Annotated in this window: 58 protein-coding genes, 1 other RNA gene and 1 pseudogene (2 of these 60 cut by a window edge); 45 read left to right on the forward strand and 15 right to left on the reverse strand. The window is 42.4% G+C overall.

Annotated features, from left to right (window positions below):
- Positions 1-143, forward strand: partial view of a sporulation protein YpjB gene (ypjB, locus tag AC3EBE_RS19275; protein WP_488596656.1) — the final stretch only. It extends 652 nt beyond the left edge of the window; only the last 143 of its 795 coding nucleotides appear in the window; its start codon lies off the left edge, out of view; it ends in the stop codon at positions 141-143.
- Positions 144-202: 59 nt separating this feature from the next.
- Positions 203-877, forward strand: coding sequence for a zinc metallopeptidase (locus tag AC3EBE_RS19280; RefSeq protein ID WP_488596657.1), 675 nt, complete (start codon positions 203-205; stop codon positions 875-877).
- A 76-nt stretch (positions 878-953) separates the two neighbouring features.
- On the opposite strand, the gene AC3EBE_RS19285 is transcribed toward AC3EBE_RS19280, so the two are convergent.
- Positions 954-1,826: a YitT family protein gene (locus AC3EBE_RS19285; protein WP_488596658.1), complete on the reverse strand. Its 873-nt coding sequence runs from the start codon at positions 1,824-1,826 to the stop codon at positions 954-956.
- A 374-nt stretch (positions 1,827-2,200) separates the two neighbouring features.
- On the opposite strand from AC3EBE_RS19285, the gene AC3EBE_RS19290 reads away from it, so the two are divergent.
- The 20 genes from AC3EBE_RS19290 to AC3EBE_RS19385 all read left to right on the forward strand — a co-directional run bounded on the left by AC3EBE_RS19290 (position 2,201) and on the right by AC3EBE_RS19385 (position 20,181).
- Positions 2,201-2,533, forward strand: coding sequence for a nucleotide pyrophosphohydrolase (locus AC3EBE_RS19290; protein ID WP_488596659.1), 333 nt, complete (start codon positions 2,201-2,203; stop codon positions 2,531-2,533).
- A 14-nt stretch (positions 2,534-2,547) separates the two neighbouring features.
- Positions 2,548-3,348, forward strand: a complete 801-nt coding sequence (gene dapB / locus AC3EBE_RS19295) for a 4-hydroxy-tetrahydrodipicolinate reductase (RefSeq protein WP_488596660.1) — start codon at positions 2,548-2,550, stop codon at positions 3,346-3,348.
- 12 nt (positions 3,349-3,360) lie between these two features.
- Positions 3,361-3,792 carry a methylglyoxal synthase gene (mgsA, locus tag AC3EBE_RS19300; protein ID WP_488596661.1) on the forward strand — a complete coding sequence of 144 codons (432 nt, stop codon included), beginning with the start codon at positions 3,361-3,363 and terminating at the stop codon, positions 3,790-3,792.
- Complete coding sequence (bshB1, locus tag AC3EBE_RS19305; protein ID WP_488596729.1) at positions 3,773-4,483, forward strand: bacillithiol biosynthesis deacetylase BshB1; 711 nt, start codon at positions 3,773-3,775, stop codon at positions 4,481-4,483. The genes mgsA and bshB1 overlap by 20 nt, the downstream gene beginning before the upstream one ends.
- A gap of 2 nt (positions 4,484-4,485) precedes the next feature.
- A complete protein-coding gene (gene bshA / locus AC3EBE_RS19310) occupies positions 4,486-5,622 on the forward strand; it encodes an N-acetyl-alpha-D-glucosaminyl L-malate synthase BshA (RefSeq protein WP_488596662.1) in 1,137 nt (378 codons plus the stop codon).
- Positions 5,622-6,821 carry a CCA tRNA nucleotidyltransferase gene (locus AC3EBE_RS19315; RefSeq protein ID WP_488596663.1) on the forward strand — a complete coding sequence of 400 codons (1,200 nt, stop codon included), beginning with the start codon at positions 5,622-5,624 and terminating at the stop codon, positions 6,819-6,821. The genes bshA and AC3EBE_RS19315 overlap by 1 nt, the downstream gene beginning before the upstream one ends.
- The gene (locus AC3EBE_RS19320) at positions 6,794-7,789 is read left to right on the forward strand and encodes a biotin--[acetyl-CoA-carboxylase] ligase (protein ID WP_488596664.1); all 996 of its coding nucleotides are present in this window, start codon (positions 6,794-6,796) and stop codon (positions 7,787-7,789) included. The genes AC3EBE_RS19315 and AC3EBE_RS19320 overlap by 28 nt, the downstream gene beginning before the upstream one ends.
- Positions 7,790-8,035: 246 nt before the next feature.
- Positions 8,036-8,872, forward strand: coding sequence for a 3-methyl-2-oxobutanoate hydroxymethyltransferase (gene panB, locus AC3EBE_RS19325; protein ID WP_488596665.1), 837 nt, complete (start codon positions 8,036-8,038; stop codon positions 8,870-8,872).
- On the forward strand, positions 8,869-9,717 hold the full coding sequence (panC, locus tag AC3EBE_RS19330; RefSeq protein ID WP_488596666.1) for a pantoate--beta-alanine ligase: 849 nt from the start codon (positions 8,869-8,871) through the stop codon (positions 9,715-9,717). The genes panB and panC overlap by 4 nt, the downstream gene beginning before the upstream one ends.
- A 22-nt stretch (positions 9,718-9,739) precedes the next feature.
- A complete protein-coding gene (panD, locus tag AC3EBE_RS19335) occupies positions 9,740-10,126 on the forward strand; it encodes an aspartate 1-decarboxylase (protein ID WP_488596667.1) in 387 nt (128 codons plus the stop codon).
- A 223-nt stretch (positions 10,127-10,349) separates the two neighbouring features.
- Complete coding sequence (gene dinG / locus AC3EBE_RS19340) at positions 10,350-13,151, forward strand: ATP-dependent DNA helicase DinG (RefSeq protein ID WP_488596668.1); 2,802 nt, start codon at positions 10,350-10,352, stop codon at positions 13,149-13,151.
- Positions 13,152-13,213: 62 nt separating this feature from the next.
- A complete protein-coding gene (locus tag AC3EBE_RS19345; protein ID WP_488596669.1) occupies positions 13,214-13,477 on the forward strand; it encodes a hypothetical protein in 264 nt (87 codons plus the stop codon).
- Between the two features lie 27 nt (positions 13,478-13,504).
- Positions 13,505-14,041 (forward strand): ComEC/Rec2 family competence protein, encoded by a 537-nt coding sequence (locus AC3EBE_RS19350; RefSeq protein WP_488596670.1) that lies wholly within the window; start codon positions 13,505-13,507, stop codon positions 14,039-14,041.
- 243 nt (positions 14,042-14,284) lie between these two features.
- Positions 14,285-14,455, forward strand: a complete 171-nt coding sequence (locus tag AC3EBE_RS19355) for a YpmA family protein (protein WP_488596671.1) — start codon at positions 14,285-14,287, stop codon at positions 14,453-14,455.
- Positions 14,456-14,502: 47 nt separating this feature from the next.
- Complete coding sequence (locus tag AC3EBE_RS19360; protein WP_488596672.1) at positions 14,503-14,988, forward strand: cell wall elongation regulator TseB-like domain-containing protein; 486 nt, start codon at positions 14,503-14,505, stop codon at positions 14,986-14,988.
- 78 nt (positions 14,989-15,066) lie between these two features.
- On the forward strand, positions 15,067-16,254 hold the full coding sequence (locus AC3EBE_RS19365; RefSeq protein WP_488596673.1) for a pyridoxal phosphate-dependent aminotransferase: 1,188 nt from the start codon (positions 15,067-15,069) through the stop codon (positions 16,252-16,254).
- A gap of 159 nt (positions 16,255-16,413) precedes the next feature.
- Complete coding sequence (gene asnS / locus AC3EBE_RS19370) at positions 16,414-17,709, forward strand: asparagine--tRNA ligase (protein ID WP_488596674.1); 1,296 nt, start codon at positions 16,414-16,416, stop codon at positions 17,707-17,709.
- A gap of 660 nt (positions 17,710-18,369) precedes the next feature.
- Entirely contained in the window at positions 18,370-19,077 is a 708-nt protein-coding gene (locus AC3EBE_RS19375) for a DnaD domain-containing protein (RefSeq protein WP_488596675.1), read from the forward strand.
- A gap of 90 nt (positions 19,078-19,167) precedes the next feature.
- The gene (gene nth / locus AC3EBE_RS19380; RefSeq protein WP_488596676.1) at positions 19,168-19,818 is read left to right on the forward strand and encodes an endonuclease III; all 651 of its coding nucleotides are present in this window, start codon (positions 19,168-19,170) and stop codon (positions 19,816-19,818) included.
- Positions 19,819-20,181 carry a YpoC family protein gene (locus AC3EBE_RS19385; RefSeq protein ID WP_488596677.1) on the forward strand — a complete coding sequence of 121 codons (363 nt, stop codon included), beginning with the start codon at positions 19,819-19,821 and terminating at the stop codon, positions 20,179-20,181. It begins immediately after the preceding gene.
- Positions 20,182-20,214: 33 nt separating this feature from the next.
- Here the strand turns inward: AC3EBE_RS19385 and AC3EBE_RS19390 are convergent, their stop codons facing one another.
- Positions 20,215-22,830 (reverse strand): PBP1A family penicillin-binding protein, encoded by a 2,616-nt coding sequence (locus AC3EBE_RS19390; RefSeq protein ID WP_488596679.1) that lies wholly within the window; start codon positions 22,828-22,830, stop codon positions 20,215-20,217.
- A 168-nt stretch (positions 22,831-22,998) separates the two neighbouring features.
- A complete protein-coding gene (gene recU, locus AC3EBE_RS19395; RefSeq protein WP_488596680.1) occupies positions 22,999-23,610 on the reverse strand; it encodes a Holliday junction resolvase RecU in 612 nt (203 codons plus the stop codon).
- Positions 23,611-23,727: 117 nt separating this feature from the next.
- On the opposite strand from recU, the gene AC3EBE_RS19400 reads away from it, so the two are divergent.
- From AC3EBE_RS19400 to AC3EBE_RS19410, 3 genes are all read left to right on the forward strand, one after another.
- Complete coding sequence (locus tag AC3EBE_RS19400) at positions 23,728-24,720, forward strand: DUF2515 domain-containing protein (protein ID WP_488596681.1); 993 nt, start codon at positions 23,728-23,730, stop codon at positions 24,718-24,720.
- A 418-nt stretch (positions 24,721-25,138) separates the two neighbouring features.
- Positions 25,139-25,390, forward strand: a complete 252-nt coding sequence (locus AC3EBE_RS19405) for a hypothetical protein (protein ID WP_488596682.1) — start codon at positions 25,139-25,141, stop codon at positions 25,388-25,390.
- Between the two features lie 201 nt (positions 25,391-25,591).
- On the forward strand, positions 25,592-25,969 hold the full coding sequence (locus tag AC3EBE_RS19410) for a YppE family protein (RefSeq protein ID WP_488596683.1): 378 nt from the start codon (positions 25,592-25,594) through the stop codon (positions 25,967-25,969).
- Positions 25,970-26,044: 75 nt separating this feature from the next.
- Here AC3EBE_RS19410 and AC3EBE_RS19415 read toward each other — a convergent pair whose 3' ends face one another.
- The gene (locus AC3EBE_RS19415) at positions 26,045-26,242 is read right to left on the reverse strand and encodes a YppF family protein (protein ID WP_488596684.1); all 198 of its coding nucleotides are present in this window, start codon (positions 26,240-26,242) and stop codon (positions 26,045-26,047) included.
- Positions 26,243-26,433: 191 nt separating this feature from the next.
- Between AC3EBE_RS19415 and AC3EBE_RS19420 the strand changes: the two genes are divergently transcribed.
- Positions 26,434-26,979 (forward strand): YppG family protein, encoded by a 546-nt coding sequence (locus tag AC3EBE_RS19420; RefSeq protein WP_488596685.1) that lies wholly within the window; start codon positions 26,434-26,436, stop codon positions 26,977-26,979.
- A 27-nt stretch (positions 26,980-27,006) separates the two neighbouring features.
- Here the strand turns inward: AC3EBE_RS19420 and AC3EBE_RS19425 are convergent, their stop codons facing one another.
- Positions 27,007-27,480 carry an Hsp20/alpha crystallin family protein gene (locus AC3EBE_RS19425; protein WP_488596686.1) on the reverse strand — a complete coding sequence of 158 codons (474 nt, stop codon included), beginning with the start codon at positions 27,478-27,480 and terminating at the stop codon, positions 27,007-27,009.
- 239 nt (positions 27,481-27,719) lie between these two features.
- Here AC3EBE_RS19425 and hcp point away from each other — a divergent pair, with 239 nt between their 5' ends.
- Both hcp and AC3EBE_RS19435 read left to right on the forward strand, forming a co-directional pair.
- Positions 27,720-29,021, forward strand: a complete 1,302-nt coding sequence (gene hcp / locus AC3EBE_RS19430; protein ID WP_488596687.1) for a hydroxylamine reductase — start codon at positions 27,720-27,722, stop codon at positions 29,019-29,021.
- Between the two features lie 506 nt (positions 29,022-29,527).
- A pseudogene (locus AC3EBE_RS19435) lies at positions 29,528-29,749 on the forward strand (transposase); the annotation flags it as partial.
- Between the two features lie 33 nt (positions 29,750-29,782).
- Here the strand turns inward: AC3EBE_RS19435 and AC3EBE_RS19440 are convergent.
- Positions 29,783-30,475, reverse strand: a complete 693-nt coding sequence (locus AC3EBE_RS19440) for a Crp/Fnr family transcriptional regulator (RefSeq protein ID WP_488596688.1) — start codon at positions 30,473-30,475, stop codon at positions 29,783-29,785.
- Positions 30,476-30,888: 413 nt separating this feature from the next.
- On the opposite strand from AC3EBE_RS19440, the gene AC3EBE_RS19445 reads away from it, so the two are divergent.
- The 8 genes from AC3EBE_RS19445 to AC3EBE_RS19480 all read left to right on the forward strand — a co-directional run bounded on the left by AC3EBE_RS19445 (position 30,889) and on the right by AC3EBE_RS19480 (position 39,137).
- On the forward strand, positions 30,889-33,165 hold the full coding sequence (locus AC3EBE_RS19445) for a DEAD/DEAH box helicase (protein ID WP_488596689.1): 2,277 nt from the start codon (positions 30,889-30,891) through the stop codon (positions 33,163-33,165).
- A gap of 18 nt (positions 33,166-33,183) precedes the next feature.
- Complete coding sequence (locus AC3EBE_RS19450; RefSeq protein ID WP_488596690.1) at positions 33,184-34,461, forward strand: ribonuclease H-like domain-containing protein; 1,278 nt, start codon at positions 33,184-33,186, stop codon at positions 34,459-34,461.
- A gap of 384 nt (positions 34,462-34,845) precedes the next feature.
- A complete protein-coding gene (locus tag AC3EBE_RS19455) occupies positions 34,846-35,166 on the forward strand; it encodes a CotD family spore coat protein (RefSeq protein ID WP_488596691.1) in 321 nt (106 codons plus the stop codon).
- Between the two features lie 163 nt (positions 35,167-35,329).
- Positions 35,330-35,890, forward strand: coding sequence for an SLOG family protein (locus AC3EBE_RS19460; RefSeq protein WP_488596692.1), 561 nt, complete (start codon positions 35,330-35,332; stop codon positions 35,888-35,890).
- 77 nt (positions 35,891-35,967) lie between these two features.
- Positions 35,968-36,267: a cell division regulator GpsB gene (gpsB, locus tag AC3EBE_RS19465; RefSeq protein ID WP_488596730.1), complete on the forward strand. Its 300-nt coding sequence runs from the start codon at positions 35,968-35,970 to the stop codon at positions 36,265-36,267.
- A gap of 83 nt (positions 36,268-36,350) precedes the next feature.
- Positions 36,351-36,738: RNase P RNA component class B (gene rnpB, locus AC3EBE_RS19470), an RNA gene on the forward strand.
- 335 nt (positions 36,739-37,073) lie between these two features.
- A complete protein-coding gene (locus tag AC3EBE_RS19475) occupies positions 37,074-38,216 on the forward strand; it encodes a THUMP domain-containing class I SAM-dependent RNA methyltransferase (protein ID WP_488596693.1) in 1,143 nt (380 codons plus the stop codon).
- A gap of 753 nt (positions 38,217-38,969) precedes the next feature.
- On the forward strand, positions 38,970-39,137 hold the full coding sequence (locus AC3EBE_RS19480; protein WP_488596694.1) for a hypothetical protein: 168 nt from the start codon (positions 38,970-38,972) through the stop codon (positions 39,135-39,137).
- 58 nt (positions 39,138-39,195) lie between these two features.
- Here AC3EBE_RS19480 and AC3EBE_RS19485 read toward each other — a convergent pair whose 3' ends face one another.
- From AC3EBE_RS19485 to AC3EBE_RS19505, 5 genes are all read right to left on the reverse strand, one after another.
- Positions 39,196-39,501, reverse strand: a complete 306-nt coding sequence (locus AC3EBE_RS19485; RefSeq protein ID WP_488596695.1) for a metal-sulfur cluster assembly factor — start codon at positions 39,499-39,501, stop codon at positions 39,196-39,198.
- 13 nt (positions 39,502-39,514) lie between these two features.
- Complete coding sequence (locus tag AC3EBE_RS19490; RefSeq protein ID WP_488596696.1) at positions 39,515-40,759, reverse strand: hypothetical protein; 1,245 nt, start codon at positions 40,757-40,759, stop codon at positions 39,515-39,517.
- Positions 40,760-40,764: 5 nt separating this feature from the next.
- Entirely contained in the window at positions 40,765-40,980 is a 216-nt protein-coding gene (locus AC3EBE_RS19495) for a DUF2249 domain-containing protein (RefSeq protein WP_488596697.1), read from the reverse strand.
- 1 nt (position 40,981) lies between these two features.
- Positions 40,982-41,221: a DUF2249 domain-containing protein gene (locus AC3EBE_RS19500; protein WP_488596698.1), complete on the reverse strand. Its 240-nt coding sequence runs from the start codon at positions 41,219-41,221 to the stop codon at positions 40,982-40,984.
- A gap of 92 nt (positions 41,222-41,313) precedes the next feature.
- Positions 41,314-42,003 (reverse strand): Crp/Fnr family transcriptional regulator, encoded by a 690-nt coding sequence (locus tag AC3EBE_RS19505; RefSeq protein WP_488596699.1) that lies wholly within the window; start codon positions 42,001-42,003, stop codon positions 41,314-41,316.
- Positions 42,004-42,223: 220 nt separating this feature from the next.
- Here AC3EBE_RS19505 and AC3EBE_RS19510 point away from each other — a divergent pair, with 220 nt between their 5' ends.
- Complete coding sequence (locus AC3EBE_RS19510; protein ID WP_488596700.1) at positions 42,224-44,587, forward strand: nitric-oxide reductase large subunit; 2,364 nt, start codon at positions 42,224-42,226, stop codon at positions 44,585-44,587.
- Positions 44,588-44,627: 40 nt separating this feature from the next.
- Here the strand turns inward: AC3EBE_RS19510 and AC3EBE_RS19515 are convergent, their stop codons facing one another.
- Complete coding sequence (locus AC3EBE_RS19515) at positions 44,628-44,777, reverse strand: hypothetical protein (RefSeq protein ID WP_488596701.1); 150 nt, start codon at positions 44,775-44,777, stop codon at positions 44,628-44,630.
- Positions 44,778-45,046: 269 nt separating this feature from the next.
- Between AC3EBE_RS19515 and AC3EBE_RS19520 the strand changes: the two genes are divergently transcribed.
- The 3 genes from AC3EBE_RS19520 to AC3EBE_RS19530 all read left to right on the forward strand — a co-directional run bounded on the left by AC3EBE_RS19520 (position 45,047) and on the right by AC3EBE_RS19530 (position 48,257).
- Positions 45,047-45,280: a DUF2249 domain-containing protein gene (locus AC3EBE_RS19520; RefSeq protein ID WP_488596702.1), complete on the forward strand. Its 234-nt coding sequence runs from the start codon at positions 45,047-45,049 to the stop codon at positions 45,278-45,280.
- Between the two features lie 512 nt (positions 45,281-45,792).
- Positions 45,793-47,301: a carboxypeptidase M32 gene (locus AC3EBE_RS19525; RefSeq protein ID WP_488596703.1), complete on the forward strand. Its 1,509-nt coding sequence runs from the start codon at positions 45,793-45,795 to the stop codon at positions 47,299-47,301.
- Between the two features lie 47 nt (positions 47,302-47,348).
- Positions 47,349-48,257 (forward strand): DMT family transporter, encoded by a 909-nt coding sequence (locus tag AC3EBE_RS19530; RefSeq protein WP_488596704.1) that lies wholly within the window; start codon positions 47,349-47,351, stop codon positions 48,255-48,257.
- 13 nt (positions 48,258-48,270) lie between these two features.
- Here AC3EBE_RS19530 and AC3EBE_RS19535 read toward each other — a convergent pair whose 3' ends face one another.
- Genes AC3EBE_RS19535 through AC3EBE_RS19545 form a run of 3 tightly spaced genes read right to left on the reverse strand, consistent with a single transcriptional unit; the run spans position 48,271 to position 50,577 of the window.
- A complete protein-coding gene (locus AC3EBE_RS19535) occupies positions 48,271-49,926 on the reverse strand; it encodes a b(o/a)3-type cytochrome-c oxidase subunit 1 (protein WP_488596705.1) in 1,656 nt (551 codons plus the stop codon).
- On the reverse strand, positions 49,926-50,402 hold the full coding sequence (locus AC3EBE_RS19540) for a cytochrome c oxidase subunit II (RefSeq protein WP_488596706.1): 477 nt from the start codon (positions 50,400-50,402) through the stop codon (positions 49,926-49,928). Before AC3EBE_RS19540 ends, AC3EBE_RS19535 begins: the two co-directional genes overlap by 1 nt.
- A gap of 25 nt (positions 50,403-50,427) precedes the next feature.
- The gene (locus tag AC3EBE_RS19545) at positions 50,428-50,577 is read right to left on the reverse strand and encodes a cytochrome c oxidase subunit 2A (protein ID WP_488596707.1); all 150 of its coding nucleotides are present in this window, start codon (positions 50,575-50,577) and stop codon (positions 50,428-50,430) included.
- 371 nt (positions 50,578-50,948) lie between these two features.
- On the opposite strand from AC3EBE_RS19545, the gene AC3EBE_RS19550 reads away from it, so the two are divergent.
- The 5 genes from AC3EBE_RS19550 to AC3EBE_RS19570 form a co-directional block, all read left to right on the forward strand.
- Complete coding sequence (locus tag AC3EBE_RS19550) at positions 50,949-51,080, forward strand: hypothetical protein (protein ID WP_488596708.1); 132 nt, start codon at positions 50,949-50,951, stop codon at positions 51,078-51,080.
- A gap of 246 nt (positions 51,081-51,326) precedes the next feature.
- Positions 51,327-52,100, forward strand: a complete 774-nt coding sequence (locus AC3EBE_RS19555) for an SDR family NAD(P)-dependent oxidoreductase (protein WP_488596709.1) — start codon at positions 51,327-51,329, stop codon at positions 52,098-52,100.
- Between the two features lie 261 nt (positions 52,101-52,361).
- On the forward strand, positions 52,362-53,447 hold the full coding sequence (locus AC3EBE_RS19560; RefSeq protein WP_488596710.1) for a type III polyketide synthase: 1,086 nt from the start codon (positions 52,362-52,364) through the stop codon (positions 53,445-53,447).
- Between the two features lie 4 nt (positions 53,448-53,451).
- Positions 53,452-54,021, forward strand: a complete 570-nt coding sequence (locus AC3EBE_RS19565; RefSeq protein ID WP_488596731.1) for an isoprenylcysteine carboxyl methyltransferase family protein — start codon at positions 53,452-53,454, stop codon at positions 54,019-54,021.
- A 362-nt stretch (positions 54,022-54,383) separates the two neighbouring features.
- Positions 54,384-57,415 carry the 5' portion of a dynamin family protein gene (locus tag AC3EBE_RS19570; protein ID WP_488596711.1) on the forward strand. 634 nt of this gene lie beyond the right edge of the window, so the window shows 3,032 of its 3,666 coding nt (coding positions 1-3,032); it begins with the start codon at positions 54,384-54,386; its stop codon lies off the right edge, out of view.

Below are 57,415 nucleotides of genomic sequence, written 5' to 3' on the forward strand. Positions count from 1 at the left end.
AGGACGAAGCAGATCCATCCCTATGGTGGGTAATGATTTCTACTGGAAGCATCATAATCCTTACATTGTCTTATGTGGGTTGGAGAAAATACAAAGGTGATCATGAGAAGTCGAAGAATGTCCAAAAAGAGCGCAAAAATTGACACCGCATACCAGCATTTATAAAATATAACTAACATCATGAGCTTTTAGGAGGTTCTATATGTACCTAATCTACTTTGCGATTATCATCCTGATCCCGCTATGGGCTCAATTCAGAGTAAAGGGAACATACAAAAAGTATTCAAAGGTAGCATCATCTTCGCATCTTACAGGAGCAGAGGTAGCACGGAAGATCTTGGATGACAATGGATTATATAATGTAGGGGTAGAAGAAACTAGAGGGTATTTAAGTGACCACTATGATCCGCGTTCAAAGGTCGTCAGGCTGTCCTCTCAAAACTTCTTTGGACATTCTGTTGCTGCCGCTGCAATTGCGGCCCATGAGGTCGGCCATGCAATCCAGGATGCACAGGACTACTCATTCCTGCGCTTCCGCCATGCACTGGTTCCTGTCGCCAATCTGGGCTCTAATTTTTCCTGGGTTTTGATTATGATTGGAATTTTCGCTAATTTAAGCGGAATGCTCCTGCTGGGTATTTTATTTATGGCGGCTGCTGTTGTCTTCCAAGTCGTCACGCTCCCAGTAGAGTTTAATGCTTCTAATCGAGCGATGGACCAGGTTGTTTCAGCTGGAATCATCAGGAACGATGAGGAAAGAGAAACAAGGAAGGTCCTCAATGCAGCTGCTTTGACATACGTAGCGGCTGCTGCGGTTGCTGTACTTGAACTTCTTCGCCTCGTATTGATTTATACGGGCATGACTCGAGATGAATAAAAAATCCGGACAAAATTTGTCCGGATTTTTTATTTGCTAATGGGAGAATCTCAGAAAAACCTATTGCTGCCTTTAATTATCTCTCCAATGGAAGCTTGTTTTCATCAAGGGTAAAACCTTCGCCAAGTACGTCATGGACGACTGTAACTGAAACAAATGCGTGAGGGTCTACGGAATTCACTACATTTTTCAAGCGGACGATTTCATTCTTCCCTACAACACAATAAAGAACATTTCTCTCGGTTTTTGTATATGAACCAACAGCCTTTAGGCTTGTAACACCCCTGTCCATATCTTTCATGATTTTTGTGGCAATCTCGTCATTTCTGTCAGAGATGATCATTGCACCGCGGGCAGCGTAGGCCCCTTCCTGCATGAAATCAATGACTCTCGCTCCTACGAAAACAACCACTAGCGTATACATGGCTTCGCGGTAATTCAAGTATGTAATCAGTGACAGGGTTATGACACCAAAGTCGAACATGAACATGGTACGGCCCATTGTCCAGCCAAAATATTTTTGGGCGAGCCTTGCAATGATATCCACTCCGCCTGTTGTGCCCCCATAACGGAAAATAATTCCCAGTCCGATTCCAATGAAAACCCCTGCGAACAGGGCTGCAAGAAATAAATCCTCATACAATGGCATTTCTATCTGGTATTTCTGAAATATAGCCAGAAAGACAGAAACACCTACTGTTCCAATGATTGTATAAAGAAATACGCTCCGGCCTAGAAGTTTCCAGCCGATAAAGAAAAGCGGCAGGTTCAAGAGCAGGTTCGTGATGGATGGAGACCAGCCAAAAACGAAATAAAGAAGGAGCGTGATACCTGTAAACCCGCCTTCTGCAAGGTTGTTTTGCATATTGAAATGGACGAGGCCGAATGAAAATATGGCTGAACCAAGCAATATGAAAAAGATATTTTTAATTCTCAATCCAAAAATCAAGATGGTACCTCCTAATAGTAAGCTAAATCAAGCTGTCAAAGCGATTTTATTATATAAAATATACAGCACAAGGGCAATCTTTTACAGGGGAGGCATTTTATTGTAGATTCCATAGGCACCACAATCCTATAAAAGTGACATAAAAACCTTGAAGATGATTTTATTAACATTTTTATTAGAGTGAAGGCGGTGAATCTCCCCTGAGTGGCTGCAGTCGAACTAAAACTGTCTCAGAAGAGGCTTTTTCATGATTCTCCTGCAAGGCATAGCGCATGGGCCGGCAATAAACAGCCTGAATAAAATATTTGTCAAAGGCCCTTCATTAGGCTAACATCGAAATAGAAACCATACATAATAGAGGCAAGGTGATTTTCTTGAGCGAGCAAAAAACAGTTAAAGACCTCCAGGAGGAAGTCGATCAATATATCAGCCAATTTAAGGAAGGCTACTTCAGCCCTCTTGCGTTAATGGCAAGAATGACAGAAGAGCTTGGTGAGCTAGCCCGTGAAGTGAACCATTATTATGGGGAAAAGCCCAAAAAGCATGATGAAGAGGAAAAAACGATTGAGGAAGAGCTTGGAGATATGCTGTTTGTAATGATTTGTTTCGCGAACTCTTTGAACATCGACCTCCAGGAAGCACATGACAGAGTCATGGCTAAATTCAATACTAGGGACAAGGACCGTTGGACACGGAAAGACAGTTAAAGGAGCTAATATAAATGGAAAAAGTAAAGATTGTCATTGCAGGCCCGCGCGGAAGAATGGGAAAGGAAGCAGTCCAGCTTGTTTTGAATACACAGGAATATGAACTTGCAGGTGTAGTGGACAGAAAATATGAAGGCATGAAGCTCGGGGAAGTAGAAGGTTTTCCAGAAAGTGATGCAGTTATTTACACAGATTTTGAAAAATGCCTTCAGGAAGTTGAGCCTGATGTTCTGATTGACTTAACCACACCTGAAGTAGGGATGTACCACACAAGAACCGCACTAAAATATAAAGTTAGGCCAGTCGTTGGAACAACTGGTTTTTCAAAGGAAGATTTAAAGGAACTTGAACAATTATGTTCTGAACAGGAAACAGGCTGTATAATTGCACCGAACTTCGCGGTCGGCGCAGTCCTGATGATGAAATTTTCGCAAATGGCTGCCAAATATTTCAGTGATGTGGAAATTATTGAACTGCACCATGATCAGAAGCTTGATGCCCCATCCGGGACTGCTGTCAAAACAGCTCAAATGATCGCTGAGGTCAGGGAATCGAAAACACAGGGCCATCCTGACGAGAAAGAAACACTGCAGGGGGCACGCGGGGCAGACTTTGAAGGAATGCACATCCATTCTGTAAGGCTGCCAGGACTGATTGCCCATCAACAGGTCTTGTTTGGCGCCGACGGACAAACCCTTACAATCCGCCATGACTCATATAATCGAAGTTCATTCATGTCAGGCGTAAAGCTGGCTGTGGATACAGTCATGAAAATGGATTCCTTTGTATATGGATTAGAGAACATTATTGAATAAGGGGAGAAAACGATGAATATTGCCTTGATCGCTCATGATAAAAAGAAAGATGATCTTGTGGGATTTGCAGTGGCATATAAACAGATTTTCGAAAAGCATAATCTGTATGCTACCGGCACTACTGGTTTGAGGATAATGGAGGCTACAGGAATGGATATAGAACGTTTCCAGTCAGGGCCGCTTGGCGGTGATCAGGAAATCGGAGCGCGCATCGCAAACAACCTTATGGATGCGATCTTCTTTTTCCGGGACCCATTGACTGCCCAGCCGCATGAACCTGATGTCACTGCACTTTTAAGGCTATGTGATGTATATTCCGTACCTCTAGCGACTAATATGGGAACAGCGGAAATTCTGATAAAAGGAATCGAGCGTGGTGATCTGGATTGGCGCAATGTAGTTAAAAAGAAGACTGGTGATGAGAATGGAAGCGCAAAAGCTTGATATATTGGCTTTCGGTGCACACGCTGATGATGTAGAAATCGGTATGGGCGGCACGATTGCCAAATTTGCAGAAGAAGGTAAGCTTATTGGAATTTGTGATTTAACAAAAGCAGAAATGTCATCGAACGGCACTGTTGAAACAAGAGCTGAAGAGGCAACGAAAGCTGCTGACTTACTTGGCGTAAAAGTAAGGGAAGTGCTCGGACTCCCTGATAGAGGTTTGTACTTGAAGGATGAATACATAAAAAAAATCGTGGAAGTAATCAGGTTCTACCGACCGGCCATAGTATTTGCCCCTTATTTTGACGACCGTCACCCTGATCATGGCAGCTGTGCACGCCTTGTAGAGGAGGCGGTTTTTTCGGCAGCTGTCAAGAAATACGGGAGCGAAACCGGATTAGAGCCGCACAGACCAACTGCTTTGTATTTTTATATGATCAACGGATTTCATAAGCCAGACTTTGCAATAGACATTTCTGGCCATATGCAGAAAAAAGTCGATGCTCTCAATGCATATGAAAGCCAGTTTCTTAAAGGTTCAGAGACATTTGATACTCCCCTTGTCAACGGCTACATCGAAAGTGTGGAAGCGAGGGAAAGATTATTTGGCAAGGAAGCGGGAGTTCAATATGCTGAAGGCTTTAAGTCTAAAAAACCAATGTTAATCCATCGGGATTTGTTAGGGGAATAAAAATGAAAAAGCTTAAGATTGGCATAACCTGCTATCCTACGGTAGGAGGGTCTGGGGTTGTCGCTACTGAATTAGGCAAACTGCTTGCTGAAAAGGGACATGAAATCCACTTTATTTCCTCCAGCCTGCCTTTTCGCCTGAAAAAAATGTACCACAATATATTCTCACATGAAGTAGAAGTAAATCAATACTCTGTATTCCAGTATCCTCCCTATGATATTGCTCTGGCCAGCAAAATTGCAGAAGTGGCTGTATTGGAAAATCTGGATGTGCTGCATGTCCATTACGCGATTCCACACGCAGTCTGTGCAATCCTCGCAAGGGAAATGAGCGGCAGGGATTTGAAAATCGTTACAACTCTGCATGGGACCGATATTACTGTCTTAGGATATGATCCTTCATTGACTGATGCCATTCGTTTTGGTATTGAAAAATCTGATTATGTTACTGCGGTCTCTAATTCGCTGATCAGCCAGACACATGATCTTATCAAACCAAAAAAGGAAATCGACTGCGTTTATAATTTTATTGACACAAGAGTAAATAAGCGGACAGATTCCAGTAAACTCAGAGAAGAATTTGGCATACTTCCTGAGGAAAAAGTAATTATCCATGTTTCCAACTTCAGGCCAGTTAAAAGAGTTCCAGATGTCATCAAAGCATTTGCAGGTATCCAGGAGCAGATGCCGGCAAAGCTGCTCCTTGTTGGAGATGGTCCGGAGATGAAGGCGGTTTGCAGCCTAGCCGGTGATTTGGGTATCAGGGATAGGGTCCTCCTCCTTGGCAAACAGGAACGTGTCGAGGAATTATACTCCATGAGCGATTTGATGCTGCTGCTATCGGAAAAAGAAAGCTTCGGCCTTGTCGCACTTGAAGCAATGGCTTGCGGCGTTCCTTGTATCGGCACCAAAGTTGGAGGCATTCCAGAAGTGATTGTGGATGGCCAAACGGGCTATATTTGTGAACTGGGAGATATCAAATCCATTACTGAGAAAGCAGCAGAACTGCTGTCAAATCCTAATAAGCACCAGCAGTTCGCGATGAATTCGATCGAACGTGCGGAACAAAAATTCAGTGCGGAACAAATCGTATCTGAATATGAAAATATATACTATAAACTTGTAGGGCAGGATAACTGATGTTAGGCAAACCGTTTATACAGGCAGTTCCAATTCTTGAGCAGATTGAGGATGCGGGTTTCGAAGCTTATTTTGTAGGCGGTTCAGTCAGGGACCATATCCTTGGCAGGGAAATCTCTGATGTTGATATTGCGACCTCTGCATTGCCAGAGGAGATCAAAGAGATTTTCCCTAAAACAACAGATGTTGGTATTGAACATGGGACAATACTCGTCCATTACAAAGGAGTCCCGTATGAAATTACCACATTTCGTTCGGAAACGGGATACACTGATTTCCGGAGACCAGACAAAGTATCATTTATCCGATCGTTAACAGAAGATCTACAGCGCCGCGATTTCACCATGAACGCGATTGCAATGGATAGAGCCGGGAAAATAATCGATCCATTTGGCGGGCAGCATGCTATCCGAAATAAAGTGATTGAGACTGTAGGCAATCCTTATGAACGATTCAGCGAGGATGCCTTAAGGATGCTTAGGGGTGTCAGATTCTTGGCACAGCTTGGTTTTTCTATTGAAGCCAAAACCCTTGATTCTTTGACTGAGCATGCTGAATTGTTGCAGAATATCGCAGTAGAACGCAAGACTGTCGAGTTCGAAAAGGTTCTTCAAGGGAAGAACCGGTCAAAAGCGTTAGACTTGTTAATTTCTACTGGGATATATCAATATTTGCCCGGACTGTCCCCATATAAAGAACAATTAAGTAAAATTTCGCTAAAGCTGTCAATCAATCTAGACTTAAATGAAACCTGGGTGCTGATACTTCATGACTTGGGATTGACGGATAAAGAAACTGACAAATTTTTGAGACAATGGAAGATGCCTGTCCAAAAAATAAAAAATCTGATTTCATTTCATCGTTGGCTTCTTTATAGAAAAGTTCATGAATGGAATGAAGTCTCTGTATATCATGCTGGCCTGGAAGCCGCTTTGAGCTCAGAACGGATTCATATAGTTTTGAATCACGGGGAACAGGCAGGTCTGGCTGCTATAGAGGATTTATACCACGGGCTTTCGATAAAGCATAGGCAGGAATTGAACATTACCGGAAATGACCTAATGGATTTGTTTGGAAGGAAGCCTGGTCCCTGGCTGCGTCAGGTAATTGAAGATATTGAACTGGCTGTATTAAAAATGGAGCTTGTAAACGAGAAGGAGAAAATTAGGGAATGGCTGAGCGGATACAATCTGAAATAAGGAAAAAATTGATCGATGCTTTTACCAATAACGAATCGGAATTTTTATCTGGCCAGCACCTTGCAGAATTAGCAGGATGCAGCCGCACTGCCGTCTGGAAGCATATAGAGGATTTAAGAAGTGAAGGGTTTGAATTTGAGGCTGTCAGGAGAAAAGGTTATAAGATCATATCAATCCCGGAAAAAATGACAGCTGATAAAATCACCCTGGGTTTAAAATCAGAATTCATAGGAAGGCACCTTCACTATCATGACAGTGTGGAATCAACGCAAAAGATCGCCTATAAGCTTGCCTATGAAAATGCTGAGGAAGGCACGGTTGTGATTGCAGAGGAGCAAACAGCGGGCCGTGGAAGGATGGACAGGAAGTGGCATTCACCTAAGTATTCAGGCATATGGATTAGCATCATCCTCCGTCCCCAGCTCCCAATCCCCAAAGCGCCGCAATTGACATTGATTGCTGCTGTTGGCGTGGTACAGGCAATTGAGGAAGTCAGCGGTTTGCTGCCAGAAATAAAATGGCCCAATGATATCTTGATTAACGGCAAGAAAGTGACAGGAATCCTTACCGAACTCCAGGCTGAGGCCGACCGGATCAACTCAATCATCATTGGCATCGGAATCAATGTTAATACTAAACGGGAAGATTTTCCCGAGAACCTGTCGCAAATCGCATCATCGCTTGCAATTGAATCCGGGATGCAGATAGACAGGGAGAAGCTAATTCGTACAATGTTCGAGAAGCTGGAAAGACTCTATATCCTGTATCTGGAGAAGGGATTCTTCCCGATTAAGTTAATGTGGGAAAGCTATGCCGTGAGCATCGGGAAAAGAATTACAGCCCGGACCCTGACAGGGGAAATAAAGGGGAAAGCAACTGGGATAACCGAGGATGGAGTCTTGCTTGTCGAGGATCAGGAAGGTAACGTCCATCACATTTATTCAGCGGATATTGAAATAGATAAATAATTTCGTAAAGTAGCCAAAAAAGCGTGCTTTTGCTATAATCATTCTGGGCGGTATCATATTGAACTGCACCATTGGTCAGATTGAGACAAATAAAATAGTTCTGCCTGGATCCGGTATCGGACTGGGACAGAGGGATGAAACAAGTACATGGCTTCAAAGGGTCCTTCTGGCATAGATGGGTCCTTTTTTAGTGTCCACCACTGATGGATTGTTTTATCTCCTCTTAAAACAAAGGAGGAAACGAGTATGAAACAAACGACTGATTTCTTGAAAATGAAGCAGGATGGCGACAAGATTGTCATGGTGACTGCCTACGATTATCCTTCAGCAAAGCATGCTGAGCAGGCAGAAGCAGACATGATTTTGGTTGGGGATTCACTGGGCATGGTAGTACTTGGTTACGATTCAACCATTCCAGTAACGATGGAGGATATGGTCCATCATGCAAAAGCTGTTAAACGCGGAGCTCCCAATACCTTCATTGTTGTCGATATGCCCTTCATGAGCTATCATCTGTCAATTAGGGAAACACTTTTGAATGGGGCCAGAATCATGCAGGAAACAGGGGCCAACGCCGTGAAAATTGAGGGCGGAGATGAAGTCATTGATCATATTAAAGCCTTGACGAGAGCTGGAGTACCCGTTGTGGCACATCTTGGGTTAACACCACAGTCGGTTGCTGTCCTTGGTGGTTATAAGGTCCAGGGAAAGAGTGCAGATGCTGCAAAGAAATTGCTTCACGATGCAAAACAGTGTGAAGAAGCTGGAGCTTGCGCTGTTGTCCTTGAATGCGTGCCAAAGCAATTGGCTGCACAGGTTTCACAAAACCTGTCCATTCCAACGATCGGAATTGGTGCAGGCATCGATGTAGATGGGCAAGTCCTTGTTTATCACGATATCATCACTTATGGCGTGGACAGGGTGCCAAAATTCGTCAAGCAATATACAAATGTTAATGAACAGATCGCTTCGGGGCTGAACTCTTATGTTGCCGAGGTTCGGCTGAGGGCTTTCCCTGAGGATAAGCATAGCTTCACAATGAAAGAAGAAGAACTGCAGGCGCTGTATGGAGGAAGAGAATGAAAATCATTACAACAATAGCTGAAATGCAGCAGCAAATGTCAGCTATCAAGGCAAAAGGCCTGACCATTGGGTATGTTCCCACTATGGGTTACTTGCATGAAGGCCATAAATCGTTAATGAAAACGGCGCGTCCCGAGAATGACGTTGTGGTTTTAAGCATTTTTGTAAATCCGCTTCAATTTGGTCCTTCCGAAGATTTGGAGGCTTACCCTAGGGATTTCGAAAGAGACCATAAAATTGCCGAAGCAGAGGGTATCGATTTTGTTTTTTACCCAACTGCCGAGGAAATGTATCCGAACCAGGCATCTGTAAAAGTGACCGTTGAACAGCGCACAAACGTCCTTTGCGGAAAATCAAGACCAGGCCATTTCGATGGTGTGGCAACTGTTTTAATTAAGCTTTTCAATATCATCCAGCCTGACAGAGCATATTTCGGGCTGAAGGACGCACAGCAGGTTGCAGTTATTGATGGGCTTGTAAAAGATTTCAATTTCCCAATCAAATTGATCCCGGTCAATACTGTCAGGGAGCCGGACGGCCTCGCAAAGAGTTCGCGTAACGTCTATCTCAGTGCAGAAGAAAGAGTGAAGGCACCGCAGCTGAACAAAGCTCTCCAGCTCGCAAAGGAAGCCATTGAAAATGGAGAACGCAGTCCTGAAAGGCTTGCTCATCTGGTTAGTGGCCATATTAATGAACATTGTGAAGCTGAAATTGATTATATAGAGATATATTCATATCCAGAGCTAAAACAGCTGGAGATTTTAAAAGGGAGAATCATAATCGCCATTGCAGTGAAATTCTCAAGGGCAAGGCTGATTGACAATCTTATTTTAGACGTTAATTAACTATTTTAGGGGGAAACCATTCATGTTCCGCACCATGATGAATGCTAAAATACACCGTGCAAGAGTTACAGAAGCAAATCTTAATTATGTAGGCAGCATCACAATCGACAGCGATATCCTCGATGCTGTAGGTATGGTTGCCAATGAAAAGGTGCAAATTGTTAATAATAATAATGGTGCACGCTTTGAAACTTATATCATTCCTGGAGAAAGAGGAAGCGGTGTTGTCTGCCTTAATGGAGCAGCAGCGCGCCTGGTACATGAGGGCGATGTAGTGATCATTATTTCTTATGCGCTTGTAGCTGAGGAAAAGGTAGCAGCACATCAGCCTAAAGTTGCATTGATGGACGAGAATAACAAAATCGTCGAAATGATAAACGCTGAACCTGAAAAAACAGTTTATATCTAAGGTTTCGTGCAAAATCACTCCCTTGAGAAGTTCGTGTTCTTGAGGCTTTCTTCAAAACTCCCGCTAAGCCGGGAGTTTTTTCATACATATACTGGTTTCAATAACTGAAAAATATGTATATATCGTTAGTGTCCGTAAACTACCGAGGAACAGTATTCTGCTTTTGTTTCTTTCCTTTTTATGATACGGTTTTGTTTGACTGAATGTTAGAGGTGTTATCGGTATGAGCCAAAAATTTGTTGTAGTTGATTTAGAAACCACGGGTAATTCTCCGAAAAAGGGTGACCGGATCATTCAATTTGGAGCTGTAATTATAGAGAATGGAAAGATTACTGACAAATATTCATCGCTTGTCAATCCATTGCAAGATATCCCTGTCTTCATAGAAGAATTAACCGGGATCGGCAATGAGATGGTTAAAGATGCTCCATTATTTTCCGAAATCGCCCCTCAAATAGAAAACATGCTTAAAGATGCTTATTTTGTGGCTCATAACGTTTTGTTTGACCTTTCGTTTTTACAGGAGGAGTTATTGGCTTCTGGATGTGAGGGGTTTTATGGACCAGTACTGGACACGGTTGAAATGGCAAGGATTCTTTATCCTACAGCAGACAGCTACAAACTGACGGATCTGGCTGCACAGAAAAACCTTCGTCATGACCGTCCACATCAAGCGGACAGTGATGCTTATGTTACAGCTGAGCTGCTTTTGATTATGCATAACAAGCTTAACAGCCTGCCTCAAGTAACCTTGAAGGAATTAGCCAAGCTGTCGGAAGGTCTTAAGAGTGATCTTCATCTTTTATTTGAAGAGGCACTGAGCAATAAGGAAGCGGCGATTGAAATATTGGCTGACAATCTTGAAATTTTCCGCGGGATTGCGTTGAAGAAACAAATCCCTAAAGCTTCCCCTTCCCATTCAGCTGCTGTTATTTACCCTAATGCACCAGGTGAAAAAAAGCTGCTTCTCGAAAAGATTTTTTCTTCGTTTGAGGAGAGAAAAGGGCAATACGAAATGATGGACATTGTCCACGACGCGTTTACAGGTCAGAAGCATGCTCTGATAGAAGCGGGAACAGGCGTTGGGAAGTCGCTTGGGTATTTGCTCCCTGCTGCTGTTTACTCAATGAACACTAATAATAAGGTCATCATCAGTACCTATACCACGCAGCTTCAGGAGCAGCTTTTAACAAACGATATACCGAAGCTTGAGAAGATGTTTGACAGAAAGTTCAACACTGCATTGATTAAGGGCCGAAGCCACTATATCAGCATGGCGAGATTTGAACAGTCCCTCAGAGAGATAGAGGAAAATTATGATACTGCACTTACAAAAATGCAGATCCTCGTCTGGCTGACTCAAACGAATACAGGGGATATTGATGAATTGAACCTATCCAGCGGAGGCATGCTTTTTTGGAACAAAATTAAATATGAACGTTCACTCTTTATGAAGACAAAGCATTGGGAGGATTATGACTTTTACCAGAAAGCACTTCAACAGGCAAAGGAAGCGGATCTGTTAATCACGAATCATTCCATGCTTATGTCTGATTTGGTTTCAGAAATAGGAACGTTGCCAGAATATGATTATGCTGTCCTGGATGAGGGACACCAGTTTGAAAAAGCGGCTGGCAAATATTTCGGACAGTCACTAGATTATATGACTGTCAGGCTGCTTCTGAATCAGCTCGGACAATATGATCAGCCGCAGCTGTTTTATAAACTTGAAACGATAATCAATGCCAACTGCGGCAGCGATTCCGGAAGCAGGCCGCATACTTTTGAAATCAATCAGCTGATCTCGGATCTTGTATACGAGACAGATGAACTATTTAAGCTTGCTGGTATGTATGCAAGAAAAGCAAGCGGCACAAGGCAAACAGGAAGTAAAATCCATTCTAGTCTTATCAGTGAGCCGAACAATCGATTATGGTCAGCATTAAAAGCCACTGCAGAACGATTTTATTTCCTCATGAGGGATCTAGAGCGGGCCATTGACCAGCGACTTTCGGAAGCTAAGATGGTCACTTCAAAATTGAAAGTCGTCCAGCAGGCTTTACTGGAAGAAGTGGTTCAGGTCAAATCTGATATGGAAGAAATCAGGCAAACAGCGAAAGCGATTTTCATTGATTCCAGCCATCAATATGTAAGATGGATTGAAACCGATTTAAGAGCCATGCAGAATTCAACATCCATCCATGCACGGCCAGTCCATGTTTCGAGTTATCTGGCGGAAAGATTTTTCAGCAAAAAGAAAAGTGTGATCGTGACATCAGCGACCCTGTCAGTTAATAATTCCTTTCAGTTCATTAAAAAAGAACTGGGGATGGAAGGTCCGGTCGTCGAAAAACTTATCCCTTCTCCATTCAGCTATGAATCCCAGATTCAGCTTGTTGTCCCTGACGATCTGCCGGAAATCAAAGCTGTTTCGAACGATGAATATGTCGCAGCGATAACGGAACATATCATTTCAATTGCTGAAGCGACTAAAGGCAGGATGCTAATATTATTCACCTCTCATGAAATGCTGAAAAAGACACATGAGCTGATTAAAGAGAGCGGGCTGCTGGAGGATTTTGTGCTGATTGCACAGGGAATCACTGCGGGGAGCAGAACGAGACTCACAAGGAATTTCAAACGATTTGACAAGGCAATATTATTTGGCACAAGCAGTTTTTGGGAAGGCATTGACATACCGGGAGAGGACTTGTCATGCCTGATTATGGTCAGATTGCCATTTTCGCCTCCTGATGAACCGCTTGCAGCAGCCAAAGGTGCCTTAATAAAAGAACATGGTGGAAGCCCTTTTTATGATCTATCATTGCCTGAAGCCATTCTTCGCTTTAAGCAGGGTTTCGGCAGATTAATCAGGACTTCTTCCGACAGAGGCATGATTTTCATTTTTGACAGGAGGGTATTGACTACCTCCTATGGCAGATCCTTCTTAAGCTCCGTCCCGAGTGTAAAAGTAAAAAAGGGCTCCATTAATGAAATAGTCGAATTTATTTATCGCTGGCTTTGATAATTTCATGTAAATGACACACTCTATATCTAGAAGTAATTGGATGATGGAGGAGTAGTGTCATGAATTTGATCCTGGCGGTTTTGTTGCTGATTGACTGGTATTATATACCTTTGGAGTCCCCCTCTGCTCCCGTTGAGGTAGAAGGAGTCGATATGAACCTGAAGCGCAATGAGTCAGCCTTCACTTTTCTGGCATTAAGTGATGGGGAAGCAATGCTCATCCAGCATGCCAATGGGGAAAACATTTTAGTGAATACAGGAGGACGGGCAGCGGTTAAGGAGATTGACCGCCTGCTTGCCCTTTACCATGTAAAAGTGATATAGAGGGTCATCCTGACTTCCGCTGATGAAATGGAAAACCTGCAGCATATTATCGAGAAATATAAAGTAAGCCAGATTGTAACAGGCAGTGCTGCTGCTCAGATGGCAGGCAGTTTGGTTCCTGCTGGCGTGAAACCGATAAAGTGGGAACAGGGAAGCACCCATACACTTATGCCTGATTTGACTGCAGAAGTCGTATATGACGGAACAGATGAACAAGAAGGAATCGATATATCCTTTCAATTCTTCCGCCACCAGATTTTTTATATGAGTTCCTATAGCAGGAAATCGGAAAGAGCATTTTTGGCTGCACCGCTAAGGGATGTCAATATTGCTAAAGTTCCTGCCTATGCTGCGAAAGGGTCTTTTTCTGATTTGCTAATTGAACACCTCGATCCTCAGCTTGCTATCATTTTTAAATCAAACAAAGTAAGACCTGATCCTGACCTGGTCGAAATGCTCCATGAAGCATGGATTGATGTTTATTTCACAAAACAGCATGGTACTGTTACAATTAAGCTTACTGATTCAAATTATGATGTCATTACCATTTTGAACAAGAGTTAATGGGCAGCCATGACATTGACTTTCATCGTTTCAAAAGGAATGGAAATTCCACATGAAAAAACTGCGCATAAGCTGCGCAGCCATGTTTGTGTGTGGACTAGAAATGTTTTATTTGTTGTGCAATAAAAACTTTACCAGTGATACTATACTCTTGATATAATGAGTAGTGTTAAATCTAGTGTAGCCTATTTAGCCGGCTTATATAAATGACAATAATTGTTGGAAACAGAGAGGCGATAAAGGATGGAAAGCAAAATAGAAGTGCTTACAACGGTAAAAATACAAAACAGTCCCGATCTTTATAAGGTTGTGGATGCTTTAAACAGAACGTTAAAGCGCGATGATCTTATGTTTGGCCTGGCCCTGGACCAGGAAGATAAAGAAAAAGCGATTTTTACCATATACCGTACATAAGATGATTTTGAGCTCTGACGAGAGCCTGCAATAAAGAAGGGGATAATGTGAAGAAATGGATACTGATTAGTATTCTGGTGATTGCTGTCATTACCGGGATATTGGTGAATGTGTATTTGAATGCCACTGAACCTGTAAAGGCGGCAGAAAAAAAAGCAGTCAAAATCGCTTCCAAAGAAACAGAACTTACTGATTTCAGCGAATTTAGCTTATATAGCGGAGAAGAAACTTATTATGTCATGAAAGGCATAAACTCCAAACATGAAGATGTCTACATTTGGATAAATGAAAAAAATCATGATGTTGTGACTAGGAATGCCAAAAAGGGTATCACGAAAAAAGAAGCGCTAAATAAACTATATGAGGAAAAGAATCCGCGACAAATTCTCGAGGTAAGGCTTGGAATGGCCAGGATACAAAAGACGGACAGGCCGGCCTGGGAAATTTACTATCGGAATAACAGTGATACGATCAATTACTACTATGTCGATTTTGATACAGGAGAAAAATTGAGGGCAATTGATAATCTTTAATTTGTTGAATTGCTTGTTCGTCAATTGATTGTCGAGCAGATATTATAATCTTTTACAATAATAAATGGAGGTAAAGGGATGGAATTCCAGTTAGCCAGCAGAGTTGGGGCACTTACCCCGTCTTCTACATTGGCAATCACTGCCAAAGCAAAAGAATTAAAAGCACAGGGCAAGGATGTAATCGGGCTAGGAGCAGGTGAGCCAGATTTTAATACACCACAGCATATTATTGATGCAGCCGTAAAATCCATGAATGAAGGTTTTACAAAGTACACCCCATCCGGCGGCCTTCCGGAATTAAAAAAAGTCATTGCCGAAAAACTGAAAAATGATCAGGGGCTTGAGTATAAACCGAATGAAATTATTGTTACTAATGGCGCTAAGCATGGTCTTTATACACTTTTCCAGGTGCTCCTTAATGAGGGCGATGAGGTAATCATCCCAATACCATATTGGGTCAGCTATCCCGAACAGGTTAAACTGGCAGGCGGTGTACCTGTTTATGTCGAGGGTCTGGAGGGCAATAATTTTAAAATCACCCCCGATCAGCTTAAAGCTAAAATCACAAGCAAGACACGTGCCGTGATCATCAATTCTCCAAGCAACCCAACCGGAATGGTGTACAGCAGGGAAGAGCTGCAGGAGCTTGGGAACGTTTGTCTTGAAAATGGCATTTTGATCATCTCTGATGAAATTTACGAAAAGCTGATTTACGGCGATACTCAGCATGTGTCGATTGCAGAGCTTTCCGAATCATTGAAGCAGCAGACGATCATTATCAATGGAGTTTCTAAATCACATTCGATGACTGGCTGGAGAATTGGCTATGCAGCCGGCAACAGCAAAATAATTAAAGCAATGACGGATCTTGCCAGCCACAGTACTTCAAATCCGACAACACCTGCACAGTATGCATCCATAGCAGCATATTCTGGTTCACAGGAAGCAGTTGCAACAATGCGTACAGCTTTTGAAGAAAGACTGGAGATCATCCATGGCAAACTGAATGATATACCAGGCATTAAATGCATCAAGCCGCAGGGAGCATTCTATTTATTCCCGAATGCCATTGAGGCAGCAAAGATGTGCGGATGCAAAGATGTAGACGAATTTGCTGAAGTCCTGCTGACAGAAGCGAACGTGGCAGTTGTTCCAGGTTCAGGGTTTGGGGCACCGGATTATATGCGTTTGTCGTATGCTACTTCACTGGAGCAGTTAGAGGAAGCAATCAAACGAATTCATTCTTTTGTTAAAAGCCATTCTTAATGAATTAACGGAGAATCGCGAAACCGGTTCTCCGTTTCTAATGATAACACTGCTGCCAAAAGGCTTTAAGTGGTTCAACTGTTGCCTGAGCCCGTGGGCAAAGGTATAATGAAAATATTACATACTACCAGCTTTGCTTAGTTTTGGAGGGAACATTACGTGATTAAATCAACAATAGCAGAAGTCTATAAATATGAAGGAAAAGAAGTCAAGTTAGGTGCCTGGCTTGCTAATAAGCGTTCTAGCGGTAAAATTGCTTTTTTACAGCTTCGTGATGGGACAGGCTTCATCCAGGGCGTAGTAGTCAAGAGTGAAGTTCCTGAGGAAGTTTTCCAGCTTGCAAAATCTGTTACCCAGGAATCATCACTTTATGTTACAGGTACCATTACCAAGGATGAAAGATCAGCATTAGGATTTGAGATACAGGTGAACGGAATTGAAGTAATTCATCAGGCTGTAGATTATCCAATTACACCAAAGGAACACGGAACTGAATTCCTTATGGATCACCGCCATTTATGGCTTCGTTCAAAACGCCAGCACTCCGTTATGAAGATCCGCAATGAGATCATCCGTGCGACATATGAATATTTCAATGAGCAAGGATTTGCAAAAGTGGATCCGCCAATTTTAACAGGCAGCGCTCCTGAAGGAACAACTGAATTGTTCCATACAAAATACTTTGAGGAAGATGCATATCTTTCCCAAAGCGGCCAGCTATACATGGAAGCTGCAGCCATGGCTTTAGGAAAGGTATTCTCATTCGGTCCAACATTCCGTGCGGAAAAATCTAAAACTCGCCGCCATTTGATTGAATTTTGGATGATTGAACCTGAAATGGCATTCTATGAACATGAGGACAGCTTAAAGGTACAAGAAGAGTACGTATCACATATTGTCCAGTCCGTACTCAAAAATTGTCAAATTGAGCTTAAAACACTTGGCCGCGATACTTCCAAGCTTGAGAAAATTCAGGCTCCATTCCCAAGGATCACTTACGATGAAGCGATTAAATTCCTTCATGAAAAAGGATTCGAAGATGTCCAGTGGGGAGACGACTTCGGTGCTCCGCATGAGACAGCCATTGCAGAGGCTTACGAAAAGCCAGTGTTCATTACACATTATCCAACATCATTAAAGCCTTTCTATATGCAGCCTGCTCCTGACCGTGAAGATGTCGTTTTATGTGCAGACTTGATTGCACCAGAAGGTTATGGAGAAATCATTGGAGGCTCAGAACGTATTCATGATTATGATTTAATGAAGCAGCGTATCGAGGAGCACGGCCTGCCGCTTGAATCATATGAGTGGTATCTGCAGCTTCGCCAGTATGGATCTGTACCGCATTCAGGTTTCGGTCTCGGACTGGAAAGAACCGTAGCCTGGATTAGCGGTGTAGAACACGTTCGAGAATCCATTCCATTCCCGCGTTTATTGAACCGTCTATATCCATAAGCATTACATTTAGGGCCCGCAGCGATGCGGGCTATTATTTTTTTGTTAAGGTTACCTGATGTTTGCTACTAATTGATTCCAATGAAGCGTGTTACTAATAATTGAGCCGATTGGTGACCGAAAATCCAGCGAGAGAAAGATAAAAAGGTCACCAATGAAGCCGATTGGTGACCAAAATCCAGCGAGAAAAGAAAAAAGGTCACCAACGCCTTTGAGTTTTAAACAAGCCAAGCAACAGAGATAGCCTTTTTCTAACAAAATAGAATAAGAGAATGGTTAACAGACTAGTTCCCATTTCCAAGTTGTTCGAAAAACCGGGATAAGATTCGATAAAATCCACATGTTGTCTCAGCAAAGGGGTATTAGAAATAAAGAAGCCAAAATTGCATCCAGCCTAGTAAAATTTTTAGGATCATATCTGCATGAATCACTGGAAGTCCACATATAAAGCAATAACAACAATGTTTCCAGCTGGTAAACTTCTATAGGAAGTGTATCTACCCGAATTTCATGTGTACATAAACAGGGGACCTTCTAAATTTTTGTCCTTCCGTCCCTTAGCTTTTTTGCTATTTTTCGACTAATTTCCCTTTTTAATCTTTTTCTATTTTATTACCACCCCGGCTTGTTCATGCTATACTAGGAAAAGAGGTGTCCGGAATGAAAAAAGCAGATATGTTAGATTGGCTGAAGGAAGGGAATATTACCATTCCTGCTGTACTGCTCACACAGTACAAAGAAATGAGATTAAACGAACAAGAATTGGCCCTTTTACTCCATGTATTCTACTTTTCCGAAAAAGGAAATGAATTTCCTACTCCTACAGAACTAGCAGCCCGTATGACGATATCAGCCTTTGAATGCACTGATTTGCTCCGAGCACTGATTCAGAGAGGGTTTATATCTATTATTGACGGTGATTCGACCGAGGGAATCCGTTACGAAAAATACTCGCTGGAGCCGCTTTGGGAGAAGCTGTTCGATCAATTCATGCTTAAAAGAAAGCAAGAAAAAGAGCTTCTTGAGCGCCAGCAGGAAACGGATTTGTATACATGCTTTGAGAGGGAGTTTGGAAGGCCGCTGTCGCCGTTTGAATGTGAAACTCTTGCGATGTGGATGGATGACGATCATCATGATCCTATTATTATAAAGGCTGCATTAAGAGAGGCTGTCATTTCAGGCAAATTGAATTTTCGGTACATAGACCGAATTCTTTTCGAATGGAAGAAGAATGGCATCAAAACAATTGAACAGGCTAAGAGTTACGGAAGGAAGTTCAGGCAGCATCAAAATGTGCAAAAAGCGGGGAAGGAAGAGGCAAAGGTCTCTGCAAACCCTGTACCTTTTTATAACTGGCTTGAACAGTAGACAGTACGAGAGAATTCATTCTCTCGTTTTTTTTAGAAAAATTTTTATTTATGGTTCTTAAATAGAGATAAAATAGTGCAGGTGAAAATTATGTTAAATAAAGAACAAGTCCGATTCTGCCTTGATGAAATGGGCAGGATGTTTCCTGAGGCCCATTGCGAGCTGGTCCATTCAAATCCTTTTGAATTAGTGATAGCTGTTGCACTTTCTGCGCAGTGTACAGACGCCCTGGTCAACAAAGTTACAAAGGATTTATTTAATAAATACAAAACACCGGAAGATTTCTTGAGCGTTCCTTTGGAGGAGCTTCAGCAGGACATAAGATCGATTGGGTTGTATCGGAATAAGGCGAAGAATATTCAAAAACTGTGCCGGATGCTGATAGATGATTATGGAGGGATCGTCCCTTCAGACCGCGATGAATTGACGAAGCTCCCTGGTGTAGGAAGGAAAACCGCTAATGTGGTTGTATCAGTTGCATTTGGGGTTCCTGCCATTGCTGTCGATACCCATGTGGAAAGGGTCAGCAAGCGTTTAGCTTTTTGCCGCTGGAAGGATTCCGTGCTTGAGGTTGAAAAAACATTGATGAAAAAGGTTCCAAAAGAGGAATGGTCGATTACCCATCATCGAATGATTTTTTTCGGACGCTATCATTGCAAAGCACAAAATCCAAAATGCGAAGCTTGTCCATTGCTAGAAGTTTGCAGGGAAGGCAAGAAACGGATGAGGAGCAGAAGCTAAGTGGAAAAAAATAATTCAGATCATCACCTTCAACTTTTAAGCGAGGAGATAAAAGGAAAATGGGAAGAGGCAAGAATGGAATTGGACAACTGCTTTAAAAACAGGGAGGCCAGTCGTGCTAAACCCATAATGGAGGCATCCATCCAGCTCTTTTCTGACTATCTCCTTGAAGCTAACGGCACCAATTTAATCGAGAAGTGTGAATTAAAGCCTGTCAATGTATCAGAACGGCTTGAATTCATCAAAGGAAGACCATCGCTATATCATTCTTATATCCAGTTGTCTGAACTTTTCTCTGAGCAGGAGAAATTGGTTGCAAAGAAAATAGCACTTAATAAGCAAAAAAATAAACGTCCCGACTAATCAGGACGTTTATTTTTATACAATTATTTAGGCCTAAAGGCCAGGCATGGTGCCGTTGTTTCCATCATCGCCACCATCTCCGGTTCCAGGTTGATTTATGTCCCCATCACCTGTACCAGTGCCAGTGCCAGTGCCAGTGCCATCATCGCCGCCGTCACCATTACCATTACCGTTGCCATTTCCATTACTGTTGCCATTTCCATTGCCGTTACCGTTACCAGGGCCATTGCCGTTACTATTTCCGTTATCTTCCCCGCCAGTGTCACCATCATCCGGTTCTTCAGGTACTAACTCTGGAACAACAATGGTAACAACAGCTGCATCTGAGCGCTGATCGCCTCTGACAGCCGTTACTTTGAAGGAATACATTCCTCCTGGGACGGCAGAACTGATTCTAAGCCCTGTATCTCCAGTAATCTTTAATTGCTGTTCAGGACCTTCATCAAGAGATGCGGTTACTTCAAACGTGACATCTTCCTGATCCTTTTTCTTGTATTTCCATGTTAAAAGAATCTCGTTAGTCTTATCATCATATTTTGCTTCAAGCTTTTCTGGCGCCTCCAGCTTATCGAACTTTTTGGAGACTTCTTTTGGTACATTTCCTTTTACCGCCCATTCATACAGAATGTCTTCCTTAGGTGTAAATTCGCTTGCAAGCTTCGCAGGGATTGTGCCTTTTTCGACCTTAACCCTTTCTACACTCTTTGGAACAGGGAAGTCAGGTGTATCAGTTCCATCAGATACATAGGACATTAAATCTCTGAATAGCATTTGTGAAATTTTTTGTTCCTTACCATATAAAGCAGTCTTCCTGTTTTCATATCCGGTCCAAATGGATGCTGTATATCTGGTCGTATAACCAACAAACCACGAGTCAGGTACTCCGCCATCCTGTATGCCCCATTTGCCGATTTCTTCATCTGTATAGTTCGTTGTACCTGTCTTGCCGGCAACATGAAGACTTGGAATGTTTGCGTAAGTTGCACCTGTACCTGAAGTGATCGCAGTCTTAAGCATATCTGTAATCATAAAAGCAGTGTAATCCTTCATGACCACTTCTGTCTCAGGCGTCATATCAATTTCTGTTTTATCTCTTAATACAATTTTCTTTACAGCATAAGGTTTTGTGAAGAAACCATTATTGCCAAATGCAGCATAAGCACCGGCCATTTCAATTGGAGAAACTTCATGTGCACCTATTGAAGCTGATTCATAGATTGGGTCATCAAGCGTTAAGCCAAGGCTTACGCCGAAGTCGCGGGCCTTGTCTGCACCAACTGCCTGAAATGCTTGCAGAGCAGGGATATTGATGGACTTGGCCAGTGCCATCCTCATTGTCATGACTCCATTATACTTGTCGTTCCAGTTGCCGATAGGCTGCCCGTTTGAATAGGTCATTGGTTTATCTTCAAGCATATGGTAGGTACCCCAGCGCAGATGCTCGATAGCAGGGCCATAATCCAGAACCGGCTTAATGGTTGAACCAGGCTGTCTCGTAATATCAGTTGCGAAGTTCAGGCCTCTTTTAACCTTCTGGTTCCTTCCTCCGCCGATTGCCCTTATTTCACCTGTCTTTGTATCAAGCAGGGTGATGCCTGCCTGCATTTCCTCATTTGGAAACTCAACAGCAGAATTGCTGCTTAGAATGTTTTCCACATGTGTTTGTGCTTTGGGATCAAGAGTGGTATAAATTTCCAGTCCGTCGGAAAAGATATCAAAATCGCCTTGTTTTGATACTTCCTCGATGACTAAATCAATAAACGAATCAAACGGCTCCTCATCCTTCTTCTTGCGATCCTCTTCCTTTACCAGGCTTGAGTCTACCGGGATTTTTTGTGCTTGCTCTTTTTGCTCCTTAGTGATAAATCCATGCTGGTGCATCAGGGAGAGAACAACATTTCTGCGGTGTTCTGCTTCTTTTGGATGTTTAAAAGGATTATAGTTGTTCGGGCTTTGTGGCATTCCAGCCAGAAGGGCTGCTTCATGAAGCTCCAGCTCATCCAGGTCCTTCCCAAAATATATCCTTGAAGCAGTCAAAACACCATGGCTGCCTTCGGACATGAAAATTTTATTCACATACATTTCAAAAATTTGGTGCTTTGTATATTTTTGTTCGAGCTGGTATGCCAGCCAGGCTTCCTGTGCTTTTCTTGAGAGTGTTTTTTCAAAGCCAAGGAAATAGTTCTTGACGACCTGCTGAGTAATGGTAGAAGCGCCTTCTGAACCAAAACCATTGGTGACATTCGCTATGACTGCTCCGCCAAGGCGGATTACATCGATTCCGTTGTGCTTATAGAATCGGACATCCTCCGTTGCAATGAAAGCATTTTCGACAAGTTCTGGAATATCCTCATAAGCTACATAGTCCCTGTTCTCTGATCCAACCTCTGTCACAAGATTTTTATCCTTATCATAAATCTTCGATGAAATAGGGTCCTTTAAAGTCGCTTTATCTAATTTCGGAGTATCCTGTATCATAAAAGCAAAAACGGCAACGCCAGTCAGCATTCCAATAATGCCCAGGGCAATAAGTGCAAGAAAAACCTTCTTGAAAACTCCCTTTTGCTTTTGGTTTCCTTTTGTTGGTTTTTTATTCTTGGCTGCCAGCTGTTTTCGCCGTTCCTCACGTGTTTGAGGTTTCTGTGCCATATAAGTTCCTTCCTTTCTAACAATAAAACTCTTTTCAAAAGCTAGTTCGAGTAGTTCTGTGTTGGATTTACCAGAAGCTTTTTCGAAAAGAGCATGAAGCTTAAATTACGCTGAGATTGATTAAAAGGCAATTATAAACACCAAAATTCACTTGAAGCTTTGAAAAGTTCAACTAAGTTTATAAAGATAATCTATAACTTTAATATAGTCAATCCTTGGGTGCAATCCTAGAGGGATTCTATGGCCCAGGTTTTCTATTTCTACCTTGGTAATCGATTTTCTTCCTCCATCTTTCATTCTATCCCAAAAAGCAAGCAGATGCTTTGCTTCTAGAAGGTATACTTCCTCCTCGGTGGAGAACCTTAAGATTACAAAACAGATCCCCCTTTGGTCTATAACTGATTTCATATGGGTGATCTGGTGTTCATGAAAATTCTTAAGCGGAAAAGATGTAGAGAACTTAGTTTCTTTTGCTTCAAAGTCGATGTATTTCCCTTTGTACACCCCATTATAGTCTGTTGTAGAAGCTTGTTTAAAGTATGCCTCCTTGATGACTGCCGCACTCCTGCGAGGATAATCAACATTGACGATTTGTACAGGAGTCGGTTTTTTATGGATTACCGCAATTGCCCTGTCAAGGTAGTACGTGTTTGTTATGTTCAAGTCCTCTTCAAGTGTCATCCCGCGGTTGCTGTAGGCAATGTTTTTTTCTTTTTTGGCCTTCACCGTCTGTTCCGGATTTGGATTATACCGTTTTCCATTAGGATAATTAAAAATCAAGCTTACCACCTCACAAACTACTCTATATCATACCAAATTAACTGCTGCTTTGGTTGAATAAAAAGCCTCATTTCAAATCAAGCTAATAGAAGCCCAAAGTAAAGGGAGAGAAATGGTGTGTCAAAAACCCAAATTCCCCATTATCACAAGCTCCCGGATAATGAAGCCCAGCTGATTCATACCATAAAAATGGAGACAGAACGGAAAAATGCTGACAATATTTCAAGAACAAAGGCCTATCTTGATTATTATCTTGAAACTCCAGAAATCATCTGGCCATTCCTCGCCAGCATGGTTTCGAGAAACGGCGGCTACAGCATGTGTGACCTGGAGGGGGAATGGTTCCCCCGAATGATTAAACAACCAGAAATCAGGCAGCGGCTCTTCCTGACATATGAGCGGGCGAACTGGCTGATTTTTCGGGATGCCTATTCCCAACTTCTTTTGTACTCCTATTCGACGAAAAAAAACACTCCAATGTTTCACTTGCTTAAATATCTTGATGTCTCAGCGTTCATGGTGAGGGAATGGAACTTATTCTGGCATTATCGTGATAAAAAGAGATTGATGACAGCTTTAATCGTTAATGAACAAAATGTCATCCAGCAGCCAGTAATCAGTCATCCCATTTTCAGAAAGAGGGTTTTCAGCACGATGATGTTTTCCTTTGAAGATTCCCTCCATTTTAGTACGGTTCTGTTTCCGACATGTGAAGGAGAATTGTATGGAGCAAGTGTAAATGGGTTCAAATCTGTCCATAAACGGATCAATTTAGGAAAAAGGCTGGCAGACATCCTGTTTAATCCCCGTCACTACCCGATGATCCTGGAATTTGCTTTGAATACCGAACATACTGCTTCACGGCATGATTATGAAAAATACTTTCCTTTTCACAAAAGGAGGGATACACCTTTTCTTCGATGCACATTTCCTGTCATTGAGCATCACTATCATAGACAGTATGACTGGTTCCAGAAGAGAAAATTTCATAAAGAATGGATCGATGAAGAGGTGCGTCATATCCATCCAACGCATTTGACAAAATGGTATTTGAAAAAACAAAAACAACTTCATGCCCTGGTCGCTGTAAAGGATATATTTACCACGTGATCAGAGAATGCAAACAAAAAAGCAAGGATACCCTTGCTTTTTTTGCTCATTCTGCCGGACGGTTAGGTCCTTCTAGCTTTTTATCACCGTAGCCAGCTTTTTTCTCCATTGAACTATTTGGCTGCTGTGCTTTTTTATTTTGTTTCTTATTCATATAAACACCTCCCGATATTAGTGTGTTCATTTGCGGATTTTTCATGCGGTGACCAGGCTGTCGAAGTATGGAGCTGTTTTTGCTGAAATCCACTTTGTTTGCCGAATTGCTTCTAGTTTTGTCAAGCGAAAAGGAGGTTCGGGACGAAGGTAGAATTACCTTTATAAAGGCAAAGATGTTGCTGGAAAAACGGTGTGCTGCTGCCATGGAATTGGTGCCATGGAAATGGTGCCTTTGAAATAAATCATGATAGGAGAGATTGTAATGAGACCGGGAATCGAAAAGGAAGAGGTTCTAGGTATGCTGACAGAAATGGTGTATGAACTGGAAGAGGCAGATGCCAGCCTGCATCATTCGCTGGCAGCAATAAGAGCCGGGATGTACCTCGACCACTCAGAGAAGATCGAAAGTTACGGAATGATTCTTGATGGATTAGAAGCGAACATGGCAATCCATTCCAGAACCCCCGCTCATTTACCAGATACCAAGGGTTTAAAACTTGAATTAGGTTTTTAATATATAATAGAATAGTTTCAACCTTAGTAGCTTTATTTTGTAGGGCTACTTTTATTTTTGGCTGGTAAAGTATAGAATAGCCAAGGCTGAGAGTTCATTTGCAAAACCAATCAGCAGTTCAGCTGGCGCTGTTATAGCCCAAAGTCATTAAGATATGATTTTATGAGTTTTAGAATGGATATGAGAAGGCAGGAAATAAAAATGGGACAAGACAATCAGCGAATAATAGATTTATCGAAGGAATTATTGGAACGATTGGACTGCGCACTTAAAAGATTCGAGGCTTCCAAGAGCGAGGGGATCAGAGGGGATTTTCACACTGAAGTTAAACCTTTCGCGGATGAGGTGAAAGGGCTATCAAGCAAGTGGAGGGAAGCTGCAAAAAGCTGGATACTGGAGAACAGGCCAAAAAACCTCCATGCAAACCAGATTGATACTGCAGCTGATTATATTGAGGTCATTTCTGTGCAGGCTTTCTTTCCCGAAACCAGCAAAAAACGTTTTTACGACCAGCATCAATCTGTTGAATTCATCCTTAACAGTATGATTCTTGCAATTGATAAGACATTTTTGAGGTAAACAGAAGAAGCACCAGTCCATCTGGTGCTTCAGTTTTTGTCCAGCAATCCCCGCAGGGACACTGTGAATTTCCGACTAGATAGAGAATTCTTTGTGGTCTTCCGGTATGAAGGCCCCTTGTAATTCCAGCTCACGAACAAGATTCCGGTATTCTAAAATGGTGATTTCATTTTGAATATATGACTTTTTGGTAAAATCGAGAAGTTCATTTACATGTTCCGGAGTATATTCTTTTGTCTGCGCAAATAGATTTTTGAGTTCGTGAACGTTCATTTTTCATCCTCCTCCATCATTTGTTTTAATCGTATCATGAAATCAGAAGTGGAATTTATTTTTCAAAAATTTAAACTTCCGACAGATTCTTTCACGATTAGACAAAAGCGGTAGACCCTTCCAATACTATCACCATCTGGGCGAAACCAACATAATATATCGTAATGAATGTATGGAGGAGGATGTTCGCCATGTTTGGCCGCAGGAATAAAATGAATGTAAATCAGCCTCAATATTGGCAAAATCAATATTATCAGGAACCTTACAGCTTAAATGGGATCAATCAAGGTATAAACCGGCAGCAGCCGCTCCCTCAGCAATATGTGAATCCCTATTGGGCTGGTATGCAGGGCAATTGGCAAAGCCAGCCGCTGCAGCAAGGCTACCCGGTAAATCCGTATTTACAGGGCAGCCAGCAGTGGAACCAGCCATATCAGCCGGCACAGCCAAAAAATGATTATTCCAAAATGCTTTTTCAAAATCCATTGCAGCCAGAAGATGATCCAATCTATGGTTACTATAATCCCCAGGCTGAATTTCAAAACTATAATCCATATCCCCAGCAGGCATTCATGCCAAAGCAGCCCTCGGGCATGCAATCATTTATGAATTCATTCAAAAGCCAGGATGGAAACCTGGATATCAACAAGATGGTTGATACAGCAGGACAAATGATGAATGCTGTTACCCAGGTATCGTCGTTGGTCAAAGGGCTTGGCGGAATGTTTAAAGTATAAAAAGCAGGCGGTTCGCCTGCTTTTTTCTCATTCTGTATCTATTGTAATATCAATCTTTTTCCCAAGCTTCTTGGCGACATTGACCTTCAGCAGCCCATCATTATAGGAGGCACGGATCTTACGTTCGTTTATAGGGTGGGAAAAAGGGATCGTCCGGCTAAATCTTTGAAGTGAAGTACTCTGCCGGTAGGTTTTTTCCACCTCATTGATTTCTGAATAGATATCGGATCTGTCAACGGAAATAGATAACGAATTGCTGATGACATCAAGACTGATTTGATCTTTCTTTACACCCGGCAATTCTGTAATGACCACATATTCTTTTTCATTTTCCTGCACATCTACCGGAAAGGTCGAATGAGGGAAAGGCTGCCTGAAAAAATCATCGATTGTTTGCAAAATTCCTTTTACAGGTTTTTCATTCATAATCTGATTCACCGATTTAAACCATTGCTCCAGGGCTTCGTGTCTTTTTGGACGGTCAGGATGGTTAGGTGCCATCGCTTATATCCTCCTCTGCAAAAAATTCTTATCATAGGATATGATGGATGGAATGTCCTTGTTCAGGATTCATTGCCTTAAAAATGGGAAAGCTGCCTATTATAAAAAGCTGTTCTATTTTTCGCCAAGGTTTTTTGAACACTTTGTGAAAAATGCCTGTGGTGTGATTTACATCACATAACCAGTCAGTGTTCCTTTGTATGCTGTAACAGTAAATACAGCGGAAGAGGGGACTAAACATGTTTTGTTACCAATGTGAACAGACGCCAACGGGCGGCTGTAAAGTAGTAGGAGTTTGCGGAAAAGATGAAACAATTGCCAGCCTGCAGGATACCATCATTTTTGCATTAAAGGGCATTGCAGCATATAGGACACATGCAAACCAGCTTGGATTTACAGACCCATTTGTAGATGCTACAACACATGAAGCGCTTTATATGACTTTGACTAACTCGAATTTTAATGTGCAGGAACATATTGATATGGCCATGAAAGTAGGCCAGTCAGCTGTCCGTGTCATGGAAATGCTGGATGAAGCACATACGAGCCGCCTTGGAATACCGCAGCCTGTACGTGTCAGCCAGAATAAAATTGAAGGAAAGTGCATCGTTGTAACTGGTCATAATTTATTTGCATTGGAAGAGCTGCTGAAACAAACCGATGGAAAGGGCATCAATATATATACACACTCTGAGATGCTGCCTGCACACGGTTATCCAGCCCTGAAGAAATACCCTCACTTAAAAGGTAACATCGGAAAAGCCTGGTTCGATCAGCGCAGGCTGTTTGAAAAATTCCCGGGTGCTATCCTGGCAACGACAAATTGTGTGATGCCAATCAAAGGTTCCTATGCAGACCGCATGTTTACATATGAGGTTGCAGGCCTTGAGAATGTAAGAAAAATTGAAAATGATGATTTTACCATGGTTATTGAGAAGGCTTTAGAGCTTCCGGAAGCCAATATGGAATCAGAAGAAACATTGGTGACAGGTTTCCATCATGAAACAGTACTTGGGCTGGCTCCTGAAGTGATTCAGGCAGTAAAGGATGGCAAAATCAAGCGCTTCTTTGTCATCGCAGGCTGCGACGCACCTGGTAAAGGGGGGGAATACTACCGCGAGCTTGCAACATCATTACCTCCGGAAGCAGTTATCCTTACAACTTCATGCGGGAAATTCCGTTTTAATGATGTTGATTATGGAGTCGTTCCGGGAACAAATATCCCGCGCTACCTTGATTTAGGGCAATGCAATAACTCAGTATCTACTGTGAAAATTGCAAAAGCATTAGCTGACGCTTTTGAATGTGATGTGAACGAGCTGCCAGTAAGTATCGTCCTTTCTTGGTTTGAACAAAAAGCAGTCGCAATCCTCCTTGGGTTGTTCAGCCTCGGCATTCAAGACATCCGAATTGGGCCTAAACCCCCTGAATTCATTTCAGAAGGAGTTATGGAAGTGCTACAGGAAACTTTCAACCTGAAATTGATCACAACTGCACAGGAAGATATGGAAACGATGATGCAATTAAGCAAAACAGAATAAGAAAAGAAAGCCCGCTACTCGTTAGCGGGCTCAGACTGTAGACAAACTCGATGAAAATCGTGTTTGTTTACAGTCTTTTTTTGGTTGGTGCCTGAATGGGGCTGTTGATTTCCGTTCCAGACGCTTTGCTTTCCGCTGAAGAATTATGAAAAAGCCCAACTGCCGGCTTTTTCAAGAGCAAATTCTTCTAGGGGCCGGCGCTGAGCCTCCTTGCCGCCGCTGGCGCCTGCGGGGTAAAATGGCCCGAAAGGAAGGGGCCATTTCTACCTAGGTCTCACCTGTCCGTCTGATCCCGAAGGACTTTGAAAGGCTTCCTCGAGTTTGCCCACGCACGATGGAAATGCGATAGCATTTTCGGAGGAGTCTACGCGCCTTCCACTCCAATCAACAGGATTTCTGAAATTAGCGTGGAACTAAACATAAGTCTATTTTAATAAGATATATATAACGCTTGAGGTGATAAAGATGCTTTCCAAAAACAATCCAGTCCAAGAAATCAATTAGAAATGGTCGCTTTAGACCAACTGGTTCCTCAGGAACATTTAGTCCGTAAAATGGAAGCAGCCATTGATTATTCTTTCATTTATGAACTGATGAAGGATGGATATTCGGAAGTAGGGAGCCCAAGCATTGACCCTGTAATTTTAACTAAACTCACCTTCATTCAATCTACCTTTGGCATCCGTTCCATACGCCAGACCATTGCCGAAGTAGAAACGGATATAGCCTAACTGAGCCCTCTAATCGTAGCGGGCTTAATTTTATATAAGTTCATCCAATAATAAATCCTGATCAAGAATATAATTCCCATCATTATCAGTGGCAATAAGGTTATCTTTTTTCATCCGGGTCAGTGTCCTGCTGACTGTTTCCCGAGTAGTGCCAATCATGTTCGCAAGGTCTTTATTCGTAAAATCTGTCTTTAGCAGGACTTTGCCATTCTCAAGCTTTTTACCATGAATTTCACCAAGCCTGATCAAAAGCTTAATGATTTGTTCATAAGTATTATTTAAAATTTGTGCCTCCAGGCGTTCCTGTAAATCTACAATTTTTTCTCCGAGCACCTTAAAAACTTTAATGCTGAGATGGGGATTCTCAACAAGCACCTTCTCAAATTGGAAAATAGGCACGACAACAAGCTGTGCATGCTCTAGGACTTCAGAATAACCAGGATATCCGCCCTTCCGAAAGAAACCCACATGAGGAAACATTTCGCCTTTTTTTAGGATCGCAACGATCTGTTCCCGGCCATTAGCGTCACTCTTGTATATTTTCACCTTTCCCTCATGAATGAAGTAAACATTTTCTAGCGGGTCCCCCTGCAGGAATACGTGACTGTTCTTTTTCCATTCGCGGGCTATCGATATATCAACAATTTTCTCCAGTTCATCTTCTTCCAGATCCCTGAAAAGCATGAATCCTGAAAGCACCTTTTTTATCTCACTTCTCTCCAACTGAAACACCTCAAATAGTATAACAATGAATTTTAATCATTCCCTATTATTTTAACAAAAAATCTTGATGGATACCTTATAACTATAAAAATACTAATTGTTCTATCATGAAAATCCTGTTGATTGCAGTGGAAGGCAGTAGACTCCTTCGAAAAATGCGATCGCATTTCCATCGAGCGTGGGCCCATTAGTGGAAGCTTCTTCGAGTCCTGCGTGAGCAGCTGAAAAAGGAGACCCCAGGAGAAATACTGCTTAAAGTGAAGCGCATGGAAAGAAAACCAACAGACAAATTTCTTATGCTGAGTTTTAAGATAGGATACAAAAGTACCAAAAAATAGCAGAGTGAAATAATGATAATTTTACTTTTGCAACGAACGTTTATTCGGTAGAATAGAGATAACGAGGTGAACGAGATGAAAGTCCGCAAAAGTTTGCAGGAAATTATGACAGATTTGAAGGTTGGAGAATCTGTAAAAAGAAATATAGTCCACTGGCATACGATTGACGAAAAAGAGGCCCGGACCGAAGATATGCCTGAGGACTTGAGTGAGATTTTAAAAAAAGCGCTTGAGAGGAGAGGGATTTCCCGTCTCTATACACACCAGAAGTCTTCCTATGACCAAATAATGGAGGGGCAGAGCATTGTTGCAGTTACGCCAACTGCTTCTGGCAAAACCCTCTGCTATAATCTTCCAGTTCTTCAATCCGTCATAAATGACCCGAATGCAAGAGCACTATACATGTTCCCGACAAAAGCCCTTGCACAGGATCAAAAAAGTGAAATCAATGAATTGATCCAGGAGGGAGAGCTGTCCATCAATAGTTATACATATGACGGCGATACTCCTTCAAATATTCGGCAAAAGGTGCGAAGAGCAGGACATATCGTGATTACCAACCCTGATATGCTTCATTCAGCGATTTTGCCTCATCATACAAAATGGGTGTCATTATTCGAAAACCTGAAGTATGTTGTCATCGATGAACTGCATATTTACAGGGGTGTATTTGGCAGCCATGTAGCCAATGTGATCAGGAGACTGAAACGAATTTGCAATTATTATGGGAGCGACCCCGTTTTCATCTGCACATCAGCAACAATTGCCAACCCCCTAGAGCTTGCTGAAGGGCTTACAGAAAAGGATATGGTCCTGATCGATAATAATGGCGCGCCATCCGGAAGGAAGCATTTCTTGTTTTATAATCCGCCTGTCGTCAATATTCCGCTTAACGTACGGAGGAGTGCGACGCTTGAAACGAGACGGCTCGCTGGAGAATTCCTTAAAAATAAGATACAGACCATCATATTTGCCCGCAGCAGGGTCCGGGTTGAAATTCTTTTGACGTATCTGCAGGAGCTTGTTAAGCACAAGCTTGGACCCAAGGCAATCAGAGGCTATAGGGGTGGCTATCTTCCTACCGAAAGAAGAGAAATCGAAAAGGGACTAAGGTCTGGAGATATTTATGGAGTGGTCAGCACGAATGCACTCGAACTTGGTGTCGATATAGGCCAGCTGCAGGTGTGCATTATGAATGGATATCCCGGAACAATTGCTAGTGCCTGGCAGCAGGCAGGAAGAGCAGGGAGAAGACACGGCGAATCAGTGGTCATCATGGTGGCAAGCTCGAGTCCGCTGGATCAGTATGTAATCCAGAATCCAGAATACTTTTTCAATCGCAGTCCAGAGACCGCAAGAATCAACCCGGATAACCTTATTATCCTGATTGACCATATCAAATGTGCTGCCTATGAACTTCCATTTAAGAAGGGAGACACTTTTGGGGCAGCAGAAATCGAAGAAATTCTTGATTATTTGACTGAGGAACGAATTCTCCATCAAAATGGCGAAAAATGGTACTGGATGAATGATGCATTTCCGGCCCATAATATCAGTCTTCGTTCTGCATCGCAGGAAAATGTAGTAATCATAGACCAGTCTGATGTGGCAAATGTACGCGTAATAGGAGAGATGGATACATTTTCAGCTATGACACTTTTACACGAAGAGGCGATTTACCTCCATCAAGGCGTCCAATTCCAGGTCGAAAAACTGGACTGGGAAGAAAAAAAAGCCTTTGTCCGCGAGGTGGATGTCGATTATTTTACCGATGCAAATTTAGCTGTCCAGCTCAATGTCCTTGAAGAGGACAAGCAACGCGGCAATGAGGAAACAGAGATTGGCTATGGAGATGTCAGCGTCCGGGCGATGGCGACTATTTTTAAGAAAATCAGGTTCGAAACACATGAAAATATCGGATCGGGTCCGATATATTTGCCCGAAGAAGAACTGCATACGAATTCTGCTTGGATTTCGCTTAATAAAGAGCTCTCTGAATTTAATGATGATCGTCTGGAGGAAGGCTTGATCGGAACGTCCCAGGCATTGAAGCACATCGTTCCCTTATTCGTTATGTGTGATCCATCGGACGTCCATGTTGTCCCCCAGGTTAAGGCCGCACATAACGAGAAGCCAACGATCTTTTTCTATGACCGCTACCCGGGCGGAGTAGGACTAAGTGAGAAAATATATTCAGGCATTGAGGATATTCTGGGACAGACGAAGCAAATGGTCATGAACTGCCAGTGTACCAGCGGCTGTCCTTCCTGCATCGGCACAGATACAACGTCCATTCATTCGAAAAAGGATGTAGTTAAAATATTAGATATGTTCCTTAAAGCTGCTATATAGGGAAGGAGGGGGATCACAATGAGCCTGAAAAACAAGCTGAACAGGCTTAAGCCACATCTAAAAAGCGGAATGGATAAGCCCAAGGCTGAACCATTGCAGATTGGGAAGCAGCATGAGGTCCCTTTTCTCGATATATGGGAGAAGGAAAATGTATCCCCCTTCTTTTTTGATGGTGAATACTGCCTCGTAAGGGAAGTGCATTACCCGCTTGATCATCAGCATGGGCATTATAAATTTGCCGATTTGATAGAAGCGGTCGCCTTATGGAATCGTGAAGGAACCAACCACCCACTTTCTGCTGCCGGGCATAACCCCTCAGATCTTGTTTTTTTTGATACTGAAACAACTGGCCTGGGAGGAGGAGCAGGCAACACGATCTTTTTGCTGGGACACGCAAGTGTAACGGACAGATCGGTTATATTGAAGCAGCATATTTTGCCTCATCCCGGAGGGGAAGTGGCTTTGTACCAAAGCTTCCTGGAAAATGCTGATTATTCCACCCTTGTCACCTACAATGGAAAGGCATTTGATTGGCCGCAAGTTAAGACTCGGCACACTCTTGTCCGCGACCATGTACCAAAGCTGCCTGCATTTGGGCATTTTGATCTTTACCATGCAGCCAGGAGAATGTGGAAGCATAAAATCGAGCGAATGAAACTGAGTATAGTCGAGCAGGAAATACTGGGCCTGGAACGTAAGGACGACATCCCGGGTTACCTTGCTCCAATGATTTATTTCGATTTCCTCGAAAGAAAGAATCCAGAAGGGCTGCTTGGAGTGATCAAGCATAACGAAACAGATATCCTTTCGCTGCTAACTCTATATACGCATTTAACTTTTCAGATTCTGGGCAGGGACCAATCACAGACAGCACGTGAGACGTTTGAGGTGGGGCGATGGTTTGCTTATCTTGGGGATACTGAGCGAGCTAAGCAGACATTCAGCGGATTGGCTGAAGATGGAAATGAACAAGAAGCTGAAGCCAAGCATGCACTGGCTTTTGAATATAAAAGGAATAGGGAATATGATCAAGCTGCAGCGTTATGGAAAGACAGTGCTCAAAAAGGGAGCAGCCAGGCGAGGAAAGAGGCCTGCATAGAGCTTGCTAAGCATTTTGAGCATCGTGAAAAAGATTTGAAGCTCGCTCTCGAGTATTGCATGTCGGCGATGAAAATCCATGTTGAAGAGGGTGGCACAACAAAAAAAGACACTCTTTTCAAATCCGAACTCGATAAAAGAATAATGAGGATTTCCCGCAAACAATTTCCCGGGGAAGCGCAGGATTCGTCAAGATAAATCACCATTTTCATTGTTATTCGTCATTTTTTTGTCAATTGTAACAAAATTTTAATATTTACCTTTAATAATCCTGTAATATCCTGTTGTATGTCCTGTAATGTCATTGTAAAATGTTTAATTGTGTGGAACAAAAAATACAAAAATTTTACGGGGCTGGTAACATGTATAAAGCTGTTTTAGTTCTCTATTTTGTGGTCATTACCCTTATCGCGTTTATTTTCAGCGGACTAAAGGACAACTTTTATTCCTTCCTATAATATTTATCTTATAGCTAAAGCTGAGAAACAATGAAAAAATAGGTGTTTTCATTAGTACAAGAAGCATACCTCCTTCATAGGCTGTTAATGTAAAGAATAAGTCGAAGGAAAGGAGTTATGCACTATGTTCTGCAGACCAACAAATGTTTTACCAACAGTAGTTCACCCTACTAAATGTTGTGTAAATAATAATTTCGTAAACAATGTGGTTCCTCACGTCCATCCAACACATACTACGAATGTAAACCACATTAATTACGATCATGTTCACTACTATCCACAAACTCAGTCCACAGTGAACCAGGTAACACATCAGAACCATTACGGCGGACCAGGACCAGTTCCGTTTGGCGGACCAGGGCCACGCCCAGGGTTTGGTGTAGGACCTGGAATGGGAATGGGACCAGGATTTGGCCCGGGACCAGGAATGGGATTTGGCAGATAAAAAACTAAAAAATGTAACAAGGGCTATTTCGGCCCTTGTTTTTTTAAATGTTTTAAATAAAGTCTTCAAAAGAATGATTAATAAAGGACATTTAAAGGGAATACATTCTTTAAGGAGTTTTCCATTCAGGAAATGAAACTTTGGGTTAACAGAAGGAGACACAATGGTTAAGGTAGCTGCAATTTCTGGGTATAAACCATTTGAACTCGGGGTTTTCCAGCATAATCATCCTGCTGCTGAATACATAAAATTGGCGATTAAGAAAAATCTTCTGTCGTTGATCGATGAAGGATTAGAATGGGTAATGATCAGCGGTCAGCTTGGTGTTGAACTGTGGGCTGGAGAAGCAGTAGCAGAACTTCAGGAGGAATATCCCGATTTGAAACTGTCTGTATTCACGCCATTCCTTAATCAAGAGGAAAGCTGGAAGGATGCAAACAAAGAATGGTACGAATCTGTACTGATGGGGGCGGATCATGTCGACTCCATTACCAAAAAGCCATATGAAAATCCGTGGCAGTTCAGGCTAAAGAACCAATTTTTCGTTGAAAAAAGCGATGTATTGCTCCTTCTTTATGATCCTGAAAAAGAAGGAAGCCCAAGGTTCTTATATGATACAGCCAAAAAGTATGCAGAAACACATGAATACGATGTAAGATTGATTACAATGTATGATTTACAAATCGTTGTAGAAGAAGAACAATTAAGGAAGCAAGGTTTTTAAGGTAGACCAAGATTGACAAATGCCCATGTTTTTGAAAAAATAAAATGTGACGATAGGGGTATATTGAGGTGAATGGAATGCTATCCGACAAATTACAGTTAACTGCAAAAGATATTTTGGAAAAAGAATTCAAAACAGCAATGCGTGGCTATAAGCCTGAGGATGTAGATAAGTTTCTTGATATGATCATCAAGGATTATGAATTAATGCAGGCAGAGATCGAAGAATTGCAGCAGGATAATCTGCGCCTGAAAAAACAGCTTGATGAAACATCGCGCAGGCCCAGCACACAAGCAGCAGGAACAACGAATTTTGATATTCTTAAAAGATTGTCTAATCTTGAAAAACACGTATTTGGCGACAAGCTTTATGACTAATCCAGTTTCTGCTAGTATTTGAAATCTATTACCATTGCTTTTAAATGAGATATTACATATAATACTTTATGTAGCTGTTAATAGCGTTCGGGTAATCGCTGCAGTTTTGCTGCAGAGGAAAGTCCATGCTCGCACAGGCTGAGATGCTTGTAGTGTTCGTGCCTGGCCAATTCATAAGCCAGGGCAGCCGGGATCATTCTCGGTTGACGGCCGGGAAAATGCCTAAGTCGGCAACGATATGGCATGAATACCTATAAAAGTGCCACAGTGACGGAGCCTTTCCAGAAATGGAAAGGGTGGAACGAGGTAAACCCCACGAGCGAGAAACCCAAATGATGGTAGGGGCACCTTCCTGGAGGAACTGAACAAAGGGAAGGACAGATGTTTTTCATCTGTAGATAGATGATTACCACCGGAGTACGAGGCCTTTGGTCGCTTGCAGTACAAAGGTACAAAACATGGCTTACAGAACGTTATTAATGGATTTGTATGAGTGTTTATGAAAGCTCTCCTTTTGCCAGGAGAGCTTTTTTTATAAAATGATAAATATTGCTAGGTGTGTTGTTTATTATCATGTTGATTAGAGGCTCTTCTCAGTATGACAATGGAATTCCAAAGAGTCCATTTGGAAAGCAGTTATATGTCCTATGGATCGGTGCAGCCGAAAAATAATTGCACTTAGAAAGTGAGCCTTTGTTTTTAATTCCCTGTGAAAAACGAAGCTTTTGGAATGGAATTGTAATCAACAGTTGGGCAATTTAAGGGTAAGGTACATAATATTACAATTTAAATATAAGGGTGAAAACATGGAAAATTTTGATTTGATCGCTACCTCTGCTATGGGCCTTGAAGCAATCGTTGCAAAGGAAGTGCGCGATTTAGGGTATCAATGTGAGGTGGAAAACGGAAAAATTACATACAAAGGGGATGCCCTTGCCATTGCCCGCAGCAATATGTGGCTGAGAACTGCTGACAGAGTCAAAATTAAGGTTGGAGAATTTAAAGCCTATACATTTGATGAGCTGTTTGAAAAAACAAAAGCATTGCCTTGGGAACATTTCCTTCCTGAGAATGCAGAATTTCCTGTGTCAGGAAAATCAGTAAAATCAAAGCTGTTCAGTGTATCAGATTGCCAGGCAATTGTAAAAAAGGCCATTGTGGAGCGATTGAAAAAGCAATATAAAAAAACGTCCTGGTTTGAAGAAAATGGGCCATTGTACAAAATTGAAGTCGCACTTCTAAAAGATGTCGTGACGCTGACTATCGATACTAGCGGTAGCGGGCTTCATAAGCGCGGCTACCGTTCGGGACAGGGAGAGGCTCCTCTGAAGGAGACCCTTGCTGCAGCATTGGTCATGCTTACAAACTGGAATCCTGATAAACCATTCGTCGATCCATTTTGCGGTTCTGGAACGATACCGATTGAAGCAGCATTAATAGGACAAAATATTGCTCCTGGCTTTAACCGTGAATTTGTGTCAGAAGGATGGGGAATCATTCCTGAATCTATTTGGGATGAAGTTAGAACTGAAGCAGAGGATCTGGCCAATTACGATCAGCCCCTTGATATCAGTGGTATGGACATCGATCATCGGATGGTCCGGATAGCTGAGGAAAACGCATTCGAGGCAGGACTTGGTGACCTGCTATCATTTAAGCAGATGAGAGTCCAAGACTTTACGACGAAAAAGGAATACGGTGTAATCGTGGGGAATCCACCATATGGCGAGAGGCTTGGAGAAAAGAAGGCAGTAGAAGATATGTATAGAGAGATGGGGAGAACATTCGCGCCACTTGATACATGGTCAATCTACATCCTGACATCCAATGAAAACTTTGAAGAAGTTTATGGAAAGCCGGCGACAAAAAAACGCAAGCTATTCAACGGCTTCATAAGAACTGATTATTACCAGTATTGGGGTAAAAGACCGCCACGGACAGATAAATAAAATGAAGTAAAAAAGCCACTCTTAGCGGAGTGGCTTTTTTGCTAACCAAAAATATTGAGAATTGCGGGTTATGAGAGTGGGGAAGGAAACCGGTCCGTAAGAGTTTTTTAAAAGGACGGGTTGGGGTGGTGAGGATGAAAATTTGTCCGTAAAACCTCCTCCAAAGGACAAGATGGACGGTTGCGAAAGATGAGTTCTACATCAGAGGCCTTCGAAAGGACAGGTTGGATGGAAGCGAAAGGGAAGTTGTCCGTAAGAGCGCATCAAAAGGACAGGTTGGACGGATGCGGAAGAAAAGTTGTCCGTAAGAGGCCTTCAAAAGGACAGGTTGGAAGGGGGCAAGAGAAAAGTTGTCCGTAAGAGCGCCTCAAAAGGACAGGTTGGAAGGGGGCAAGAGAAAAGTAGTCCGTAAGAGCGCCTCAAAAGGACAAGTTGGAAGGGTGCGGAAGAAAAGTTGTCCGTAAGAGCTCCTCAATAAGGAGGTTGGAAGGTTGCATTTGGTTAGCAATCCCTATTACCTTTCTCCTTAAGCCATCCTGGCTAATTTAATTATTAATCAATGCCACTCCAAGAATTGCCCAGCTTCCTTTGATTCACTTCGATACCGCCAGATGAAATTAAAGATGTACTCACCAGCCGTGCACTTGACTCATAAGATCTGCAAATTCTTTAACTAGCAGTTTGTCTGCCGGAATAATAGAAACCTTCAAGGAATAAACTACATCTATCATGCGCACGATTGGAGGGATGGCAATGAATTACTCATTTATTGATTTTCAAAGGATATCCAGAGCACTGTCTTCATGCACAGAAGCCTTAAGGAATGAAATGCAGACAGATGATTTGCAGCTGACTGAACTACAGGAAGCAGAAAATAATTTCCGTCAGGCATTGTCATTTGGCCTTTCAAACCCAAAATAAAGTGCAAAGAAACGCTTGTGATCAAAGCGTTTCTTTTTTTACATATTTGAAGTGGTGATTAGAACCCTTGAAGCAGCCGTTTGCCTTCATCTGTCATCAAATCCGGTGTCCAAGAAGGCTCCCAGGTTAATTGAACATCTGCTTGATCGATTTCTTCCATTCCCTGAACACAATATTTAATTCCGCTTGCAATACTGTCATGCAATGGGCAGCCAGGAGTGGTCAAAGTCATGAGAATTCTTGCAGTGCGAGGCTCTGGAACATCTATATTGTAAATCAATCCGAGATCAACTACATTTATATTCAATTCTGGGTCATAAACCGTTTTAAGGTTTTCTCTAATTTTCGCTTTTAAATCCAACATGATGAATTCCTCCTTATTTTCTTATTACCCTGGCTGTAGTGAAACTAAATAAAATTGATGAGATGACCATTAGGCTCTGGCCAAGGTAAAAAGCAGGCACCAGGTTTATTGTGTTTGCCAGGAAAAGGAAAATGGCCCCCAGGGTGAACATGATGAATAGCGGCATAGCTGCTTTTTCATCCATCATTTCCTTGAGTGCTGGAACCTTGTGCTTTCCAATTTCATTACTGTATTTATGTGTCCACCATAGGAACGGCACGATTTTATATAAGTAGCCAATGATACTGAAAGCAATCCAGGCAATTAAATATGAGAAAAGAATTGGGCCAGCCATTTTAAATAGCACATTTGCGGCACTGCTGAGGAAAGCAAAAAAGTGGATGGCAGTGCCGAAGCCAATTCCTGATAAGGCAAATATGAATGGTCGATCCAGTTTCTTTTTCACACGCTTTTTGATGATTTTGGATATATGCCAGGCGAAAAATGTGAATCCGCTGAAAAGCAAAAGTGTACCTGTAATCTCTAAGCCATGATGGTTAAAGAAGAATGAAGAGATTAACGTAATGATTCCAGCAGCATATATACCAAAAATATATGGAGCTGCCTTCATGGAATAACCATGTGCAAGCGAGAACATTGGCACCATTTTATAGGAGAAACCGAAAATCAATAAACTGAACCAGCCGGTGGTCCCCATGACAATATGAGTTTTAAAGATAAACTGATAATGTTCTGAAGCAAATCCTGTTTGGATGCTTAAAACGAGCAATATACCCAAAGTGATGGTCGCAAGCAGTGAAACCAATGCTGCTCCGACAAAAAGTGTGAGGACATTCGCTTTGGCTTGGTTTTTTAACGTCATGAACATCTGGATTAAAAATAGAATAACTCCTGTAATGGTTAAAATCCCCGGATACAATGCTGCCTGAGGACTGTAGTACAATGCTCCGGCAAATAGGGTAATGCCAATAGCTGTAACTGCAAACTGAAAATATCCGAATCTTTCATTCCAAATTGGAGTCAGGAAAGCGACAGGAACAAGCTGGTACATCGCACCCATGGCAACCATCAATGCCCAGCCCAGGACGAACAGATGGGCTGCTGACCAGATTTCGGGTATACGGTAGGTGCCGGAAACAAGTAAATCGCCATGTACGAGCAGAAGCACCTGTGACAAGATCATTGCCGCCATGCTAAAAGCTATGAATGAAAATGGAAGCTTTATATTTGTTTCATTACCCATTGTTTGCGCTGACATGGCGTTCACCTTGCTTTACGGGAGATGGTTACTTTATAGCTTCCGTCTTCCTGCTGCTCAGTCAGGTATAAATATCCGAGGTCATCGAGCTGCTCGAACAGGAACATAGGCCTGCGGTCATTTATGATCACAAGTGTCTGGCCGGATTCTAGCTCTTCAAGAGCAGCGAGAGTCCTCATCATGGGCTGTGGCGGTTCTAATCCTCGATTATCAAGCAGCATCCTATTTTCCTCCCTTTTTTGTAAAAGTGATTTTGTAATGCTTTGCCTCGATTTTTTCAGCTTCATATTCGAAACCCTTAGCCTTCAGCACTCCATATAAAGGTACTGGCTTGAAGGGAGCATGCAAGACGAGGGTATCGTTCACATCTAAATCTGATATTGCTTCCATAATCTTCTGGAAGGGCTCTAGCTTGTTTTGGATATCCGCCCTGACATCCAATTCAATCATTTTATGATCCATAAAAATCAGCTCCCGCAGGTTGAATTTAAATTTATGATAATGAATATCACTTTATTATGGAGTGATGTGCATCACTTCACAAAATAAAAGTTTTAAAATAACTCCTGATGCAGCTTTTCATGATCGATGAGATAGCAGCCATCATCATCAAGTTCCAAGCAAGCCTTCTTTTTAAGAAAGTTGATGGTTCTGCTCACCGTTTCACGGGATGATCCGATCATGTTAGCCAATTCCTTATTTGTAAAATGGGTGGTCAGCTTGAATCCGTTTGGCCGTTTCTCTCCATTTGTTTTGCATAGCCTTAATAGAAGCATGATGATTTGTTCATACGTGTTATGGAGGATTTGTTCCTCCAGCCTCGCTTGTAAATCCACAATTTTTTCTCCAAGCACTCTGAAAAGCTTAATGGATAATTCAGGGTAGGCCACCAGGATCTCTTCAAATTTGGAGATAGGGACGACGATCAGCTGGCTGTCCTCCATCATTTCAGCATGAGCCGGATATTGGCCCTTCCGGAAAAAACCTGCATGCGGGAACATTTCACCGGCTTCAAGCACAGAAACAATTTGTTCTCTTCCTGAAGAATCAGTTTTGTATATTTTGACTTTGCCAGAATGAATGAAGAAAACCCGATCAAGGGTATCACCCTGCATGAATGCGTACATTTTATTTTTATAGAAACGGTGCTGGGCAATTGCGATAATCGGATCCATTTCCTCGGCTGATAGCTCCTTGAAAATGGGCACTTCCTTTAACTGCTGTCTGATTTGAGCTATATTCATCTTTTCTTCTCCTCTAATATTTTTTAGTTTCTACTATAGATAGTAGCAAGCTGGCAGCAGGCGCTAAGTGACCTGAATCATATTTTGAAGATTTTTTGAAAATAATTCTCATTCCTGTGTGAAAAATCACACCTAATAAATGAGGTACTTCACAAACTCAAAATCCTTTTCCTTTTAAACTGAAGGTGTAAATCAAACAAACAGGAAGGGGATGTATGGAATGGAAATCCAGCATAGGGCATCCACAAAAACAGCAGTAAAAAAGAATCGAAACTCACTGCTGAAATCCGTACTTATCATTACATTATTGCTTAGCTTCACAGTTCTCCTGACAGGAGGCTATTGGATTTTCAAGGAGATGGCACCGAGGCCGCTGGAAGTTACCAGTGAGAAGGGAGAGGTCATACTAACGAAGGATAGTATTGTCGGAGGCCAGGCTGTCTTTCAAAAATATGGTCTAATGGATTATGGTACAGTTTTAGGCCATGGATCATATATGGGCCCCGACTACACGGCAGAAGCTCTTAAGATTTATACAGAGGGCATGCAGGACTTCAGGTCACAGGAGAAATATAATAAGGATTTCAAGCAATTAACCGTTGATGAACAAACCATTATCCGGGAAAATGTGAAAAAGGAAATGCGTGAAAACCGCTATGTTCCAGATACAGATAAATTAGTTTTAACTGATGCGCAAATCTTTGGACATGAAAAGGTAAGAGAGTATTACCACCGTATTTTTACAGAGGGAGACCATTGGGGGCTTAAACCTGGTTTGATCCAGGAGAAGCATATGCCTGATGGAGATCGTGCCTGGGTATCAAAAGGGGACCAGATTGAACAGATTTCCGATTTCTTTTTCTGGACTGCATGGCTTTCAAGCACAGACAGGCCAGATGATAATATAACCTACACGAATAACTGGCCGTTTTATGAAGATGCTGGCAACACGATGTCATTCTCTGCTGTTTGGTGGAGCGGTGCAAGTGTTACTATCCTTGTTCTGTTCGTAGGCTTAATCTTGTTTGTTTTCTATCGTTATCATCTTGGCATGCAGGAAGCTTATACTGAAGGCGATTTCCCAAAAATAGAGCTTAAGAAATTGCCGCTGACATCATCTCAAATTAAAACAGGAAAATATTTTGCGATTGTATCGGTATTATTCTTTGTTCAATCCATGTTTGGAGCGCTGCTTGCCCACTATTACATTGAACCTGACAGCTTTTTCGGTATGAAGTGGATCCATGATATCCTGCCATTCAACATTACAAAAGGTTTCCACTTACAGCTGGCCATTTTCTGGATTGCGACAGCCTGGCTTGGAATGGGCATCTTTGTCGCTCCGCTAGTTGGAGGACGGGAACCGAAGCATCAGGGCAAACTGGTAGATATTCTTTTCTGGGCCTTGGTTGTACTTGTTGCTGGCAGCATGATTGGCCAGTGGCTTGGAGCGAACGGTTATTTAGGAAATAATTGGTTCCTGTTGGGACACCAGGGATGGGAATACCTCGAATTAGGACGCATTTGGCAGTTCATCCTGGCAGCTGGAATGCTGATTTGGTTATTCATTGTCTTCCGCGGCATCAAGAGCGGACTTAAACGTGAATCGGATAAGGGCGGTCTGATCCACTTATTATTCTACTCAGCGATTGCTGTTCCGGCGTTTTATTTCTTTGCATTCATGATCAACCCTGGAACTCATTATACATTCGCAGATTATTGGCGCTGGTGGATTATCCACCTCTGGGTAGAAGGGATTTTCGAGGTGTTTGCGGTAGTGGTTATCGGCTTCTTGATGGTACAAATGAAGCTGGTTACGAAGAAGTCGACTATCAGAGCATTGTACTTCCAGCTGATCCTCCTTATGGGGGCGGGAGTCATCGGTATTGGCCACCATTACTACTACAACGGCTCATCAGAAGCCTGGCTTGGTCTTGGTGCAGTATTCTCAGCACTTGAAGTCATTCCGCTTACATTGCTGATATTAGAGGCATACGAGCAGTATAAAATGATGCGTGATGGCGGAGTGGATTTCCCATATAAAGGCACATTCTGGTTCTTGATATCTGTGGCGATATGGAACCTGGTCGGCGCGGGCGTGCTTGGCTTCCTGATCAACCTTCCTGCAGTCAGCTTCTTTGAGCACGGTCAGTTCCTGACTCCGACTCATGGCCACGCATCGATGATGGGGGTTTACGGGATGTTTGCCGGAGCTGTATTGATTTACTCCTTGCGCAACATCGTCAAGCCGGAAAAATGGAGCGATAAATGGGTTAAATTCATCGTCATCATGCTGAACGTCGGACTTGCAGGAATGGTATTCCTTTCCTTGCTTCCAGTAGGGTACCTCCAAATTAAAGAAGCCTTTTTCAATGGTTATGCCGCTTCACGTTCGGCAGCTTTCCTTCAGCAGGATACTGTACAAATGCTGCTGACATTAAGAGCGATTCCAGATACGATTTTCTTGATAGGAGTTGCAGCATTGGCGCTGTTCAGCATCAAGGCCCTCTTCAATCTTCGCAGGGTGACACATAAAGAGGAAGAACCTCTGCCTGTTAAGGACCTTGCTGTTGACGAAGATTAAAAAGCCTAAAAATCCGCAAAGCACATGCTTTGCGGATTTTTTACTCATTTTTAGCTGCTGCAGATCGTTCAGTATGCTCACAATCAAAGCACAACAGCCTTTTATCATCTGTGTGGACTCCATTAAGAAAACCATCCATGCAAAAGACGTCTTTGCCGCACTCCTGGCAGCTTCCTACAAGCTCTTTCATATTAATCCCTCCTGTTTATATAGTTCTTGGGACTATGGAGGATCTCCTCCTGAAATCAATCAAAGAGAAACAATTGAAATAGCAGAAAGGATAGAAAGGAAGGGATTTTATTCATGCCTTGACAACAAAGCTGGTATTAAAGAACCGTAAAATGCCCAAGAAGAGAAACACTAATATCATAGCCAAACAGTGACCGCGCTCACTTCAAAGCTTTACTGGCAATTCTATAATGACAGTGTAAGGAATTCAATTATAAAGGAGCGAGCAAAATGACATTCAGTGTAACTATCAATGTACCTGATTATCTGCCACGCGAGAAGCACCCAACTATATTCCAAAACTTCGATATGCTAAAGCCTGGAGAGTTCATGCAGATCGTCAACGACCATGATCCAAGACCATTGCAATACCAGTTCATGATGGAGCGGCCTGAAGAATTCTCCTGGGAGTATCTTGAAGAAGGGCCAGAAACCTGGCGTGTGGCGATTGGCAAAACAAAGTAAAGGTAAATGTACAGTTAACATTCAACCAATCTTATATTAAGGCTGTATTCCAAAGATTGTAGCCTTTACCAATGTTTAATTAAGATCCTGTTGATTGTAGTGGAAGGTGCGCAGACTCCTTCGGGATGAAGCGGGACAGGTGAGACCCCGCAGGAGCGCAGTGACGAGGAGGCTCACCGCACGCCCCGAGGAAAGCGAAGCGCCTGGAACGGAAATCAACAGCCTTTTATTACAAAACTTTTTTTAAAAAACATTTAGTTACCTTTTAGAAAATGGGAGTCTCTTTTAAAAGTATATAGAATACAATAAAGTATTAGAAAAGAGCCTATATTAATGAACTGCCCAACAACAGGCCATGCCTGTTGTTTTTCTCTTTTTTATCTCTTCCAGAAGTTCAGGAAATAGCCTGATGGAAGGGCAAGAATATAAAACTGCAAAAATTTTTTCCAAAACCAAAATATCAGAAAAGTATGATAAGATGGGGGGAGAAAGAGAAAGATGGGGTGAAATGAATGAGTGAAGTGAATCAGACAGAAAAGCAATTCCTTGATTATGTGAAGAAAATGTCGGCATATGGTGAGGCACTTTCCTTGATTTATTGGGATTTAAGGACCGGCGCACCTAAGAAGGGCGCGGAGCAGCGTTCAGAAGTTATTGGGGTGCTTTCTTCAGAATTATTCAATATGACTACCTCTGAAGAGATGGCAGCATACATAGCAAAACTATCAACTGAGGAAGGCCTTTCGGCAGTTACGGAAAAGACTCTCGAGGAATGCCGGAAAGATTATGATCGCAATAAGAAAATCCCTGCCGATGAATACAGAGAATATGTAATCCTGCAGTCAAAGGCAGAAACAGTTTGGGAAGAAGCCAAAGAGAAGTCTGACTTTGAAATGTTCAGGCCATATCTTGAAAAATTGGTTGCGACTACAAAAAAATTCATTCAATATTGGGGCTTTGCAGGAAATAAATACAACACACTGCTCGATATGTATGAGCCGGGTGTTACAGTTGAAGTGCTTGATAAGGTTTTTGGTGACCTGCGGGAAAAAATCGTTCCGCTTGTCCAGCGAATTTCAAACTCAGAAGCTAAGCCTGAAACAGACTTCCTTTTCAAGCATTTCCCTAAAGATAAGCAGCGTGCGTTCAGCCTGGAAATCCTTAAACAGATGGGCTATGACTTCGAGGCAGGCCGCCTGGATGAAACCGTTCATCCTTTCGCAATGGGCTTGAATCCGGGGGATGTCAGGGTTACAACAAAATATGATGAAGCAGATTTCAGGACAGCGGTGTTTGGAACGATCCACGAAGGCGGCCATGCACTATACGAGCAGAATATTTCGAAGGATCTGGTTGGCACACCTATGAGCTCTGGTACCTCAATGGGAATCCATGAGTCGCAGTCATTGTTTTATGAGAATTTTGTTGGCCGCAATGAATCCTTCTGGAAACATAATTACAGTCTGCTCCAGCAGTATGCAGACGGACAGTTCACGGGTGTGGACGTAAATGATTTTTACCGTGCAATCAATGAATCAAAGCCAAGTCTTATCCGGATCGAGGCGGATGAATTGACCTATCCTCTTCATGTCATGGTTCGTTATGAAATTGAAAAAGGACTGTTCAATGATGAAATTGAAGTGAAGGACCTGCCGCAAATCTGGAATGACAAATATGAGCAATATCTGGGGATCAGGCCGGAAAATGATGCAGAAGGTGTCCTTCAGGATGTACATTGGGCTGGAGGCAGCTTCGGATACTTCCCATCCTACGCACTTGGCTATATGTACGCAGCCCAATTCAAGAATGCAATGCTCAAAGATTTGCCGAACTACGAGTCATTGCTTGAAGAAGGCAGCCTGCTGCCTGTCAAAGAGTGGATGACAGAGAAGGTCCATCAGCATGGCAAAATGAAAAAGCCGCTTGAAATACTGACAGATGTAACTGGCGAGGGGCTTAACGCACAGTATTTAGTCGATTATTTGTATGAAAAATATAATAAAGTTTATAATCTAGCATAATAAAAGAGATGGCAGTAAGTCTGCCATTTTTTCTGTGTGGTGAACATATGAACAAGAAATTGCCTTATGTCATGATTGCATTTGCTGCTGCGATGTGGGGGCTGATAGGCTTCTTTGTAAAAGGACTTTCAGCTGCAGGATTTACTTCCATGGAGATAGTCGCTGTCAGGGTGGCAGCAGCGAGTATTTTACTTGTACTGATTGGCCTTATAGGCTACCGAAACATTCTCATAATCTCATTGAAGGATCTCCCACTATTTATCGGTACTGGTATCCTTAGCATCGTTTTTTTTAATTGGTGTTATTTTACCGCGATCGACCTGATGAATATCCCGATTGCAGTTGCACTATTATATACGTCGCCAGCATTTGTGGCCATCCTGTCGTTCCTTTTCCTGAAGGAGCGCCTTCCTCGAAAAAAGCTAGTGGCAATCGTTATGACGGTTATAGGCTGCACATTGGCTGCCGGTATTACAGGGGAGGGGAGCACCTCCATTTCAGCAGCCAGCTTCCTAATAGGACTAGGGGCAGGATTGGGTTATGCACTCTATACTATTTTTGGGAAGATCGCTTTAAGGAAATATCATCCCTTCACTGTAACCCTGTATACTTTTATCGTTGCTTCGGCAGCACTTCTTCCAACTACCGGAACTATTGGGAAATTTGCGATTTTATTGGAGGGAAATACCTGGCTGTATGCAGTAGGGCTGGGGATATTCCCTACCGTACTTGCGTATTTTGCCTATTCATGGGGGCTTGAGAGGACAGAAGGCAGCACCGCTGCTGTCGTAGCGACTCTGGAGCCTGTTGTGGCTACAATACTTGGGGTATTCGTCTACGGAGACCAGCTAGGTGGGCTTCAGCTATCAGGAATAATACTGATCATCATTTCGGTCATAGCTGTAAATATTTCTTTCACGGCTGGTAAACAAAAAAGCACTTCACTGTACGAGTGAAGTGCTTTTCCTATTAGAAGAACTTATAGCCTTTTGATCCGATTGGTGCGTTTTGAATCATATCAATGAATGGTATTGTGTAGGCAAAAAGGATTAAAAGAACAGTGATGCCAAGCCAAAGCTTCCAGTTCTCGAAAACCATTGGCGTTTTTTCGGCTGCATCTGCAACCTCGCCTACCGGGAATTCTTCATCACCCTTTGGCGCAAAGAACGCAAGGTTGATGAAGATGTAAAGCATCAGGATAATGCCCAGGAACAGGATGGAACCGCCCACCGCCTGTGCAACCTGGTAAGGAATCCACTCTGCAGCCTGTTCAGCTCCCCCGTAAGTCGAGAAAGAAGAACGGCGAGGTGCACCAAGCAAGCCAGCTGCGTGCATTCCACCTGACATGAAAGTCATGCCGATTGCCCAAATCACACCCTGAATAATAGCCAGCTTATTCATCGCTTTTGTAAGAACTCTTCCTGTAAGGTGAGGGATCAGCCAGTAAGAAATCCCAAAGAATGTCAAGACTACAGAAGTTGCAAGTGTCAAATGGAAGTGACCCGTTACCCAGATAGTATTGTGGACTACCTGGTTCAGCTGGTGGGAAGCGTTAATTACGCCGCCGGCACCTGCAGGGATGAAAGCAAGCATTCCAATGAATGGAACAGCAAATCGCGCATCACCCCAAGGGAGTTTTTTTACCCAGCCGAATAAGCCGGTAGCACCTTTGGAACGTCCATACATTTCAAAAGTAGCGAACAGTGAGAAAGCAGTCATTAAAGATGGTATAATTACAAGGAAAGTCAGGATAACCTGAAGGAATTTCCATGCTGGGTCAATTCCAGGTTCCATCAGCTGGTGGTGGAAACCAACCGGAATTGAGAAAAGCAGGAACAAAATAAATGACATCCTTGCCAGGGAATCCGAGAAAATTTTTCCGCCGATAATTTTTGGTACAATTGCGTACCAGGCCATGTAAGCAGGCAATAACCAGAAATAAACAAGCGGGTGCCCAAAATACCAGAACAAAGTACGGCTTACTAAAACATCGACACGCTCTACCAGGCCCAGAGACCAAGGAAGCAATTGGAAAAGGACTGTTGCTGCCACACCAATCGTGGCGACAATCCATAGTAGAGTGTTAACGATAGCCATGAAAGTTAACAGTGGGCTCGGCTTTCCTGGGTTTGGTTTTCTCCAGGATGCATAAGCCATGATCAAAGCTGCACCGTCAATCCAGCTGCCCACGATAACAAGTGTGAGCCCAACATAGTAAAGTGCATGTGCCTGTAAAGGGGCATAGAAAGTATAAAGAACAGATGCTTCATTCAGAAGAATCATCACTGCTGCCATAACAGTGCCAATTGTCATCAGCCAAAAGCCGATCCAGCCTGTCAGACGCTGTTTGTCTGTAAGTGTACCTGACGTCTTGCTGACTGCAGCAAGCTGGAACCCCATAATGAAGAATGTAGTCAGTACTAAACCTAAAACCACACCATGGACGGTAAGAATTTGATAATAGCCAATTCCTGCTGGAAGTTCAAATTTACCCGAGCGTACAAGTGTCTGCAAAAGGCCAGCAAGGCCTCCGACTGCAAGTGCGATGAATGCTACATAAAAGTGGGCCATCGCCAATTTCCCATCGCGGCGGTCGACTTTTGTATTTAATATATTCGTACTCATTATTCTACCACCTCAATTTTAGACGACATCATATGGTGACCAACACCACAGTATTCATTACAAACGATCAGAAAGCTTCCGGCCTTATCAAAGGTTGTGACATATTCACTGATGAAGCCCGGTTCAAGCATCATATTGATATTTGTTCCAGCTACCTCAAAACCGTGAATTACATCTTTTGTTGTAGCGATTACCTTCACTTTTGCTCCCTTTGGAACTTCGACCTGTCCAGGATTGTAGGAAAAGGCAGACGCAACGAAGACCAATTCATAATCCCATTCCTTGCCTTCAACCTTCTTAAGGCCTGGCTTATCAAATGGTGCGGTTGTATCAACCTTTTCCGGATTGATTGTTGCAAGGCAGCTTGGTGGCTGATTGCCTAAGTAAAAGGCGCTTACGCCAATTACCGACAGGAAAACGAGCAAGGTCGTGATCCCGAATATTAGCCAGATTTTTTCAAACTTATGAATATGCATAGCTTTTTTCTCCCCTTTTTCTCTATTAGAAACGATTTACAAATAAGAAATAAACGCCTACCCAAGTGATGATTAAAAAGAACCCCAACAAGAAAACAGATGCAAGTGTTCCTTTTAGAGAAGATCGATCTTCTACCTTTGTGTTCGTTTTCTTTCCGATCCCAGGCTGTGCCATCCCGGTCCACTCCCTTCGAATAGATAAATCAGTAAATAAATTAATTTGATCAGTACACTCTCATAATACAAAACAATTTGGAAACGTAAATATGGTTTTGAGCAGTTCACAAATTGTTCATACCTGATGTATTTACTATGTTAATGGTGAAAACGCGTGAATACAGTGATTTAAGTCACATCAAGGCCTGGTCAATTGTGAATAATGTGTGAAAACTATGATGTGAAAAGATGAGCAAAACAGTGGTCTGAAGAGATGATATGTGATGAAACGAGTTGACAAATTATTAAATAAAAGTAATAAAACGAAATCACCAATTAAAAATCAAATAATAAAATATTAGAAAATGCTTTTTCAGGAAGTGAAAGGATATGCAGAAGTATTATTGTGATCATTGCAGACTGCTCTATGATGAAGCGAAGATCTGCAAAAAATGCGGAAGTGCAGCGGAAAAGAAGATTTGGATTGAAGTGCAAAAGCAATCGAATGACAGGGATGTATGATCCTTTAATGGCATCACTATATGATTTAATCAGACTGACTGCAGACAAACTCGATGTTGAACCTCGGGCTTGTCTGCAGTCTTTTTCAATTGTATGAAGACTGAGTCTTTTGATTTCTCTGCGGGGCGGATTAGGGATAACATGCTGTACAATCCACTTTCGAAATTCTTTCAGGTTATAAATCCGCTCATCTAATGAAGACTGTGGTAGAATAAATACAATTTAATAAAGAGAAAGGTGATATTTATGTTTTTACCATCTTTTCAGCTTGAAGGGAAAAAAGCAGCCGTTACCGGTGCAGGACGTGGAATTGGCAGGGCGCTTGCAATTGGCCTTGCAGAAGCGGGTGCAGACGTTGCGCTGCTTTCGCGTACAGAGGGAGACTTAAACGAAACTGCCTCAATCATTAGGGACATGGGCAGGGAAGCATTGGTATTGCCTGCTGATGTAACTAAAAGGGAAGATGTACATAAAGCTTTGACAGATGTATATGCTCAGTGGGGAAAACTTGATATCATCGTGAATAATGCTGGTATGAACATCCGCTCAAAGGCGTTGGATGTTAGTGATGAGGAATGGCAGACCATCATGGATACCAATCTGAAATCGGCTTTCATGGTTTCACAGGAAGCAGGAAGGCTTATGAAGGAGCAGGGAACTGGCGGAAAGATCATTAATATTGCATCGGTTGCTGGACAGGTTGCTTTAAGGACTGGTGTGGTCTATGCAGCAACTAAGGCCGCCATGATTCAAATGACCAAGGTTCTTGCAATGGAATGGGGCCAGTATGGCATTAATGTCAATGCCATCGGGCCATGGTATTTTAAGACACCGCTTACTGAAAAACTGTTATCGGACGAAGCATATGTGAATGATATATTGGCGGTAACCCCCTTGAAGAGAATCGGAGAGCTGCCGGAACTAGTGGGACCAGCTGTTTTCTTAAGCTCTGATGCAGGCAATTATGTGACTGGCCAAACCTTGTTCGTCGATGGCGGCATGACCATTCACGGATTCTGATGCTGTCAACTGGTAATGATTTTATAATGTTCTGACTGGTGTGGCGAGTTATAATGAAATCGCACAGCAACTCCTTCAAAACGTTAGGCTTTCTCCCTTTATGGAGAAAGTCTTTTTTTTTCAGCTAATAACAAAAATACAAGTATAAAGGATCAAATACAAACATCTTCACCGCATTATTTCCCTTGCTTTAGTTTGTTTGCATACTCTTCGGGTAAATGGAAAAAGTAACCGTACATATATGTGAGGAGAGTATGAAAAATGCCCAGAATCATATCAGCAGCAGAAGCAGTGCCTCCATATCCGATAGAACAGGAAAGAGTCATGGAATTTGCTGAAAAACTTTTTAAGGAATCATTTAATGATATAAAAAGGCTATTAACTGTGTTTCAGAATGGCCAGATTGAGAAAAGACATTTTGCGAAAGACCTAGAATGGTTTGAAAAGGATCACTCATTTGAAGAAAAAAATAATGCCTATATTGAGTCAGCGGTAAAATTGGGAGCAGAGGCAATCTCTAAATGCCTTACCAGCCAGGAATTCCTTAAAACTGAAGTATCTTTAGAGGACATTGATGCAATTTTCACGATCAGCAGCTCTGGCCTGGCAACTCCAAGCATAGAGGCAAGGATTATGAATATCCTGCCATCGTCACAATATACTAAAAGGATCCCATTATGGGGACTAGGCTGCGCAGGGGGAGCATCCGGCCTTTCCCGGGCATATGAATATTGTCTTGCATATCCAAAAGCGAAAGTACTTGTCCTTTCCATTGAGCTTTGCAGCCTCACTTTTCAGCGCAATGACCGATCAAAAAGCAATTTGGTGGGTACCTCTTTATTTGCGGATGGGGTAGCCTGTGCCCTGGTATGTGGTGAGGATTCTGGATTCGAAAATCTTTCAAAAAAACGGGCGACGCCAAGGATTCTGGATACACAATCGACAACAATGCCGAATTCACTTGATGTCATGGGCTGGGAAATTAAGAATGACGGCCTGTTTGTTGTCTTTTCAAAAGACATTCCGACCATAATCGAGAAATGGCTCCAGCCGAATGTATTTCGTTTTTTAGATACCAATCGTATACGAGTCCAAGATCTGAACCATTTTATAGCCCATCCAGGAGGTAAAAAGGTGCTTGAGGCCTATGTCGCTGCGCTGGAATTGCCGGAAGATATGATTGAAACATCGTTGAATGTCCTGAAGGAGTATGGAAATATGTCATCAGCGACCATTTTATATGTTTTAAGGCGATTCATGGAAACTGCCCGCGAAGGAGACATCGGTCTCGCAGCTGCATTGGGTCCGGGTTTCAGTTCCGAATTACTTTTGGTTAGGTGGGAGTAGGATGCTGCCATTCTTGTTTTTTATCGGTTTTATCATATTTCAAAGACTAACAGAGCTGGTCATTGCCAGAAGGAATGAAAAATGGATGAAGAGCCAGGGAGCGATTGAATTCGGAAGGGGTCATTATCCCGCAATGGTTGCCATCCATACTGCATTTTTTCTCTCATTCATGTTGGAGGTCATCTATTTTCAAAAGGATTTATCTGCCTATTGGCCGCTGCTCTTGACGGTTTTCCTCATCACCCAGGCGATGAGGGTATGGGCATTGACCTCATTAGGACGTTTCTGGAATACCAAGATCATCATTCTACCAGGAGCCAAGGTAATCAAAAAGGGGCCCTACAAACTCATTAAGCATCCAAACTATTTAATTGTTGCTGTTGAGTTGATTGTCATCCCATTAATATTCAATGCTTTTGTTACCATGATTGCATTTACCCTGCTGAATATCATGATCCTGTCTATCCGAATTCCGGCTGAAGAAAGAGCGCTGAAAGAACTGACCGCATATGAGCATAAATTTTCTCAGCAAGGCCGTTTTCTGCCGAATTTGTTAAATAAGTGTGACAATTAGGCATTTTCCATTGAAAATGATAATCATTGATGATACACTTTTTCTTGAAGATGAAAATAATTCTCAGTTAACTATTTGAACTCCAAGGGATGGTGTAATCAATGGTTTCGATGTTAGTTGTTTCCACAGTAGCTGGTTATGCTTTGCTTATGAAGTATATATTGAATAACGTACTTAAGCCAAATTAAACGCGGTACTATACTTATTGTGAAAATGGCCCGGACAATGTCCGGCCATTTTTTTGTGCATTTTTGAGGTTCTGCACGATGATAAATTGAAAATATATAATGTAATAATAGGAAAAGCGTGAAAAATCATATAAAATATAGGCATTCACAAATTTGTCACAAGGGGAAAAAACAATGAGCCAGACAGTTACGCAGCAAGACCGTAAACTTCTAGGGAAAATATTATCATTATATAACCTTATGCAGAATAATCAGGATGCTGAAACTGCTGAAAAAATAAGGGATTTAGGCAGGAAAACACTTGAGGAGGAATTTTCAATCGCTTTCTGCGGCCACTTTTCAGCCGGCAAGTCAAGTATGATCAATAAGCTTGTCGGAGACAATATTCTGCCTTCTAGTCCGATTCCGACAAGTGCTAACCTGGTGAAAATTAAATCAGGAGCAGAATACGCGAAGGTTTATTTTAAACAGGGCGGTGCAAGGCTATACCAGGCTCCTTACGATTATGAAGCGGTAAAATCCTATTGCAAAGATGGAGATCAAATTCAGGCAATCGAGATCAGCCATTCTGGAACTGATTTTTTAAATGAAGCAGTGATTATGGACACACCTGGGATTGATTCCACGGATGATGCTCACCGTATAGCGACTGAATCAGCCTTGCACCTGTCAGACATCGTATTTTATGTTATGGATTACAACCATGTCCAATCAGAATTGAACTTCCTTTTTACAAAAGAGTTAACAGATGCGGGAAAAGAACTATATTTGATCATAAATCAAATCGACAAGCATCAGGACGCTGAGCTTTCTTTCAACAGGTTCAAGGAAAGCGTCGAAGAATCCTTTGCGGATTGGGGAGTCAAGCATTCCGGCATCTTTTACACGAGCCTAAGAAATCCTTCAGCAGCAAATAATCAATTTAATGAACTTCGTGAATTTATCGTCGACCGCAAGCAAAAGCGAAGCGATATCCTTCCAGTTTCGATATTTAAGTCGATGGAAAAACTGTCTGAAGATCATCTGTCTCACTTGCACCAGCAGGTTGAGGGGAAACTTGAGGACTTCGAAGCGGTATTGCAAGAACTTACTGAAAGCGAAAGGATTGAGCTTCAGGCAAAGCTGGATCAGGTAAGAGAGTCAAAGAGAGTAATTGAAAATGAGAGCAATCCAGATCAGGAATTTGAGGAGGGAGTCAGGAGCATTCTTAAAAATGCCTACTTGATGCCATTCCAGACAAGAGAGCTGGCAGAGGCATATCTCCAGTCGATACAGCCTGATTTTAAGGTTGGCCTGTTTTTCTCAAAACAAAAGACGGAACAGGAGCGGGCAGACCGGCTCAACAAGTTTTTCCAAGAGCTTGAAAATAAAGTGCAATCCCAGATAGATTGGCATATTAAAGACTTCTTAACGAAGCTGGTAAGGAACCACAACTTGACGCAGCATGAGCTCCAAAAATCAGCACAAAACTTCAAAGTCGAATTCGAAAAGGAACTCCTTCGCGATACTGTTAAGCCCGGGGCCAGGCTTTCAGGAGACTATGTCCTGAATTATACGAATGATGTAGCCGAAGCAATTAAAAATCTTGCCAGAAAAAAGCTGATGCCAATTAAGGAACTTTTTATCTCCAATGCTGCAGTATCGGAGAATGAAGGGCTTTCATTGATCCTCGAAGAAGAGAAAGAACTCGAGAAGCTTGTAGATGCATGGAACAGTTTATCGGCAATCACTAAAGAGCTCCAGGACCAGAGAAGGGTTGTTACTGAAGTTTTATATGGAGAAGCGATCCCTCAGTATAACGACGAGGCTTATGGCGTATTCATCGACACAAATGAAGATACGGAAGTCGTTGTCAATGCAAGCAGCGAAAAAATGGCGACAGAAAGCAAGCCTGCTGTCCAAGAACCTGACGTTCCAGCAAAAGCGGAAAAACAGATGGAGAGTTTGGAAATATATCATGAAGAGCAGCAGCATCTGATTGAGAAACTAACCTATACAGCTTCACAAATTGAAGAAATGACTGGCCTGAAGAAATTAGCAAGAGAATTGAAAGAGAAAGCTTCACGGTTAAGTGACCGTGAATTTACAGTTGCGTTATTTGGCGCTTTCAGTGCAGGCAAATCTTCTTTTGCAAATGCCCTTGTCGGCGAAAAGCTGCTGCCTGTTTCTCCGAATCCAACAACGGCGGCGATTAATAAGATTAAGCCTATTACAAAAGAGCAGCCGCACGGTAGTGTCATAGTAAAAATCAAAGAGGAAAAAGTACTGCTGAAAGAGATTGAGCGTTCGCTCGGGTTATTTGGACAGTCAACAGCTGATTTTGAAAAAGCGGTTGACATCATCAGCAGTCTTACATTGGATGAAGCTGGTTATAACGCCGCTGAAAAGACCCACTATGCATTCTTAAAAGCATTTGCCAAGGGATATTCGGATTTTAAGAGCATGTTCGGTGAGAAGCTTGATGTTGATCTCGAATCTTTCCGTGGATATGTTGCAGAAGAAGAAAAATCCTGCTTCGTAGAGTGGATAGAAGTCTATTACGATTGTCCGCTGACTCAGGAGGGCATCACGCTTGTTGATACTCCCGGGGCTGATTCTATCAATGCCCGCCATACCGGGGTGGCTTTTGATTATATCAAGAACTCGGATGCCATATTGTTTGTAACTTATTATAACCATGCATTTTCCAAGGCGGACCGCGAATTCCTCATCCAGCTCGGCAGGGTTAAAGACACCTTTGAAATGGATAAGATGTTCTTTGTCGTCAATGCGGTCGACCTGGCGAATTCAGCGGAAGAACAGGACGCAGTCCTCCAATATGTAGAGGACCAGCTTGTACAGTACGGTATCAGGAAACCACATCTTTTCCCTGTCTCCAGCTTGAATGGACTTAAAGCCAAGCAGGAGCCTGAATCTGGGCATGACCCACAATTCAGCAGGTTTGAACAGGCATTCTACTCTTTCATAGCTCATGATTTGGTGAATCTCGCTGCCGACGCAGCAGAAGTTAAGTGGCAGCAGGCTGTCACATTAATGGAGAATATGATTGCTTCAGCTGAAGAAAACAGCTTGGTAAAGGCCGAAAAACGGGAAAAGCTGAAGGCAGAGCAAGATGAGATGCTTCGGCTTGTCTCCGGTACGTCTGCTGAGATTCTTCAGGACCGTCTGGCTCAGGAAGCAGATGAATTGGTTTATTACATTCGCCA

Source organism: Mesobacillus sp. (genome assembly GCF_057785455.1).

What these genes read in the sequence shown, in the direction of transcription:
- mgsA (WP_488596661.1), top strand. Translation starts at nt 3,361, where the DNA reads ATGAATATTGCCTTGATCGCTCATGATAAAAAGAAAGATGATCTTGTG.
- AC3EBE_RS19355 (WP_488596671.1), top strand. Translation starts at nt 14,285, where the DNA reads ATGGAAAGCAAAATAGAAGTGCTTACAACGGTAAAAATACAAAACAGT.
- AC3EBE_RS19560 (WP_488596710.1), top strand. Translation starts at nt 52,362, where the DNA reads ATGCCCAGAATCATATCAGCAGCAGAAGCAGTGCCTCCATATCCGATA.
- panB (WP_488596665.1), top strand. Translation starts at nt 8,036, where the DNA reads ATGAAACAAACGACTGATTTCTTGAAAATGAAGCAGGATGGCGACAAG.
- AC3EBE_RS19350 (WP_488596670.1), top strand. Translation starts at nt 13,505, where the DNA reads ATGGAAAACCTGCAGCATATTATCGAGAAATATAAAGTAAGCCAGATT.
- AC3EBE_RS19525 (WP_488596703.1), top strand. Translation starts at nt 45,793, where the DNA reads ATGAGTGAAGTGAATCAGACAGAAAAGCAATTCCTTGATTATGTGAAG.
- AC3EBE_RS19475 (WP_488596693.1), top strand. Translation starts at nt 37,074, where the DNA reads ATGGAAAATTTTGATTTGATCGCTACCTCTGCTATGGGCCTTGAAGCA.
- AC3EBE_RS19410 (WP_488596683.1), top strand. Translation starts at nt 25,592, where the DNA reads ATGGGACAAGACAATCAGCGAATAATAGATTTATCGAAGGAATTATTG.
- AC3EBE_RS19490 (WP_488596696.1), bottom strand. Translation starts at nt 40,759, where the DNA reads ATGTCAGCGCAAACAATGGGTAATGAAACAAATATAAAGCTTCCATTT.
- AC3EBE_RS19485 (WP_488596695.1), bottom strand. Translation starts at nt 39,501, where the DNA reads ATGTTGGATTTAAAAGCGAAAATTAGAGAAAACCTTAAAACGGTTTAT.
- nth (WP_488596676.1), top strand. Translation starts at nt 19,168, where the DNA reads ATGTTAAATAAAGAACAAGTCCGATTCTGCCTTGATGAAATGGGCAGG.
- AC3EBE_RS19425 (WP_488596686.1), bottom strand. Translation starts at nt 27,480, where the DNA reads ATGGCACCTAACCATCCTGACCGTCCAAAAAGACACGAAGCCCTGGAG.
- panC (WP_488596666.1), top strand. Translation starts at nt 8,869, where the DNA reads ATGAAAATCATTACAACAATAGCTGAAATGCAGCAGCAAATGTCAGCT.
- AC3EBE_RS19515 (WP_488596701.1), bottom strand. Translation starts at nt 44,777, where the DNA reads ATGAAAGAGCTTGTAGGAAGCTGCCAGGAGTGCGGCAAAGACGTCTTT.
- AC3EBE_RS19320 (WP_488596664.1), top strand. Translation starts at nt 6,794, where the DNA reads ATGGCTGAGCGGATACAATCTGAAATAAGGAAAAAATTGATCGATGCT.
- AC3EBE_RS19480 (WP_488596694.1), top strand. Translation starts at nt 38,970, where the DNA reads ATGAATTACTCATTTATTGATTTTCAAAGGATATCCAGAGCACTGTCT.
- panD (WP_488596667.1), top strand. Translation starts at nt 9,740, where the DNA reads ATGTTCCGCACCATGATGAATGCTAAAATACACCGTGCAAGAGTTACA.
- AC3EBE_RS19365 (WP_488596673.1), top strand. Translation starts at nt 15,067, where the DNA reads ATGGAATTCCAGTTAGCCAGCAGAGTTGGGGCACTTACCCCGTCTTCT.
- AC3EBE_RS19450 (WP_488596690.1), top strand. Translation starts at nt 33,184, where the DNA reads ATGAGCCTGAAAAACAAGCTGAACAGGCTTAAGCCACATCTAAAAAGC.
- dinG (WP_488596668.1), top strand. Translation starts at nt 10,350, where the DNA reads ATGAGCCAAAAATTTGTTGTAGTTGATTTAGAAACCACGGGTAATTCT.
- bshA (WP_488596662.1), top strand. Translation starts at nt 4,486, where the DNA reads ATGAAAAAGCTTAAGATTGGCATAACCTGCTATCCTACGGTAGGAGGG.
- hcp (WP_488596687.1), top strand. Translation starts at nt 27,720, where the DNA reads ATGTTTTGTTACCAATGTGAACAGACGCCAACGGGCGGCTGTAAAGTA.
- AC3EBE_RS19445 (WP_488596689.1), top strand. Translation starts at nt 30,889, where the DNA reads ATGAAAGTCCGCAAAAGTTTGCAGGAAATTATGACAGATTTGAAGGTT.
- bshB1 (WP_488596729.1), top strand. Translation starts at nt 3,773, where the DNA reads ATGGAAGCGCAAAAGCTTGATATATTGGCTTTCGGTGCACACGCTGAT.
- dapB (WP_488596660.1), top strand. Translation starts at nt 2,548, where the DNA reads ATGGAAAAAGTAAAGATTGTCATTGCAGGCCCGCGCGGAAGAATGGGA.
- AC3EBE_RS19555 (WP_488596709.1), top strand. Translation starts at nt 51,327, where the DNA reads ATGTTTTTACCATCTTTTCAGCTTGAAGGGAAAAAAGCAGCCGTTACC.
- AC3EBE_RS19460 (WP_488596692.1), top strand. Translation starts at nt 35,330, where the DNA reads ATGGTTAAGGTAGCTGCAATTTCTGGGTATAAACCATTTGAACTCGGG.
- gpsB (WP_488596730.1), top strand. Translation starts at nt 35,968, where the DNA reads ATGCTATCCGACAAATTACAGTTAACTGCAAAAGATATTTTGGAAAAA.
- AC3EBE_RS19280 (WP_488596657.1), top strand. Translation starts at nt 203, where the DNA reads ATGTACCTAATCTACTTTGCGATTATCATCCTGATCCCGCTATGGGCT.
- AC3EBE_RS19500 (WP_488596698.1), bottom strand. Translation starts at nt 41,221, where the DNA reads ATGGATCATAAAATGATTGAATTGGATGTCAGGGCGGATATCCAAAAC.
- AC3EBE_RS19550 (WP_488596708.1), top strand. Translation starts at nt 50,949, where the DNA reads ATGCAGAAGTATTATTGTGATCATTGCAGACTGCTCTATGATGAAGCG.
- AC3EBE_RS19540 (WP_488596706.1), bottom strand. Translation starts at nt 50,402, where the DNA reads ATGCATATTCATAAGTTTGAAAAAATCTGGCTAATATTCGGGATCACG.
- AC3EBE_RS19345 (WP_488596669.1), top strand. Translation starts at nt 13,214, where the DNA reads ATGAATTTGATCCTGGCGGTTTTGTTGCTGATTGACTGGTATTATATA.
- AC3EBE_RS19315 (WP_488596663.1), top strand. Translation starts at nt 5,622, where the DNA reads ATGTTAGGCAAACCGTTTATACAGGCAGTTCCAATTCTTGAGCAGATT.
- AC3EBE_RS19495 (WP_488596697.1), bottom strand. Translation starts at nt 40,980, where the DNA reads ATGCTGCTTGATAATCGAGGATTAGAACCGCCACAGCCCATGATGAGG.
- AC3EBE_RS19505 (WP_488596699.1), bottom strand. Translation starts at nt 42,003, where the DNA reads ATGAATATAGCTCAAATCAGACAGCAGTTAAAGGAAGTGCCCATTTTC.
- AC3EBE_RS19405 (WP_488596682.1), top strand. Translation starts at nt 25,139, where the DNA reads ATGAGACCGGGAATCGAAAAGGAAGAGGTTCTAGGTATGCTGACAGAA.
- AC3EBE_RS19535 (WP_488596705.1), bottom strand. Translation starts at nt 49,926, where the DNA reads ATGAGTACGAATATATTAAATACAAAAGTCGACCGCCGCGATGGGAAA.
- AC3EBE_RS19375 (WP_488596675.1), top strand. Translation starts at nt 18,370, where the DNA reads ATGAAAAAAGCAGATATGTTAGATTGGCTGAAGGAAGGGAATATTACC.
- AC3EBE_RS19545 (WP_488596707.1), bottom strand. Translation starts at nt 50,577, where the DNA reads ATGGCACAGCCTGGGATCGGAAAGAAAACGAACACAAAGGTAGAAGAT.
- AC3EBE_RS19530 (WP_488596704.1), top strand. Translation starts at nt 47,349, where the DNA reads ATGAACAAGAAATTGCCTTATGTCATGATTGCATTTGCTGCTGCGATG.
- AC3EBE_RS19455 (WP_488596691.1), top strand. Translation starts at nt 34,846, where the DNA reads ATGTTCTGCAGACCAACAAATGTTTTACCAACAGTAGTTCACCCTACT.
- AC3EBE_RS19420 (WP_488596685.1), top strand. Translation starts at nt 26,434, where the DNA reads ATGTTTGGCCGCAGGAATAAAATGAATGTAAATCAGCCTCAATATTGG.
- AC3EBE_RS19510 (WP_488596700.1), top strand. Translation starts at nt 42,224, where the DNA reads ATGGAAATCCAGCATAGGGCATCCACAAAAACAGCAGTAAAAAAGAAT.
- AC3EBE_RS19520 (WP_488596702.1), top strand. Translation starts at nt 45,047, where the DNA reads ATGACATTCAGTGTAACTATCAATGTACCTGATTATCTGCCACGCGAG.
- AC3EBE_RS19390 (WP_488596679.1), bottom strand. Translation starts at nt 22,830, where the DNA reads ATGGCACAGAAACCTCAAACACGTGAGGAACGGCGAAAACAGCTGGCA.
- AC3EBE_RS19415 (WP_488596684.1), bottom strand. Translation starts at nt 26,242, where the DNA reads ATGAACGTTCACGAACTCAAAAATCTATTTGCGCAGACAAAAGAATAT.